Source organism: Pseudalkalibacillus salsuginis, assembly GCF_021646685.1.
GTDB classification, from domain to species: domain Bacteria; phylum Bacillota; class Bacilli; order Bacillales; family Fictibacillaceae; genus Pseudalkalibacillus; species Pseudalkalibacillus salsuginis.
Genome location: NZ_JAKJHW010000006.1, coordinates 57,672 through 115,342, shown reverse-complemented (window position 1 = coordinate 115,342; position 57,671 = coordinate 57,672). Strand labels below are relative to the sequence as shown.

Sequence of the window (57,671 nt, the reverse complement as noted above, 5' to 3'; positions counted from 1 at the left end):
TTCCCCGTCACCCATCCAGGCCGAATAGTCTTTATTCAGATTCTCGCGGCGTTTCAGCATTCCATCGATCCACGCCCCCATCAGTTCCGGCAGTGTCAACAGTCTGATCGTATGGCCGGTCGGAGCTGTATCGAAAACGATCGTATCGAAATTTTCTTTTTCATCAAGAATAATGGATACCAGCCGATCGAACATCGCAGCCTCATCTGCCCCTGGGGAGCTCCCAGCTAGATCGATCTGCCGATGGACCTCCTCGACCATTTTCGCTTTCACTAGCCCCTTCAGGTTGTCTTTGACACCATCGAGATAGCGTTTTGTCTCTTCGTTAGGATTGATTTCAATCCCAAAAAGGTTCTTCGTCAGACGCTGTGGCTTTCCAGACAACTTCATATGGAAAATGTCCCCGACGTTATGGGCCGGATCGGTCGACACAAGCAACGTCTTCTGACCATTTCTGGCAGAGGTCAAAGCAAATGCAGAGGCAGATGTCGATTTTCCTACACCGCCCTTCCCGCCAAAGAATACGATCTGTTTATTAACTATCTTTTTCACTTGACTCACAACCTCTCATCAACAACAACGAATCCCTTCCAACGGCGACTTTTCCATCCCCATCCGCAAATGCCAATCATGGAATTTTTCAAGGATCGATGGATATAGTTCCAACGTATAATAAGATACCGGATTCGGGATGCCTAGTAATTCGGAAAAGCATAAAAGCAAGAACAGATCATCCTCATCACGAAGCTCCCGCTTGATCTCCGTTTTATGGTTATGGCTCAAGATCTCGTCATATAATTCAATCAGTCTTTTAAAAGACCACTTCGCTTCTGTCATCGCTCAACACCCCCGCTAGTTCATTTCCTGTTGTATCAACGTTAAAATCTCTTCATTCGTACGGGTTCTATCATTCAGCCATCTTCCATTCAAAAATACTGCTCCCCGGCGCGCTCTCCAAAAGAGATTTTTCACAACTTCAAGCAATCCTATTTTACCATGCTGGACTTGTCCAAGCATATATGCGGCAATTGAAATCAAATTTCTTGGATCTGCATAGATAAGATCCATTTGGTCTCCGTATTCCTTCACAATCTGCTGATATAAAATACCGATATCTTCCATCGCTTTCCTATCATCTGCAAATTGATCATTCATACTGATGAACCCGTCACCAGATACACCACCGCATCAGCCGCCGCCGACTTCTGGAAAGACGCGGATAATCAGGATTTGACCTTTCATGTTGATCACCCTCTGAATTATGTTGTGAAAATCAGTATGCCAACATTCTAGATGCTGGCTTAACTCAGCTTATAAAATATAGAAATCAAAAAGGGAGCAGTTTCCCACCCCCTTTACCATCCTTTTATCAAGCAATTCTATCCATGTCTGAAGGGTCTTGTTTTTGGCTCAGGACCTTGAAAGCTTCTGCAACAATCCAAAGCGCAAATCCGAGGATCAAAGCTCCAAAGACAAACAGCAAAATGTTCGTATCGGCGGTTCCAGCCCCAGACCAATCAAATATGACCTGTTTCCCCATCGCCCAGACAGTCATGAATAAAACGAACACCATCGGAATGAACGTCGGCATGAAGTTCCGTCCTTGTTTCTTCAACCAAATCGACACAAGCAGCAAAGTGATCCCTGCCAATAGCTGGTTGGATGTACCGAATAAAGGCCATAGCAAGTATCCGCCTGATCCGAACCCGTTCGGTCCCTCCGGCAGAAGCACCAGCATTGCACTAGTACCGACTGCAATTGACGTCGCCACGTGAGCCTTGGTTAGTGCTGGGATTTTATATTCTGTACCAAGCTCTGAAATGATATAGCGCATCAAACGTACAGAAGTATCAAGTGAAGTTGCTGCGAAACTAATTACGATTACAGCAACGATCGTCGAAGCGATGTAAGCAGGAATACCAACACCCGATGCAAGGACTCCGGCTCCGCCGATGAAGTTTCCAAGTCCCCCCGCACTTGCAGCTGCAAAGCTGTTATATGCTGCAGAAAAATCAGCACCAGTCGCAAAGAATGTCGTCACAGCGATGATTGCAAGTAAGGCAAGCATTCCTTCCCCGACCGCGCCAAGATAACCGACAAATTTAGCATCCGTTTCTTTATCAAGTTGTTTAGAAGAAGTTCCAGAAGCGACGAGTCCATGGAATCCAGAAATCGCTCCGCAGGCAATTGTGATAAAGAGAAGCGGCCACATGGATAAATCCGCACCTGAATTCACTGCTGGTGCAGTAATGGTAGGGTTAGTGAAAAGGACCCCTAGATAAAGAATCACCAGACCAAGGACAAGTTGATGTGAGTTGATATAATCCCTTGGCTGCAATAGCTTCCAAACAGGTAAAGTTGAAGCGAAATATACATAGACCATCAACACGATAATCCAGACGAAAAACGCCATTGAGACGCCGTTCAACCCGAACATCACCGTAGTTTCTTCTCCACCGAACCATTTAACAAGATCGATTTGGAGGAATTCAAATCTAGATGCAAGAACAGCAGCACCATACATGAATGCAAGTGCGACTACGGATGGAAGCAGCATGCTCCGGCTTTTTTTATAAACTGCGTATCCGATCCAAATCGCTAACGGGATCTGGATAAAGATCGATAGTACTGAAGCAGGGAAGTTAACGAACAGGTTGGCGATTACCCAAGCAAACACTGCGTTAACCATTAATACAAGAATCAAGATAATAAATAAGAACAAGATTTTCGCGCGATGACCGATCAATTTATTGGCAATTGTGCCAACAGATTGGCCTTTGTTACGTACAGATAAAACGAGTGCTCCGAAATCATGGACACCAGCAGCGAATACGGTACCTAAAAGGACCCATATAACCGCCGGAAGCCATCCCCAATAAACTGCGATTGCTGGTCCGACGATCGGCGCCGCTCCAGCAACAGAGCTGTAATGATGCCCCCACAATACGAATCGATTCGTAGGAACAAAGTCGACCCCATCCTTATACTTGTGTGCTGGCGTCGTAAAACTGGAATCAATTTTATATATCTTTTCAGCTACGAATTTTGCATAATACCGATAACCTAGTAAAAAGATACTAATTCCAATTACCGCCAAAAGTAAACTACTCATAACCTAACCCTCCCTTGTCTCATTACTCTAATGGTAGGCAAAGTTGTAACCGGTGTCAACATAATTAGAGAAAATTCAGAATGTTGGTATTTGTAGGAGAACTGCGCCAGGACTTTTTCTGGCATTTTTTGCTGTTTTTACTCCTTTTTTACTATTTTTTGATCTTTCAGCATCTTCAACTATAAGAAAATTCGCAAATCAGTTCTTTTTTTGTCATCTTCAGGTCATCGATCAATGTTAAATTATGTCGTTGTACCTTATTATTGAAATTGTGCCGTTAAAAAAGACCGGGAATAAGTCCCGGTCTCCCAAATTGTGGTAATTCCTACGGCAGTCTAATTGTCTTTGTTTCTGTTTCAGTAGTAGCTTCTGTTTCAAGATCTGCTTCTACATCAGTATCTTCATCCATTTCTTCGTCAGTTTCTTCAGTTGTTTCTTCAGTTGTATCTTCAGTTGTTTCTTCTTCAGATTCAGTAGTCGTGTCTTCTGTTGTCGATGCAAGAACAGCAGAATTTTCTGCAGCATGTTCTTTTGCAGTTTCGCTGGCGTTTACATGTCCTTGTGCATTTGCTTTGTTTTCTGCAGAAACTGCAGCTTCGTCGTCAGTAGTTTCTTCTTCAACATCAACTTCTAGGTCTTCTTCAGCATCTTCTTCAACATCAGCTTCTACGTCCGTTTCAACATCTTCTTCTTTCATTTCTGTATCTGTTTCGACTTCATTATCAACGTCTGAATCTTCGTCAGCTTCAGTATCTTCGTCTGCGACTTCATCTTCTTCCGTTTTAGCTTCTACATCCGTTTCCACAGTTATTTCTTCTTCTGATTTTCCGTCTTCTTCTGTTTCTGGTTCAACAGAAAGATTGACTGCAGCGTGAGCTGGTGCATTTTCTTTTGCATTGTCACTTGCATGATAAGCACTAGACTTCATCTTATTTTCTATAGAAGGGTTTGTCTTCTCTTCTTTTGGTTCTTCATCTTCTTCTACTTCTACATCTTCTTCCACTTCTACATCTTCTTCCACTTCAGTTTCAGTAGATTCTTCAGAAGTTGCTTCTTCAGTTGTTACATCTGTTTCGGTCGTTTCTTCTACTGCTGCTTCTTCTTTAGGTTCTGCATCCGTTTCTGCATCTGTTTCGGAACCTGCTTGTACAGCAGATTGTGGGGCTGCTTTTTCTTTTGCTTGATCACTTGCATGGACGTGTCCTTGAGATTTAGCTTTGTTCTTAGCTGATTGGTTGTTCTTAGCTTTTGATTTTGTTTCAACTTTTACTTCATCATCTTGGGCTTGAACTTTGACCTCAGCCTTTTTACCATTGCCAGCTGCTTCAACAGAATCAACACCTACAAAAGCACAAAAAGAAAGTGCTCCTGCAAACACCAAAGACTTGACTACCATTTTACCGTTTACTCGTACCATTTAGAAATCTCTCCTTCTTCTCATTCATTATTTTTTACATTCATTACGCACTATGAGGTAGAAGGTTTGATTTCGGCGGTGGTGAAGGCGGTGCATTGATCCACTGATTGTGTTCCCTGCGATGTTCAACTAAGAAACCACGATCGAGTGTGACCAATGGACCGATCCCTGTAAAAGATAAAACATACAAAAGAGAGCCATTTCCAGATGTTTTGGAAGATCCATCATTGTGTTTATTTGGTTTAGATAGCTGATTTCCTGTTTGTGAAGGAATCACAAATGGGGCATCAGCCGGATTTTCATCATAAGGTAATGGCTGCTGATTGTTTCTGGATGCTTGTGTATTGTCAGTTGTTTTTGGTTTTGTGTGTTCAATTGGATCCATTTTTGAATCGTTTTTCTGATCCAGCTTCTTTTTTGCTGTTTTTTGTTCCTCTGTCTCCATTTGAGGTTCAAACGAAGAAGATTCATCTTTTAAAGGGGTTTCGTTTTTACCACGGTCACTATGTACTGAGGTTCCGGTTTTTTCAGTGTCCTGGTCAGGTTTATTCGTTTCCTTTCTTAATTCGGAAACACCTTTCCCATTCACTGCTTTGCCTTTTGCATCAATATTTGCATGCGCCGGATTTCCTTTGTCTTCAGATTTATCAGCTTTTGCTTGGACAGGCAGCTCACGATTTGATTTTTGATCGGAGCTTCCATTTTGTTGATCTCTTTTGCTGTTTATTGCAGCGTTTTCATTTTGCTGTTCTTCAGCTTGACTATTTGCTTCCTCTGGAGGTTCAGGTAATTCATGTAATTTGCCTTTACCGTTTGCAAGTACTTCCGATGGAACCAACAGACATGCTCCCGCAATAAGCCCTTTTACAATCAGGGTTTGGATTCGCACGTACTTCACCCCCTTTCAAGTCTCAATATTTATAATCTTCTATTGATTTTAGCAAATTATGTCGGGTACTGGCGGCAAAGCGAGACAAATAGCCAAATAGGCCTATGAATTCCCTGAATCTGTATGATAAGAAAAGCGTAAACGCCCTGATCAGCCACGAAGGTCACCTGGAAGTCCGCCGAGAAGGCTCGCACCAAACAAAGTTCGGTTCTGCGTGGGTAAACCTTCAACCTAAATGAATGTGTCGACCCCTATAGAAGGACTAAAGTTATCCAAATGGTTGGGCGTTGGAGCTAGACATCAAGAAAAGCGCAAAGCTCTGTTCAGCCACGTAGGTCACTGGTAGTCCGACGAGGAGGCTCTAAAGATCGGTTTTTTCGCGTTGCTAAGTGCTCCATAATGGTCTTATGAGTACCTTAAGGTCGGTTTTTCCCGTTGTAAGTGCTCCATAAAAGTCTTATGAGTACCTTAAGATCGGTTTTTCCCGTTGTAAGTGCTCCATAATGGTCTTATGAATACCTTAAGAGCGGTTTTTCGCGTTGTAAGTGCTCCATAAAGGTCTTATGAATACCTTAAGATCGGTTTTTTGTATTGTAAGTGCTCCATAAAGGTCTTATGAACCAAACAAAGTTCGCTTCTCCGTGAGCAAACACTTCGAACTAAATCAAGCGCAGCCTTTGGTGAAGACTGAGCCTATTTACTTAAATTGTAGGTCGCTTTGGGGTCTTGCCTGGCTCGCTTTTCCCGCAGGATGTGGCTCGAATTTCGCTTTTAGCATTTTTTCAATATTAATTTTTACAAAGCCTATAAGAAAAAAAGGCTGAACAAGTCAGCCATTTCCTTCCTATTTGTTATTCAGAATCTTTTCGATCGTATAGGTGCCATTATATTGTTCAATTGTATTCAGCCATCCGATGACATCAACCGTATAAGTTCCCTCGGTAACCTCAGGAATGGTGGTTTCCTCTGTCGTAGTAACTGCATTTCCTGAGGAACCAGCAAGCTCTCCAGCTGGATCACGGACTTCCAAATCAAGATCATTAGTTGGAGATGTCCAATCGATCCGTACTTTCAGGCTGACTGCTTCTTTATCAAGGGAAATATCATAGTAGTCATGCGAGGCAGCCCCAGCTTCTGATGCACCTGTCCCAAGGGTTCCCTCCCATGTTTCTTCAACAAAGTAAGTTTCATAGGTTTTGCCTGTTTTCTTATCTCTATATTTACCGATATTCGGGTTGGTTTTTTCGGCTGATTTTACAGCTTCGTATGCATTCACATATCCCGAACCTACTTCATGATATTGATACCCTTCCATCGGTTCAGCTGTTCTTTGTAAAATATCCAATACAATATCGGGATGTAAACCAGGTTGCGCTTCTCTCATCAAGGCGACAATCCCTGAGATATGAGGGGTTGCCATACTCGTACCACTAGCTGTCGTATAATATGGAAGATGTTGAGGCTCGATATAATTCACATCTTTTACAGAACCTAATGAATTCATGACCAAACCTGTGGATGATTTCGCTGCGACGATATCTACCCCTGGGGCAGTGATGTCCGGGTGCAGGAATTCATCACCTGTTACACCGCGTGAAGAAAAGTCAGCCAGTTGCTTATCCTTTGTTCCAGCAGCAACCGATATGACCCATGGTGCAGCTGAATAAGGGTTCAAAGTGTCATCATCCGGTCCTTCGTTTCCAGCCGCAAAGGTAACGATCATCCCCGCATCATGTGCCTTTTTACTTGCGACATTCACCGGATTGTTAGGGGAATACTCACCAGTCGTCCCCCAGCTGTTACTGATGACATCGATACTGTACTTTTCTTGGTTTTCCAGGACATAATCAAAGGCTTCCAATGACCATAGGATATTGATTCCTTCTCCAGTCCCAAGCCCTACCAATTTGGCATCTGGGGCAATCCCTTTATATAATCCATCACTCGATGTCCCAGATCCTGCAATAGTACCCGCCACATGCGTCCCGTGACCGGAAGACGTATCTGTATTTGCCACATCCTCTAAATAAAGGGCTTCATCTGTGAATAGATTACCTAAAAGAAATTTGACATTTTGGACTACCTTATCACCAAGAGGAAGATCTGGATGAGTCGCATCGATACCGCTGTCTATTACAGCTACTGTCGTTCCTTCGCCAGTATAGCCAAGGTCGTTCCAGACTCGTTCTGCACCGACAAGTTCACGGCTGTCACGAAGTAAATATTCTAAATCCTTATTATAGTAGACAGAAAGTGCATCCAGGTCTGATTCCAACAGTTTCTGTACTTCAGAATTCGTCCCTTTTACAGCGATCATCGGGAGATTTTTATACGTTTTCGCCTGCAGGCCAAGGGCTTTAACGCTTTCTACCTGCGTATCCGTCGGCATGTTCTCGAAAGAGATGACGGCTTCAACAATGGTTGATTCACTTGTTGACGTCAATACCTCCTGGAGCGTTGCATCCACTTCAACTGTGTTAGCACGAACCTGATCCGCAGCCCCCGGTAATGAATACGCTAGAACAAGGACCAAAGTAAGAATCCATAAGCTGACTTTTTTCATATCATTCCTCCTGATTATTTAATATTTTCATAGTTTCATATTTTCATTTTCTGAGAAATTACAAATAGTTGCAATTCACCGTATGTCTTAAATCAGACTGTTCTTATGGTTTATTTATGCTGTAGTCAATTCGTTATATAGGAGGAATGAACTTAGTAAATTAGTCATGGTTACCGTATAAAAAAGAGAGGCAACTTTATAAAGCCCCTCTCCTTTTACAGGTATTGTTTATTTTTCAACAGCTTTTACAGCTTCATAAGCATTTACATAACCTGCTCCTACTTCATGAAGCTCGTATCCGGCCATTGGATCAGCTGTATTGATGAGTGCATCAAATACGCCATTTGGTGTCAAACCAGCATCTGCTTCCAACATCAACGCTGCTACTCCAGATATATGAGGAGTTGCCATGCTTGTCCCGCTTGCAGTCGTGTAATACGGAAGGTGAGCCAAATCGATGTAAGTGGCATCGGTTGTTGTTCCAAGAACGTTCATGACTAATCCGGTTGATGATTTTGCTGCTACAATATCAACACCTGGTGCTGTGATGTCAGGGTGTACGAGTTCATCCCCAGGTATTCCTCTTGAAGAAAAGTCTGCTAGATCTTTGTCCTTCGTTCCAGCAGCTACCGAAATCACCCAAGGGGCTGCAGAGTATGGATTCAACGTATCATTATCCGGACCTTCATTTCCAGCTGCAAAAGCGACTATCATTCCTGCATCGTATGCTCTCTTGCTCGCTACATTGATCGGATCATCCGGAGAATAATCTCCTGTCGTTCCCCAACTGTTACTGATGATGTCGATACCGTATTCCTCCTGGTTTTCCAATACGTAATCAAAGGCTTCAAGTGCCCAAAGCACACTGATCGTTTCGCCTGTTCCAAGACCCACAAGCTTTGCACCTGGTGCTACACCCTTGTAAAGCCCATCACTGGCAGTACCAAGTCCGGCAATGGTTCCTGCAACGTGAGTACCATGACCGGAAGATGTATCCGTATTCGCTACATTCTCTAAGTACAATGATTCTGAACCGTCTGAGAACAAGCTATCCCCAACTAGAAATTTTACATTTTGGACTACTTTATCACCGAGAGGAAGATCTGGATGTGTCGCATCTATGCCACTATCAATGACAGCAACTGTTGTGCCTTCTCCAGTGTACCCAAGATCGTTCCATACACTTTCAGCACCGATCAATTGGCGGCTGTCACGAAGTTTATATTCTAACTTTTTATTATAAAAGATCGACACGGCATCAATTGCTGATGAAAGCAATGATTCTACTTCCAATTTCGTTCCTTGAATCGCAACCATCGGCAGATTCTTATACGTTTTCGTTAGTAATCCGAAGCCTTGAAGTTCCTCGACTTGTGTCTCTGTCGGCATTGAGTCATACGTGACAACAGCTTCCACGATGAATTGATCACCAGCTGTACTGATCACGTTGGAAAGAGCCTTATCGATTTCAACGGATGACGCTTGTGCTTGATGATTGGATTGGGCCGCAAAAAATAAACCGATGACCAAGGCTGTACTTAAAATAATCGAACTGATTCTCTTCATTCATTTAGCCTCCCCGAAAAATAATGATCTGACTTTTCTTACAAATCCAATTTTCGAGGTTTTTCATATTGAAGACAATCAAGCAATAGAAGGAAATGTTATTTAGGTCCAATTCACATAATCATAGTACTAAAGTTTTAACCCACACCCTAATATCACTAGCCTGTACCGGGTACATTTTGAGAGGTCAACAGCCACAAGGGTTTGGAAATGGTGCCAGGCACCGTTTGGGAAGTCAACTGGGGCAAGGGTTTTACTTCGGTGCCTGGCACCACAGAAAATTTCAGAGGACATCATACCCCTATTCGGCAAAAAGACAGCCGATCTCGAATGTTTTTCGACAAAAAAGAGCTCTTATTGAGCCAATATGGTCTCTTATGTCCTCCAAATATTATTGTGGAAACTTTTTAATCTCACATCTGCCTATTCAATATCCTTGTATCTATTTCAGTCGATCAACCCTTTTTGTTTCAGGAAATCGATCGCGACTTGTTTTGGATCTTCGTTGTCGATGTCGACTTTCGCATTCATTTCAGCCATTTCCTCAGATGAAATTTGACCTTCTAATTTTTTCATCACTTTTTCGACATCAGGGAATTTATCCAATGCTTCTTGACGGATCAACGGTGCAGCATAATATGGTGGGAAGAAGTTCTTGTCGTCCTCCAGGACCTTCAAATTGAACCGCTCTATGCGGCCATCTGTTGTAAAAGCAGTAATCAGATCGACCTCACCATCCTTGACTGCGTTATACATCAAGTTCGGGTCCAGGCTTTCTTTACTTTTGAAGTTGAGATCGTACTTTTTGACATACGGATCAAATCCATCTGGTCTCTCATAAAATTCTGGCGGAGCTGCGAAGACAAGATCATTCGATTTACGCGCTAATTCAGAGGTCGTTTTGACACCTAACTGGTTATACGTTTCCTCTGTCATTGCCAATCCATAATTGTTTTCGAATCCAAGCGGAGGCAACCAGACGATATCCTTTTCCTCCATATATCCTTTTTTCGTTGCTTCATAGATTTCCTCAGCTGATTGGTCAGGATTATACTCCTCCTTCAAAACCGCTAGATAGCCTGTACCTGAATATTCAACATACATGTCAATATCGCCGCTTTCCATCGCTTTTGTCAGAACATCGACCTCCCCAAGACCTTCTTTCACTTGTACATCATAATCGGTGTTCGCTTTGATATATTCAGCTAAAAGATGCGGCAGGATATATTGCTCAGTCCATTTTTTCCCTGAGATGACAAGTGTGTCACCCCCAGCTCCTCCACCACCGCAACCGGCAACAATCAACATCAATAATAAAATAGGTAACAACGTCTTTTTCAAAATGATATCCTCCTAGTCTTGTTTTTTGAGTCCTTTTGGCGTAACGATCCGTTCAATACCTTTCAAAATCGAGTCAAAAAAGATTGCAAGTAATGCAGCGGGGACCGCGCCCGCTAAAACCAACTCATTATTCATTGTGCTTAATCCCCTGTAAATGATATCGCCGAGACCGCCTGCTCCAATGAAGGTCGCTAATGTGGCAACCCCGATTGTCAGAACCGTTGCTGTCCTTATACCCGCCATGATGACAGGCAGGGCCAGGGGAAGTTCGATTTTCCATAGGATTTGCCACGATGTCATTCCCATACCTTTACCAGCCTGGATCAATGCATCATCTACACCCACGATTCCTGTGTATGTATTCCTTAAAATCGGTAAAAGGGCATAAATCATCAATGCGATGATCGCCGGTGTGCTACCGATCCCGAAAACCGGCAGCAGGAATCCGAACAAAGCTAAACTCGGTATCGTCTGAAAAACAGCAGTGACACCGATTACGAATTCAGCTATTTTTTTCAGACGGGAGATGATGATTCCTAAAGGTACTGAAATCAAGATACCGATCAGGATCGAAACGAATGAAAGATACAAATGCTCCTGGAGTGCGGTGAGAATCGTAGGCCATCTATTTATGAATGTGTCCAAAAAGCTGATCCAATCCAATGATATACCTCATTTCTATACAGTTTGTTTCATTCCAGCAAGACCTCTCATCATGCTTGATCTCGTAATCAAGCCGACCAGTCTGTCCCCCTCTAAAACAGGTATTGTGACAACTTGGTGCTTTGCAAAGATTTCTGCAATGTCAGTATAGTTTGTTTCGGCCTGTACAGAATGGGCAACGGGAGACATGATATCTTCAACCTTTTTCGATTCATCTCTATAATGAGCTTCCAATACAGGAAGCTCCAAAATCCCTTGAAATTCTCCCTTCGTATTCGTCACTATCAAACTATCGACTGAATAGGTTTTCATGATTTGTAACGCTTCTGCAAGTCCACGATTCGGTTTTACGGTCGCCACTTTGGAGAGCATCAAGGATTTTGCTGTCTTCCCTCCAAGTTCCTTGTTCATCCGCTCTTCTCCGATGAAATCTTCAACGAATTGATTCGCAGGATGTCTCAGGATCTGATCGGGTTTTGCCAATTGTATGATTTCACCATTATCCATGATCGCGATCCTGTCGGCGATTTTAAGGGCTTCGTCCATATCATGGGTTACGAAGACGATCGTCTTCTGGATGTTATCCTGCAAGGCGACGAGTTCATCCTGTAACTGTTCACGACTGATCGGATCCAATGCACTGAAGGGCTCATCCATCAGAACGACAGGTGGCTCTGCCGCTAAAGCTCTTATAACACCTATCCGCTGTTGTTGACCACCGCTCAGCTCAGATGGATACCTCTTTTTGAAAACCTTCGGATCCAGTCCGACAAGGTCTAGCAATCCATCGACTCTACGTATGTATTTATCTTTAGGCCAACCTTTCATCTTCGGTACCAGCGCTACATTCTCTTCAATGGTCATATGAGGAAAAAGGCCGATCTGCTGGATTACATAACCGATATTCCTCCTAAGCTGGACAGGATTCTGGTTTTTGATATTCTCCCCATCCACTAAAATTTGGCCACTGCTTGGTTCTAATAATCGGTTGATCATTTTCATCGTGGTCGTTTTTCCGCACCCGCTAGGGCCGATCACAGTCACCAACTCTCCCTTGTTGACATGAAGATTGATATTCTTCAATGCTTGAAAACCATCCGGGAAAGTTTTACTGACCTGTTTAAACTCTATCATTCAAATTCCCCCTTTTGACTATCCTTTTAGATTACCCTCTGTCCCTATTGATAAACGCCAAAACAATGTTAATTCAAAAATTTCAATCGCCAGTTTCCACTAATGTTTATAAATGGAATTTGGCGGGTACTTTCAAATCAATACTGTTACTATAAAAGAAAGGTCGTGTCCAAGTTGTCTCGTTTCCAAAATAAAAAAGCAGCAGGACAAGTGAAGAATCAAAAAGGCTATGTAAAAGTATTTCTTGCGACCTTCCTCGTCTTTTTACTAATAATAGTCGCTGGCGGAGTAACAGGACTGGCATTCATACAAGATGCACCGAATCTGACGGAAAAGGAATTCAAATATGCGAATTCTTCGATCATTTACGATATGAACGGAGGTAAGATCACTGAGCTTGCCAGTAGTGAACACCGTATCCCCGTCGATATCGAAAATGTACCTGAGCATGTAAAACAAGCTTTTATCGCAATAGAAGATGCACGTTTCAGCGAGCACTTCGGATTGGATATCAAGAGAATCGGAGGGGCAGCTCTCGCCAATATTAAAGATGGATGGGGATCAGAAGGCGGAAGTACAATCACCCAGCAGGTCGTAAAGAATACATATTTATCCTCTGAAAAAACGTTGAAACGGAAGATACAAGAAGCATACCTTTCTGTAAAAATGGAACGTAAGTACTCTAAAGATCAAATATTGGAAATGTATCTAAATAGAATCTACTTCGGTAACGGTGCATATGGGCTAGGAGCGGCGGCAGATGTTTATTTCGGTAAAAGTGTTGAAGAGTTGACCGTTGCTGAAGCTGCACTTCTTGCCGGTTTGCCACAACGGCCGAATGGTTATGATCCGATCAAAAATCCTGAAAATGCAATAGAAAGAAGAAGTATTGTACTTTCTTCAATGGAAAAACAGGGATTCATTACAGAAAAAGAGAAAAAGAAGGCCAATGCAACAGAATTAGAGGAAATCCTATATAAAGAGCCTGAAAACAAAGGGTATGAAGCATTCGTCGACCATGTCATCGAAGAATTGCTTAAAAAAGGATACAATGAAACTGAACTTTATACAGGCGGCTTGAAAATTTATACTACCCTGGATCCTGAGGCTCAATCTTATACTGAAAAAATGATGTCAGGAAATAATGTGATTCCTTATCCTAATGACGATTTCAAAGCCGGAATCGTATTATTAGATACAAAAACAGGTGCAATTCGTGCAATCGGCGGGAACCGGAATCCTGACGAAACAGATATCCAGCGAGGCTACAACTATGCAACTGATATCAAACGTCAACCTGGTTCCACGATCAAACCGATCTTAGACTATGGACCTGCCATCGAATATGAAAAATGGTCAACCTACCATCAGATTGAAGATGAAGAACTGGAAATCGACGGCAAGGAATTCAAAAACTATGATGATGAGTTCCATGGAATGTTATCTATGAGAAAGGCACTTGTAAAATCGTACAATATTCCTGCAATCAAAACATTCATGGAAATTGGCGGCGATCGTGCCAAAAAGTTTGCTGAAAATGTAGGCATTTCACTAGAACACGCCTATCCTTCCTATGCAATCGGCGGATTTGGCGACGACGATGGGATTTCCCCTTTACAGATGGCTGGTGCCTATGCAGCTTTCGGAAATCAAGGAATGTACAACAAACCTTATACCGTAACGAAAATTGAATACCCGACAGGTGAAACGAAAAAGTTCGAAACCAAGACCCAGAAAGCGATGAATCAGTACACGGCCTATATGGTGACGGATATGTTAAAAGATGTTGTCCGGGAAGGAACTGGAACACTCGCTTATATCGATGGGTTGCCGCTTGCAGGCAAAACAGGCACCACAAACCCTCCGGAGGGTATTGAAGATGGCTCTACAGATTCCTGGTTTGTCGGTTATACGACAGAGTACACCGCTGCCGTCTGGACTGGATATGGAACAACATCTACAGAACAGTATATCACGAAGGAAGATTCGGCTATTGCCAAACTGCTTTTCAAGGAAGTCATGTCACATGTTTCAAAAGATGTTGAAACTAAGGATTTCGTCAAACCGTCTACCGTGGAGGAAGTGAAGATCGATGAACGAAACGGTAAAAGGGCATCAAACCATACACCTTCTTCAACTATCATTACAGAGCTGTTTGTAAAAGGAACAGATCTGCCAAGTGTATATAAACCGCCGAAGAAAGAGGATGGTGATAAAGAAGAAGAGAACAAAAGAGAAGAAAGTGATGATGAATCAGATCAAAGAGAACAAGATGACTCCAGTGATGGTGACGGGTCTAGCGAAGATGATGGATCAGGCGGTGACGATGGATCCGGCGGTGACGACGGGTCAGGCGGGGATGATGGGTCAGGCGGGGATGACGGATCTGGCGGGGATGATGAATCTGGTGGTGACAATGGATCAGGCGGTGACGATGGATCCGGCGGTGATGACGGATCAGGCGGTGACGATGGATCCGGCGGTGATGACGGATCAGGCGATGACGATGGATCCGGCGGTGATGACGGATCAGGCGATGACGATGGGTCAGGCGGTGACAATGGATCCGGCGGTGACGACGGGTCAGGCGGGGATGATGGGTCAGGCGGGGATGACGGATCTGGCGGGGATGATGGGTCAGGCGGGGATGACGGATCTGGCGGTAACGACGAATCAGGGGGGATGATGGCTCCGCAGGAGGTAGTGGATCCGATGACAGCAATTCTGAAAATGGCTCTGCTACCACCCGTTCTAGTGATCAATCAGACTAAAAATCAGAGTAAATCCAAAGGATCAAGACTAGACAGAAGAGGTTGACTCAGAATGAGCCAACCTCTTCTTCTATTCTTTCGGGCTAACATTACCATTTTGATCGATTTGGACGTTATAGGAGAGACGATTGAGCTTATCAATAATAGCCTGATTATACCTCTTATCCATTAATGTGGGCTGATAATTGATGATTTTAGCTGGAATGATCTGTGACTTTACTTCTTCCTTGCCAATGGACAGATTCACAATCATACTTTCCTGGCCTTTAGGATTATTTGAGTGTGTGAATACGAAGTTTCCTAAACTGTAATAGATAGGAGCCCCTTTATAATATTCGATACCCATCAATGAGTGGCTATGACTTCCCATGACTGCCTCAACACCTGCATCGATGAATCTTCGCGCCATCTCTCTTGCATAATCCTCTGGGTAATCTTCCCTTTCTTTATTCCAATGGATGAAAATAATCGCATAGTCTGATTGGGCAACAGCTTTCTCCACATATTTCATCATCGGCTCATATGTATAGGCAGATGCAATTCCAGGACTTTCTGATCTAGCTGCCCACTCGGCATAAGGCAAAACCCTGCTTAAGCCAAGTATTGCAATTTTCTTTCCTTTAACTGTCTTATAATAAGCAGTAAAAGCTTCTTCCTCGTTCTTCCCGGCACCGCTGTATCCTATTCCATAATGCTTTAAATGAGTCATCGTATCAAACAATGCCTCAATTCCATAATCAAGGGTATGGTTGTTTGCGATGCTTACCATGTCATAACCTGCATTGGCAAGGCCATGAAGTGACTCCGGGTTAGAACGGAAAGCAAATTGTTTTTCCTCTGGATTACCACGGGTAGATACAGATGTTTCAAGGTTCCGGACAGTAATATCAGATTTTTGAAGGGCATGCTCCGTATGTTGGTACGGATAATCAACACCATTTTCGTCGATCGCTGCACCGACCCAACCGTCCAATAGGATATCCCCTGTAAAAGAAATTGTAATAGGATTTACTATCTCATCTTTTGTTTTCGGCTTTTCCAGAATTTTAGTAGTAGATTGATTGTCAGATTCGTTTTTGTTAGATGATCGAGGATTGACTTCGCCTTCGATCGTCTGATTAGATGGAAGAGAACAGCCTGCGAATAAAAAGACTAAAGGAGCGAGTAAACCAAGAAATACTTTCATCAGTCATTACCTTCCCTAACAAAATAAAACCATAAGAATACTATATTACCTGATATTGGATAAATAAAGACTTGACTTTGTTGTGGTTTTATTATATTAGGAAATTATTTTTCAGCAATAAAAAACTTGGCAAAGCCAAGCCTTAGCTGCACTTATACTTCATTCGTAAACTTTCTGATACGTCGGTTACCTACATCGCTGAAAAGTTATACTTTTCTTAACATATAAAAAACGAGCTTTCACAGCCCGTCATTCCTCTTCTTCATTTGTGGAAACAGGGAGTCTCACAATTACAGATGTACCTTTATCCCGTGTGCTAGTATAATAAATGGATCCCTTCATATTTTTGATCAGCCGAAATGTGATCATCGTCCCCAGACCTGTGCCTTTTGTTTTTGTAGTATAGAATGGTAGTCCTATCTTTTGAACTTCTTCCTTTGTCATTCCTTTTCCCGTATCTTCAATGACGAGATCTACGGCATCAGCCACATTCACTTCATCCCTTATATAAATGGTTCCGTTACCCTCGATCGCTTCTATCCCGTTTTTTATCAGGTTAATCAAACACTGTTTCAACTGGTGCTCATCTACTTTTACTAAATGAGATTTGGAGAGTTCTGGTTTTATGACCACGCTATTAAAGACTGCAAGTGGGGATAATAAATGTGTGATGTCTTCCACTATTTCATTCAAGTCGACAGTCTGCAACTTCATTTCACTGGGTTTTACTAAAGAAAGATAGTCAGAGATGATCTTATTGCTTCGATCCAGTTCATCAATGATCAGGGGTGCATGTTGTTTCAACTGATCGTCTTTCGTATGGCGGGATAGAAACTGGATCATACCCCTAACAGTCGTAAGAGGATTCCTGATTTCATGTGCAATAGAAGCGGCCATCTGTCCCAATACTGAAAGCTTCCCCAAATAGATCGTCTCTTCCAATTGTAAATTTATTCTTATCAACCGGTCGATTAAAAGGATCAACAGAAAGTAAAGTGTATAGAAAGAGAAGAAATAGATGAAATAAAATCGAACAGGTAAAAAGTCTACATGGATATGCAGAATGAGTATGTAGAGAAGAAAAAATAAAAATCCAGCGACCAACCCTGGCTTCCATTTCTTAAGAGCTTCATTGAACATACGTGAATAGGCGAAACCGATCACTAAAGCAACCACTGTAATCAGAACGCCAACCCATGCATATTCACCACCAATACTTAAACGAGTGAATATGATCACTAAACTGCACATTAAACCCGGAATCAGCCCCGCATAAAGTGTGACAACGATCAAGGGAACTGTCCGTAGATCGAATACGGTTGTTCTGAAGCCATCGATCGGGTAATACATGCACCCAATTGCAGCTAAGGAGCTGATCACACCAAAAAACAACTTTTGCTTCAGTGAGATACCAACTTTTGCATTGAAAGGATATATCTGATTTGCAATGAAGGTTAATGAAACGATTATTGAAATGTTTACAAAGATCGGTTTAATTATTTCAGCCATCCAGTTTACCTCTATTTAAGTCGTTTCATCGTGCTTCTTGCCATTATAGCAGACAACTTTTACTTCTTAAAGGAAACTTTGGAGTTCCTCATTGTTCTCATCAAATAAAAAAGGGGTTGGCTCAAATCAATCGTGTCAAACGCCACCAACACAACATTTTACATCCAAACCGCCTTTTCTTAAAATGTTGTTAGAAACGTTAAAGCCGGACACCTATGTGACAGACTAATTTTCACCTACTCTACTATTTTAGGTTAATGACTTGATAACATGATCAGCTGCATTTTCTCCAGCCACCACACAATCAGGCAGTCCGATACCGTCAAGGGATGCCCCAATCAGCTGTATGCCTGGATAGTGTGTTTCCAATCTTTCATGTAAGCGATTTTTCCTTTCCCGATGTCCTACAAGATATTGTGGCATTGCTTTCTTCCACCGCGTGATGTAGAAAAATTCAGGTTTTGCATCGATACTCATGATTTTATGCAGATCCGCTAAAACGTTGGACAGGATGGTCTCATCTGATTCTCCCACGATTTCCTGATCATGCTCCCTGCCCACATAACACCGTAACAAGACATAGCCTTCAGGTGTAGTATGCGGCCATTTCTGATTGGTCCAAGTACATGCAGTGATTGTAAAAGGGGATTTCTTAGAGACGACAAAGCCTGTTCCATTGATTGATTCGGGAATTGCTGAATCTAGAAAAGCCATAGCGATCGTAGCAACGGAAGTAGCTGGGACTTCACCAATCAATCCTTTGGTCTCCTGGTCGAAAAAGGCAGCCGCTTTCCTCCCCGGTACTGTAACGATAACTTTATCTGCCTCTACACTTGTACCATCAGATAATTGCAATGTGTACCTGCTATTTGATCGGTACAATTTTTCGACTGCTGTTTCCATTTTCCATTCAATTTTTCCATTTAAGTAGTCTTCCAATGCCCCAACCAACGAAGACAATCCTTTTTTCAACGTTAAAAAGGGACCCTTGGAAGATTTCTCACGCTTCTTCGCCTTTGTGTGCTTCATTCCTAATATTAAACTGCGGTATCTAGATTCAATGTCCTGAAACTGCGGGAAGGTCGATTCCAAACTGATTTTATCGATATTTCCCGCATAAACTCCGGACAGTAACGGTTCAATCAAGTTGTCGACTACTTCATCACCAAGCCTTCTCTTGAAAAAACCGCCGACAGACTGGTCCCCTTTAAACTGAGTTTTCGGTAAAATGAGATCAAGACCTGCCCGTGCTTTTCCTTTCAAAGAGAATAATCCGCTTGATAAAAATGGACTGATCTCAGTCGGAACACCCATTACTGCCCCTTCTGGCATCGGGTATAGCTTCGTGCCATGAAGGATGAAGGCCTGTCCTGCATGGTTGTTCACAAGATCATGATCGATTCCGAGCTTCTCAATGAGGTTCGTCATCGCTTTCTTGCGGCCTAAATAGGAATCGGGGCCACGTTCAATCACAAAGTCATCATGATACTCCGTTTGGATTTTCCCGCCTAAGCGGCTTTCAGCTTCAATAAGTGTTACCTTGATTGGGAGTTGCTTGTCATCTATTTGGTTTTGCAAAGAAAAAGCGGCAGAAAGACCCGTAATCCCCCCACCGACAATAACAACATGTTTCATTACTGATCCCGGCTTTCCAGCTTGTTCGTCACAACTCTAGCTAACGTTCGGATGAATTCTGGCTTTGCATTCGGCATCTCCGGCCGATAATAGTAAGCACCCAACTTATCAGTGACTACTTTACATTCATAATCATTGTCGTAGAGAACCTCCAAGTGTTCAGCGACGAAACCGACAGGACAATAGATGAAGTGCTCATACCCTTCTTGCTCGTATAAATCCTGTGTAAGGTCTTGAACATCTGGTCCAATCCAAGGTTCCGGTGTATTCCCTGCACTTTGCCAGCCGATCGTGTAATGCTTGAGCCCAGCTTGTTTAGCGATCAAATCGGCTGTCTCTTGTAATTGATCAGGATACGGGTCACCCATTTGCGTGATCCGCTGCGGCAAGCTGTGCGCTGAAAAAATGGTGATCGTACGGTCATGGCTTTCTTCAGGAATTTGCTTAAGCGTTTCTTTGATTCGATCTGCCCAATAGGTGATATAGCCTGGTTCATCGTACCAAGCATCCATAGGATAGATTTTCGGGCCGCCAATCCGCTCGGACTCTTCGATCGCACGGCCATTATATGATTTAACGGAGAACGTCGAATAGTGCGGTGCAAGAACGATACTGATTGCTTCCTCAATGCCATCCCTTTTCATGGATTGAACCGCATCTTCCACAAATGGATCGATATGCTTCAATCCTAAATACGCCTTGAATTCGATATCTTCATGCATTTCATTCAATTGGTCTTCTAACTGCTGTTTCTGTTCATTCGTTATTTTAGCAAGCGGAGAAACTCCTCCGATCGCTTCGTAACGATCAATCAAATCCTGAAGGTCTTCTTGGGGCGGCTTCTTCCCTCTTCGGATATGTGTGTAGTATGGTTCGATTTCCTCAGGACTTCTTGGTGTACCATAGGCCATGACAAGAACCCCTACTTTTTGTTTCGTCAATACATTCACCCCATTATTTCGAAGTATATTCATGAACAAATGCTGTAAGTCTTTTTAATGTATCTGGATTCACATCTGGGAAAACTCCGTGGCCAAGATTGAAAATAAATTTGGAAGACTCAGTCCCCTGGTCAAGGATTTCTTTCGTCCGTTCTTTGATCACTTCCCAAGGGGCTAACAGCAACGCCGGTTCTAAATTCCCCTGGACGGTTTTGTTGATTCCGCGTTCTCTTGCTTCTTTTACCGGCAATCTCCAATCAAGCCCGACCACATCCAACGGAAGGTCATTCCAATCCTTCGCCAGATGGCTTGCTCCGACACCGAACATGATGAGCGGAACATTTTCCTCTCTAAGTTCAGTGAAGATTTTTTCCATCACCGGTTTGATGTACGTACGATAATCAGCAACATTCAGTGTACCGACCCATGAATCGAAAATCTGGATAGCCTGAGCTCCAGCGTGGATTTGGGACTTCACGTAACGGATCGTCGTCTCGCCAAGCTTGTCCATCAGCTTGAACCATGCTTCGGGCTCCGAATACATGAATGCTTTTGTCTTATAATAGTTTCTTGATGGACCGCCTTCGATCATATAGCTTGCAAGTGTAAATGGTGCTCCACCGAAGCTGATCAGTGGTACCGATAGTTGTTCCCGAAGTAATTTGATCGTATCCAATATATACGGGACATCCTGTTCAGGATCTATTTCCCCTAGACGTTCCACATCAGCCATAGACCGGACTGGATTGTCGATGACTGGGCCAATTCCCGATTTGATTTCTACATCAACGCCGATTGCAGGCAATGGCGTCATGATATCCTTATATAAAATTGCAGCATCGACGTCGTATTGCTCAACAGGCAAACGTGTCACTTCCGCACATAATTCAGGTCGATGTGTAATTTCAAAAAGAGAATATTCTTCCTTGATTTTACGGTACTCCGGCTGAGAGCGTCCCGCTTGCCTCATGTACCAGACCGGCACATGAGAAACCTCTTCTCCCCTGCATGCTTTCAAAAACTGGTCGTTAAATACTTTTGTCATGATCAATCACCTTTCATCAGCAACGTCTACTGCTTCCCCGTTACATTGTTTTCGTACTTATCATTTTAAAATAAATTAAAATCAATGTCATATTATAGCCATTATTACTATACTTGTTCTGTGAATCGTTGTATACTATCCCATGCGAACTGTCATAAATTAGCCGTAAAATACCGCGCTGTTTTGTAATTGATGTTATTGGGTATACTTTGAACGCAAAACTTTTTCACATCGGCTCCTGTTCCTCTTAAAGCTCTTACATGCAAGTCGACTCGTTTGTTCAGTCAGCCCGCGTTACAGTAAATTAACAAACAGTCCTATAACGTAAAATTCTTTTCGCAATTTGGAATGGTTGAAAGTGAGGAATCCTGAGATGACTTCATTACGTCAGGAGAGAAAGAAATTAAATAAGCAAGACTCGCACGGGCCACAATGGTTCAAATTTGCTTCTATTTTCTTCATTGGATACGGAATAGTATATCTGATCGTCTTCTTCAAGAGACTGTTCTTTTCAGATTTGACAATCGATTCAATAGCCAGTCTCTACTTATATGATTTAGAGTCTTCTTATATTTTCAGTATTATTGCCGGTACGATCGTCTTTATGTTCCTTTATGCCAAGCTTCGGTTATGGCAAAAGGAACGTCTGCTATTTGATCAACTTCCGAATTTGTTCATGATCCGGATGATCTTATACATTTGTATTTATTTCATGGTTATCCTGACCTTGTTGGGGATACACCTGATCTTCTCGACTTTATTCGTCCAACAGACTGGTGGTTCTTTGAACTTATCCTATTCATTATTTTATTGGGCAGTTGTCGTACTTTTATATGAACGTTTGAAAAATTTCTTTGCTATTGAGAAGAAAAGCATGAAACGGTTGATTTTTGTGCCATTCATTGTCTTTTATGTCGCCGTGCTGATCTTTTTCAAATTCCAGACGTCGTACCAGCTTGTGTTTCAATTCATTGGGAACGGTTTAGTCCTATTGATGTTCGGTCTTTATCTCGTTGAAAAGCATTTAAAACGCCGGAAGAAAGTACAAACCGAAAAGGAAGAATGAAAATATGAAAAGCGGAATTTCCCTGGTCAACCACGCAGGTCACTGGAAGTCCGACGAGGAGGCTCGAACCAAACAAAGTTCGGTTCTGCGTGGGTAAATCCTTCGACCTGAATCAATGTGTTTCCGCCCCAGGAGGAATGAAGTGATCCAAGTGGTTGGGCGTTGGAGTTAAGACATTCTTACCGCAACTTAAATTTTTATTTTTTTAAGAAAACCTTCCAGCCGAATAAGGCAGGAAGGTTTTCTAACAGCTGTTATTCATGCACCATAGCTGCAACTTTCCGGATCTTTAACAAACTCAGACTCACCAATGTTAAAATTTTGGTGGTCAATTCTTGCCAACCCTAAACAAATATTCATAAAAAGGGGCTGATACAGATAAATTTAATGATGATGTTCATGATTTTCATTTTGTTTTTGCAAACCTTTTTGCAAGAATTCTAACTCGCTTTTAGAAAGCTCCCCCACAATAAATTGTTTTTGAGGCATAATCATTGAACCATCGTTACTTGCATGCACTTTTATATAATATAAACCATCCCTGTCAAAGCTTTTACTTATACTATACGTTCCGTTACCTTCTTTCACAGCAGTATTTAATTCTCCAAGAAACCTACCTGTATAAGGATCTTTAAAAACAGTAAGAGATTCATTATTAGAAGTTATACTTACTTCACTCGAACGGGTAGCATTTTCTCCAGGACGATATTTTGTAACCTGTGCATCCGGGTATAGCTTCCTCACTTCCTCAATCTGCTGGGATGCTGGTATTTTATCTCATTGTGGGTTAACCTCGTAAAATTCTTGATAAAGCACTTGTTCAATCTGTGGCTTAAATAAATAGATGGATCCAGTAACAGCAAGAATAATTAGAAACGGTGCAATAATAATTCCAGCATAAAAATGCCATCTCCATACTGTTTTATATAAGGCGGTTTTTTTATTTGTTTCAATTAATTCTTTTGGCGTATGGTTTGTTGTTTCTGCTTTTACAGATGCCACTCTTTTCACTCCTTACTTTTGTGGTCGCAACCTTTTCCATTCATTTCTGCTGTTATAGCTTGAATTGCTTCTTCAAAATTATATATTTCTCCACCAAATCCCATTTGGAACTGCTTAATTTGTTTAATAGATTCAAAAGCAATCACTTGTGGTTGGCAACAATTCAAATTTATATCAGCATTCAAAAGAAAGTTTGCCATCTTAGCACTTATCGTTGTGTCTTTCAAAAAATCATGGCAAATAATTTGCGAGACGTCATCCCCTATATCTTGAAATCGAAGAAGCCCACAATGCGGACAACAAGCTTGCTCTACTTGTTGATTCTTTTTAATCAGTTGAACAGACAGTCTTGTATTTGAAGCTTTATAACAATAAGAACAATGATTAAAAGATGCATTGATTTTTGGGATTAGGGTAACTCCATTAGATGTTTTCAATACTTTCTGCTGATCTATTAAAGGTTTTAAATCTCGGTAAACCGTCATTTCGGACACTTCTAATCTTTTACTAATATCCGAAACACGCAATGTCTCAACTTGTTCTAACCACGTTAAAATCAGTTGTTGTCGTTCGATCGGTAACATTTTATTCTGCACTCCTTGTTAAATAACGATTTCAATCAAACCTTGACACGTTTAAGACTATTTTATTTGTAGGATACAAACAGGTAGTTTCGTGATAAAATATGTGAAAAAATGTTGAACTATAACATTAATACTAAGCTCCTGAATGAACCTGGGTGGATGAAGTATATTAGAGATAAAGGGATCCATACATTGGATGACACCAAGGCTTATATCAGAAACGGGCGCGTGTGATGTATGAATGGGAAGGGTTTGGACTTTTCTTGACTGAGCTAAAAGAAACTCATACACCTATAGGATTGTGCGGGCTGTTTAAGCGGGAAGGACTTGAAGATGTCGACATCGGTTTTGCCTTTCTTGTTGACTATCAATCTAAGGGGTATGCTTTTGAGGGAGCCAGCGGAATGGTAGCGAAATATACTAATTGAGAAAAATTAACGGACACATCAATATTCCTTCTATCAACTGATTTATCATCCGCGTGGCACCCTTCTTTTTTGTCTAAGGCGAAGCAAGGTATCGTCGACAAAGTGTATCGGCTATCAAGGGCTGATCATATGCCAGAGGTTGGAATCTAAATTCTCCCGGAGTGAACGTATTTGTAACAGGGCCATCAAATTCTTGCTGTCTCATTTTAATCCATCGATTTGAACACTATTTATCCACTATAATAAATACGAGGTGGTTTAAATGACGAACGAATATTGGCAAGCCCTGATAACGAATGACCCGGAATATGATGACGTTTTTTTATATGGTGTTGTGACGACGAAGATCTTTTGCCGTCCCTCATGCAAATCCAAAGTTCCTAAAAAAACGAACGTACGGTTTTTTCATGATATAGAAGAAGCGTATTCCGGGAATTTTCGACCTTGTAAAAGATGTCGTCCTGATCACAGCAGCTTGCCTGAGGAAGACTGGATCGAGCAAGTGATAAGCTGGATTGATCACAACTACAATGAAGTAATCAGCCTGCAGAGACTTTCAGAGGTCTTTTATACGAGCCCGTACCATTTTCAACGGAAATTCAAACAGTTGAAGGGAATCAGTCCCCTGGAGTACGTTCAGGATATAAGGTTCAATAAGGCACTTGAATTATTAATAAATTCAGATAAGAACATCACTGACATTTCCTTGCAGGTCGGGTTTTCGAGTTATGCTTCCTTCACCCAGGTTTTTAAACAAAGAAAGGGCATGACGCCTTCGGAATTCAGAAAACACCAAGCCTTAGTACCGCGATAAAAAAGGTTCTGCGAGTCTGGATGGATACAGCTTCTGGCTAAGACCGAAAAATTCACAAAAGTTCATGATGAGCGGTCTCCACTTTTCCGGGTCGACATGATCTTTGGTCCCCTCCATCAACAGTGATTCTTCAATGTGGACTTTCAGAATCTTAACTTCTATTGCAGCGATCGGATGTGGGGAGTCAAATGCATGAATTTCTTTCACGATCGCTTCCATTTGGATCGGACATTCTTTGACCAATGGGGCTTTAACAATTTGTGATTTTGTTGGAGTAAAATCACATATGCCGAATTTATCTTTTTCATATCGATAGCCCATGTTCGCTTTTGCAACAGGAACTGGGTTTTTTCCTGTGAGAAGGGCAAGTTTGTCAACTGCACCCACCAGACCTTCACACGGAAGATTCAATACACATTCCCGTTCCCTCTCCAAATTCTCCACCGTTTTGGATTTTTTGCTCATTCCAAGCATGCCGGATTGATTAATCCACCAGGCTGAAGACATCGGTGCGAGATTAGGCGAGCTATCTTCATTCAATGTGCTGATCAGTACGACCGGTGTACCGAAATATAAAATTTTCGGGTTGATTGTATTATGCATTTCATTCACTCCTAAGAACTCATATTTTCAACCTAAGTATAGAAGTGAACTTATGAATTATCTTCCCGAATCTTGCTGTCTCATTCGGCGGAAGATTTTCTCTCTTACTCGATGTTATGGCTCCTGCGTTCAAGATCCGATAATTCTATTGGAAAATAATCATTGCCCTCCGCTAGACTGGGGACTGGTCTTCGGCTTCTTCAGTCGTCTCCCCATATAAATTCGTAGACGGTACTTTAAATCACATTTCCCCCCTTTAACGGAGTAAATTAGTCATTACGAAGTTTTATAGAGCGTCATATTTTGTTATAAATGGTGCAAAGATAGTAATGAATAATGCTATTGAAATCATCACTAATGCAGTGAGAAGAAAATAGCCATTTGTGTTTTATGGCTGAATTGTGCAGTGTGAACTCCAAAATGGAACCTGGCAGTTTTTTTCACGGCATGATGAAGGGGCTGACCAAAGTGTGCCAGCCCCCGCTTTTTAATAGCTATTATTCATTATTTTCATGATCCACTTTGAACTGTTTGATTAGTTCGATCAGTTCACTACTCGCAGCATTTAATGCTTCTGCTGATTCTCCTACTGTATTCAGCGCCCGCTGTTGTTCATCGGTCGAAGCGCTTACTTCTTCTGATGATGCCGCTGCCTGCTGAGCTACCGCGGAAATATTCTGGATCGCTTCCATGACGGATTCCTTGTGCTCATTCAAATTTGTGACATCATCTCCGATCATGGAAATGTAGTGAAGCATTTGACCTAGTGATTCACCTAATTGTACGAAGGCTTCTTCTGTTCCCTCGACAACCTTGTTTTGCTCATTGGATATGACTTTCGTATGGTTCATTTCGATGCCTACACGCTTGGATTCGTTCTCAATCCCTTTCAAGATGCTTTTCACCCGTTCAGTAGCGACGGAAGATTGTTCTGCAAGCTTTCTGACTTCGTTTGCAACCACAGCAAAGCCTTTTCCGCTTTCTCCTGCTCTTGCAGCTTCAATTCCAGCATTCAAAGCTAGCAGGTTTGTTTTTTCAGAGATTTCCGTAATCGTAGCGATGACTTCTTCTACTTCTTTCACCTTATTGTTCAAATCATTGATGACCTTCTCAACTGCAACCAACACCTCATTGGACTCATCATTCTTCAAGCGTAAGGTCTTGATCTGCTCCATCCCTTTTTTACTGACTGTATCTGCATTTTTCGATAAGGATAGCATCGAACTCACCTGGCTGTTGATTTTTTCAATATCATCTGATAAATTCACTGCACGCAGATGAGTCGATTCAACATCAGATGCTTGCTGTGATGATCCCTTTGCAATATCAGTCACTGCACGTGTCACTTCTTCATTCGAGGCAATTGTCTCTTCTGCTACAGCACTCAATCCTTCAGCAGATTCCGTCACTTTATAAGAAGAATTCTGGACCGCTTTGATCAATTCACGCATCTTATCGACCATAGAGTTGAAATGTCTTGTCAAATCCCCTAGTTCATCTTTATTGGCGTTTTGCACGTTTACCGTCAAGTCACCTGACTTAACTTTGTTCAGTTCATCCCGCAGGTTGCGAACAGGACTGGTAATACTTTTTGCAACAAAATAACTTACAAGGATCGATATGACTATGATGATCAATGCGATGAATAAAATCGTATTACGGATTGATCCAGCCTCCTTCGTCAACGCCTCGTTCGGTGTCGAAGTCCCGACCTTCCAACCAGTCAATTCAATGGTATTGAAGCTGACAAAACGATCAGATTCCTTGTCATTAACAGTATCTTTTTCAGATGCATACATATTTTTCACATAATCTTTTTTATCACGATGATTTTCACCTTTGAAGTCCGGATGGACCAATGCAAGCCCAGATTGGTCGAACAAAAACGGATAACCATCGTATTCCAGCTTCGTATCTGAAACGACATTTGCCAGATTCAAAAGGTTCATGTCCATGGCGACCGCACCAAGAACCTCACCAGATGCAGGATCTTTGACGATTTTTGCGGTGGTCAACACATAATCCCCTGTCGAAGCATCTTCGTATGGTTCTGTCCAGGTCACTTTCGAGTCATCTTCAGACGCTACTTGGTACCAGGGTCTTGAGGTCGGATCATAATCATCCGGAAGATCGACATGCGGTGTGATTTTCATTTTCTTGTTTTCACTTGCTATGTAAAGATAGGCTACATTTTCATTCATCCCTAAATATTGGTCAAAGTCACGTTTGACGGCCTCCCAGCCAGCTTTTTCATTTTCCGATCCTTCATTCGAAGACTTCAGGGCTGAAATGACCCTTTCATCCTGACTGTAACGTTCCATCGTCTGTTCAATATTTTTCAAATATAAACTGATATGGTCGGACATTTGATCCACTTTCGCCTGTGTCTGTGCTTCTACATTATTTTTCATCGTATCACTTACCCGATCATAGGTAAGAAAAGCTATAGACAATAAAGATAAAGATAAAATAAGAGCCATTATGAGCATAAGCTTGCTTTGTAATTTTTTGAACATTTCTTAACCCCCTGGAAGTAAAAATAACTGTCTTACTCTTGTATCGTCCAAACACACGCAAACTTTTATCCTAAGTTTTGAAAGTATGCCAGAATGTGTACCAGGCACCATCTGAAAATCCTTGGGGGAGAAGGGCTTTGGTTCGGTGCCTGGCACCATTTGAAAACCCTTGGGGGAGAAGGGCTTTGGTTCGGTGCCTGGCACCATCTGAAAACCCTTGGGGGAGAAGGGCTTTGGTTCGGTGCCTGGCACCATCTGAAAATCCTTGGGGGAGAAGGGCTTTGGTTTGGTGCCTGGTACACACAATGTGGTACACAATCAATGTGGTACACAATCAATGTGGTACACAATCAATGTGGCTCTTACCCAACAAAGGCTTCACCGTTCTGCATCGGTGAAGCCTTTGTCTAAAAGAGTGAGGATGAGATGGTGTTTGACGGTTCCCCGTCTTGTTTAGTAAGCGGGTCGTAAGGAATGATGAAGAAGTCTGGAAAGGAAAATAATTTCGCCGATACTACTGTGTAGGTTCCTTTACCTTCAACGGTTGCAATCTTCTCAGCTCCATCCTCTGTCTTCATATAGATTTTATACTTAAGCCGCTCATCTTCAGATGGTGTCCAGTTCAATTGAATCCCAGGCACTCCGAAGCGTCCGAAAGCGTATTGGGCGCTGAGGTCATCCACCTCGATCATTTCGATCGGCGGTTCAAGATCTTTTACATCTTTTGGCTTTTGAAAAGTCAGGTTTTTCTGGTCAGGAATTTCATTGATGATGTTTTTGAACATCAATGTCGCATCTGAACTATTCCCTGTCATGTAGCGATCTTTCGTCGTCCGGTCATATCCTATCCATACCGCACCCACAGCATCAGGGGTGTATCCGGCAAACCAGAGATCCTTGTTTCCTCCCTCAATTTCTTCAAAGGTTGTGGTTCCTGTTTTTCCTGCCAATGCTGTATTGACATGACCCCTTTTCCCGGTCCCTTCTCTTATGACTGCCTCTAACATTTTGGTCATGAACCATGCATTTTGTTTTGAAAAGACCTTTTTCTTCTCTACTTCAGCTTTTCCGACCAATTTACCATCCCGATCATAGATCTCCTTGACAAAAAATGGCTCTACCATCTCCCCATGATTTGCAAAGGCTGAAAAACCTCTTGTGATTTGTAATGGAGTAACCCCTTCATCTAAGCCCCCTAATGCTATTCCTAGTTTACGCTCTTCTACATCCATCCCTAACTCCTGGATGTATTTCAATGACTTAGACACACCCATCTCATTCAATAACCAGACAGCAGGAGCATTTAGGGAGTCTTCAATCGCCTTATACATCGAGACTTTCCCCTGGTATTTTTCGTTATAGTTTTCAGGTTCATAGCCGTTATATGTCAATCGTTCATCTTTCAAAAGAGAATACGGTTTCCAATCATTCGATTCCATAGCAGGCCCATAGACTGCTAACGGTTTGAACGTAGAGCCAGGTTGACGTTTAGCATTCACACGATTGAAGCCTTGCGCGACATAATCACGGCCTCCCTGGACAGCCATGACACCCCCCGAATGTGAATCCATAAGCACAAATGCACCTTGTGGGGATTCATTCAAATCGGACCCTCTGAAATATTGATCATTCTGCATCACTTTATAGGAAGCCTGCTGTGCTTCAGGGCTCATCGGCACGACGATCTTATAGCCGCCTTTCAATACTTCCATCGTTGATAACGCATATTTTTCTTTCACTTCATTCAAAACCATATCGATATAGGTCAAATATGCCGGATCTTTCTCCATACGTGATACATCAAGGGCAACCGTTTTCCCTTGCGCCCTGACCGCTTCTTCTGCACTAATATAATCCAGTCTCTCCATAAGGGAAAGTACTGTGTCCCTTCTTCCTTTGCTTTTCTTGGGATTAGCAATCGGCGAATATCCATTCGGTGCTTTAGGAAGTCCCGCTAACAACGCTCCTTCTTCGAGGGTCAATTCACTTACGTCCTTATTGAAAAAAAGCTTTGAAGCTGCTTGAATACCGTATGCGCCATGACCAAAGTAGATTTGATTCAAATACATTTCAAGAATTTTCTTTTTCGTATATTTACGCTCCAGGTTGATGGCGATCGTCGCTTCTTTCGTTTTCCTCAATAGGGTTTTTTCATGGGATAAAAAGATGTTCTTTGCCAGCTGCTGGGTGATCGTGCTCCCACCTTCAACCTTGCTTCCTGATAAAACATCCTTATACAATGCACGGCTGATCGCTTGAATATCAATTCCAGGATGGTCATAAAAACGTCGATCCTCCACTGCAATGAACGCTTCCTGAACATGCTTAGGAACATCTTCAATCTTGACAAGCTCCCGATTTTGGGCGTAAAGTTTCGTGATCGTTTGTCCATCCTCATCGACGAGGGTAGATGCCGAACTCATCACAAGGTCTTTTTCATCAATCACATAGTTTCCGGCAAACACAATCGCCACATAAACGAGCAAGGAACAAAGGATGACAGCCATTGCCCAAAGCGATATGCGCGTTGCTTTTTTCCACACAACGCATCAACTCCTTAAAGGGGTAGATAAGATACTTTTACCACTTTACTCAATATTTACGCGTATTTCCATCGTTTTGTTTCGTTTAGTATTTCACATGTAAGGGTAAATCATGAATAAATCTCTTTTTGTGTATACTAAAACCGTATTAGAAAGGAAGATGAATAGATGAATTATCATATCGCCTATGGAACAGCTGACTATTTGCAATCCCTTTTGGAAAAATTCCGGGATGAACAAGGTAGTTTCTATCTACTAGAAAGTGCTGAAGATGCAGTTCTTATACATAAAACGAAGGGGGATAGCGTGTTTGAATACCCTAAATCTTACGAAGCGATTGAAGAAGCAGGCAGTTTTGAAGGGTCAAAGTTCATCGTCTTCAACAATATACCGGTTTCTTCCGAAGGACGTCCATTATTCGAGGATCGTTTCAAACAGAGGGCTGGACTGGTAGAAAATGAACCAGGATGTGCTGGTCTCGTGATTTTAAGACCAAAAGATTCTGAAACCTATATCGTATCCAGCATGTGGGAAACCGAAAGCGATTTCGAGGCATGGAGACAATCTTCTTCATATGAAAAGGCCCATAAGAATCGGGATACGAATGAGGCCCTCCCACAAAGCGTGTTTACTGGAAAACCATACCTTACATCTTTTAGAATGGTAGAATCATCGTAGTGAGGGGGTTGATCTACAACCCCTTTTTATTTAGCTTTAAAACCTGTCAGGAAAGGGGTTTGACCCTTGAAAATCGATCGAGTGGACCTGATTGTAAATCCGAAAGCCGGAAATGAACGCCTGCATGAACAGATTGAACAGATCATCACAAGGCTTGAACACCACTTTCCGACTGTCGATGTATTTTATACAAAAGAAACCGGAGATGCTGATAAGTACATAAACACACAAGGGAAGCATGCAGACTTGATCGTCGGTGCAGGCGGAGATGGGACGATTTATGAACTCATCAATGCCATGAGCCCCCTTGAACAGCGTCCCGCTTTCGGGATCATACCCGGAGGGACCTGTAATGATTTTTCCAGAGCGATTGGTTTGTCCCAGGACCCTCTGAATGCAGCAGAACAAATATGCATGCAACGATTCAGGGCGATCGATGTCGGCAAGTGCAACCATCAATACTTCTTGAACTTTTGGGGAATCGGGCTCATTACAGAGGTATCAACTAACATCAACCCTAAAGTTAAAGAAAATTTCGGACGGCTTTCTTATTATTTGAGCGCACTCCAAACAATCAGCCACGAGAAAACGTTTCATTTAAAGCTCGAATCCGATCAATGCGGCTATGAAGGTGAAGCAGCCATGGTCCTTGTCGGCAATGGTCCATTTACCGGCGGAATCCGAGCCTTCTTTCCCGATTCCGATATTGAAGACGGGAAGCTTGAGGTTATGATCGTCGAGTCGAACCGTTTCCAAACTTTTTTCGATATGGTGAGGGCCAGAGTTATGAATGAGGTTCCGAACAGTGAGGAAATTCTTTATTTCCAAACGGATCGTCTTTCGATTGAAACAGCCCCGTCACAAACCATCGATTGTGATGGGGAACGCGAATTCACGACGCCTTCCACGATCACCATTCTGCCTCGCCATATAAACATGGCAGTAGGCGAATTCCCTCTGGATCCACTGTGACCATTAACAAAAGACAGCCTCAAGGCTGCCTTTTTTTGGTGCTATTATTATTCAACCATCCTTACAAGCATGTGGGCCAGCATATGTTGCTGCTCTTTATCTCCTACGCTCCATAACTCTTTGAGCAACTTCTCCTCCCTGTTTCTCGGCTCTTCGTTTTCAGCTAGATAATCGGCGACTTTTTCAGCTGTCTTCGCTAACTGTTCCTCCGACATTCCAAGCTTTTCCCCGACTCGGACACGTTTACCGAGATATTCTTTGAAGACATCGAAGTTTTGTAAAATGTGTTCGCGGTCTTCCTCAGGAATACGATCCACTGTGGAGCGCACTTCACTTTCATGCAGATTTTCACTTTTATCGACCATATGATTTCGTTCAGACATGGGCTTTCACTCCCTGATTCAACACTTTTTTGGATTGCTCGATAAATTGAGGAATATCATCAGGCTGCCTGCTAGTTACCAGATTGCCGCAAACGACCACCGGTTCATCAAAAACATTGGCTCCTGCATGCTGAAGATCCAACTGGATGGATTTGAAGCCAGTCACACTGCGTCCATTCAATACATTTGCCGTGATCAGGATTTGAGGACCGTGACAGATGGCAAACACAGGCTTCTGCAGATAAACCATCTTTCCGGCGAATTCGACAATACGATCATCACCCCTCAATATATCGGGAGAGAAACCTCCTGGTATGAAAAGAGCATCGAAATCTTCTGGGCTCACTTTATCGATCGTTTCGTCGACTTGAATTGAAACGTCTCCCTGCTTACCTTCCACTTCTTTTTTCTCTGTGCTGATGATCGTCAGTTCATGTCCTTCATCAATAAATGCTTGAGCCGGGTCAGTATACTCGACATCCTCAAACATATCGGTCATTAATACTGCAATTTTACTCATTTCGTATTCACAACCTTTCCAAATCATTGACAGTGTTCTAATTCCCGAAAATACCTTATTTAAACATTCCACAATTTTGAAAACAAGTTTAATATTACGGGGTAAAGGGTACATTATATTCGTAATGGATAAGGAAAGTTGAATTATTTTTTAGAAAGGATGATCAACTAATGGATAAAGAACTACAAGAACTAATCGATGGACTAAATGAGGATCTGGCAAACGAATATGCGGCAGTGATTATGTACACATATAATGCTGCTGTCGTTTCCGGAATGTATCGGCAGGTCTTGAAACCTTTTTTTGAAGGTGAAATATCAGATGAGCAAGAACATGCTATGTACCTTTCTGAAAAGATCAGTGTACTAGGAGGAACGCCGACAACAAAGCCGGCTGAAGTAAAACAATTGGCTGATGTTCATGAAATGTTGAAAGAAGCACGTAGAGCTGAAAAAGCGACGATCGATCGCTATGAAAAACGTAAAAAACAAGCGGCTAACTTAAACATGACAGAACTTGTCGTCAAGCTTGAAGACTTGATCTCAGATGAAACACACCATATGGAAGAAATGGACCGGCTTTTAAGCGATCCACGACTTTCTTAAAGTTGAACTTATTCAGGACATTGCCTTTGAGGCAGTGTCCTTTTAAATTTGAAAATCAATCACAACCAGCCCCATCATACCTAAATAGATTGAATGTCCGTGCGAAAAATGCGCCTTCACCCCTTTTTTTCCTGTAAAAACCTCAATCGATAGCAGTTCATGGCTGTATCACCGAGCTGGTCGAGCAAATTGTAGTTGGCATAGGCTCCGACGATCGCACCGAACCCTGGTACCATCTGCAGCAGCTTCACGAGATCGATGTGGTCCCGGTATGTGATTTGGAAGGTTTTCCAGTCATAATCGTCATTCATGGTCTCCTTGGAAGGCCACTTATGCTTCGTCTCTTCCCAATTTTTAATCGCTAAATAGGTTTCACGGCGCACTTCATCACTTGAAAAGGCCAATAAAAACACATGCAGCAGGAAAATCCGCTCCTGATGGTCCCGCGTATCGAATCCGTAGATCCGTGCAGCCTCGAACAGGAACCTCATTTTAATCCCTAAAAGCAATGGAAAGTCAGCTAATCCAAGCAGTATTCCACCTGCACCGGTCCCTGCCCCTTCCACCATTGCGGTTTTCTTATAGGCTTTTTTCCGTTCGAGGAGCAGTTCATCACGTTCCTCAAGCTTCTTCCCGGCAACTGCCGGTTTTTTTGTCGTATATTCATTGCTGAACAACGTCGCTTTCACCATGTTTCGGATGGCGTTCGTCACCGCAGTATGGACTTTTTCAGGAATCCTTCGATTGATTTGTCCTTGAACTCTTTTTGCTGCTCTTTTATACAGTGGCGAGCGTTTCAATATCTTCCTTTCCCATTCTCTTAACTCCTTCTCAATGTCCTTTTCTATATTCACTTTGAAAAGCCTCCCTGCTAACGCCCCACTTCGGTTAGGATGAATCGTTTATTGAGCTGTTTGAAAAGAAGGACTCTCGTAAAAACGAAAATCAACGCTAAACCCGAAATCAAGATAATCACCGTATCAATGATGGAAAAATGATTCAGAAAGCTGCTTATGGAAAACAAGCTGACTTGTGAGAGCATGATCTTGAAAAGCAAGCGCTGGAATGTATCATAACGCTCTCTCTTTGAGACCGGGTAGAGATCGACCCAGACTTTCATGTCAAAGTGCGGCCATAATGTTGTCAACTGGATCGCCGTCATGTAAAGCATCAACAGATTGACTGCCCAGAGCAAGAACCCTGAAGGCAAAACGAGTATCAATAAAATCCCGATCAAAGTGAGCCGCACATAAATACCGAAGTAGTCATTGGACCGGATGAATGCTCTCGTATACATGTAGCCATATACTCTTTCCTTTTTTCCACTCAACATTTTTAATAGCGGGGCGGCCCATGTCCGCTTACGTACCTTGCGGCTGATTTCCGGAACATCTACAAACATGTTCGCAACTCGATAAAACAGCATGAGCGCATTTCCTTCAAGTTCAATCAGACGCTCCCACTTAAGGGTATGCTTTTGGGAAAGCGGCCGATACACACCCATATAAAGGAGGCTCAATACAAAGAAAAGGACAGCCGTAACCAACCAGACTTCTTTAAATAATGCATATAAAGTGAGAAGCAGCATCACCATCCGGATCACTGGCAGCAATTTTCGTTTCGTTCCTTCCGGAACACGTAATTCCTCCCACTTCGAAAACATATTCCATCCGGTTAAAATCAGAATCAGTAACAAGCTTGAAAAATAAACTGTCCGATCTGAATCGATCCGGTTGAAGTAGAAAGGGCCTAATACAAGCATCAACACGAGGACATTAAAGGCTTGCATCACAAAACTGTATAACAGTGATTTTTGCAGATAAGGCTTGAAACGTTCTTCAATCGGAAGCAGAAAATTAGCATCCGGAACCTTCAGGAAGGTACGGATCTTCCCTCTGCTGACAAAGAGAAAAACCAGGACTGTCACAAATTCTGCAGCAGGAAAAGCTTCCGGCAGAACCTTCAACACCTGACCGTAGTAATAGCTTCCCAGGATGATTCCAACATACACAGAGAACAGGAAGCCGCTGTTTCCGATATATCTAAGATAGCGTATCGCCATGTTCCAGAAGCTGCTGGCACGTTCCCTCCATAGCGTGTTCACATCCATACTCATGCACCTCTTGTAATTTGGACATAGATTTCGTCTAATGCAGCATTCGGCATGCTCATTTTCGCTTGTATTTCAGCAAGCGTCCCATCAGCCAATATCCTTCCTTCATGCAAAATGATGAACCGGTCACAATATCGTTCAGCAGTTGAAAGGATGTGGGTCGATAAAAGAATTCCTGTCCCCCGTTCCTTCACCTGGACGATGAGGTCGAGGAACGACTGGATGCCAAGCGGGTCGAGGCCGACAAATGGTTCATCAACGACAAATAAAGAGGGGCGGACCAGGAACGCGCACATGATCATGACCTTCTGCTTCATCCCTTTAGAAAATTGGTTCGGAAACCATTTCAGCTTGTTTTCCATACGGAATTCTTTCAAGAGCGGCTCAACCCTGCTCTTTAATTCTGCCTGATCGATGTCATAGGCCATGGCAGTCAGTTCAAGATGCTCCCATAATGTAAGTTCATCATACAGGACCGGTGTTTCAGGAATATAAGCGATTTGGGAACGGTAGCGGTCAGGTCCTTCACCGATTGTGTTTTCGCTCACCTTGATTGTTCCTTCAATCGGTTCCATCAAACCAAGCACATGCTTGATTGTCGTACTTTTTCCCGCACCATTCAGACCGATCAATCCAACGATTTCTTTTTGTTCCACATGAAAATTGAGATTATGTAAAACAGGTTGCTGCTGGCTGTATCCACCTGTCAAATCTGTTACGTCCAAGACACTTTTCATTCTAGACCCCTTCCATTGTTCGGTTGTTTTATGCTATTTTATCAAATAAAATCATTCCATGCTTATTGTACCAATATTCACTGTATTAATTTGGACAAATTTGGAAATGATGAGAATGAAGAAGGCATCCCCCCTTCTTCAAAAGAAAAGAGAAAGAGATTGCTGTTGTGTAATCCAACTTCATGAAGGGTGTACAAACGGCGTGAGCTATTTGGACAACTCTTCTAAACAATGACCACTTTCCCAAGCCATTGTTCATTATCTCTTGTTTCTCTTTTCTTCTCTGACCTCTCCGGAGAGCTCTATCAACAGGATAGGGCTCTTCATTTTTTTTATAAATTTTGAGGGATAAAAACCAACAGCCTCCTCGTCAGTCTTCCAGTGACCTGCGTGACTATACGGGTCGCTTCCGCTTTTCTTGATGTCTAGCTCAGCGACCAGTCACTTGGATCACTTCAGACTTCCTGCGGCGGCGACAGCCTCCTCGTCAGTCTTCCAGTGACCTGCGTGACTATACGGGTCGCTTCCGCTTTTCTTTCACTTTAAATAAAAATAGTCTTTTTTATGTTCATTTCTTGCTATGATACAATTACTTCAAACGAGAACAATACTTTTGAAAGGTGTGGAACATATGGAAGATTGTATTTTTTGTAAAATCATCGCCGGCGATATCCCTGCTTCCAAAGTGTATGAAGACGAACATGTACTGGCTTTTCTTGATATCAGCCAAGTAACGAAAGGCCATACCCTTGTCATTCCGAAAGAGCACCATGAAAACCTCTATGAACTTCCCTCCGAGGCTGCTGAAAAAGTATTTTCAGTCGTACCTAAAATAGCGAATTCGATCAAGGAACGTTTTCAACCGATCGGCTTGAATCTATTGAATAATAATGAGGAACCAGCCGGACAATCTGTTTTCCATTACCATGTACATATCCTGCCTAGGTATGGTGAAGGAGACGGTTTCGGGGCCGTCTGGAAACCTCATTCAGGTGAATATTCCTCTGAAGATCTCCAACAGATCGCACAGGAAATTTCAGAATCTATCAAGTGAAGACTTGATTGGAGAGCGGTCTCAGATGGCTGCTCTCTTTTTAAGAAATGTCGTTCATTTGTGTAGATAAAATCGTTTTTTTGTACATAATTCCATATTTTTTGCATTTCACCTTCTATTTTTGTAGATTTTCACTTTGGACTACATAAAGAAAACTTGGCGAAGGCTGAGCCTTAGCTGCACTAATACTTCGTTCGCAAACTTTTCTGCTACGCCGGTTAGCTACATCGCTGAAAAGTTAAACTTTCATAACGTATTAAAAAGGGATGACCTTAATGTCACCCCTTCCACTACTTATAAATCGAGAGCAACTGTTCGGATTCTGGCGATTTGGTGCTTAAAAAGGTTCGCCTCAGATCCCCTACCGTTTCGATCACTTTCGGTTCTTCCCAATCAGGATGGTCAAATTGCGCATCGAATTGCTTCAACCAATTTTGCAACTCCCGATAAAACGGGATGTTCCATCTAAGCTGGTGCAGGAATTCTTCTCTTGTCCCCTTGAATCCGAATTCACCATTTATGAGGTCAAGGATTTCAGCTTGCCACTTGGCTGTTATGCTGGAGTTCCCTCTTATATCTTTAAAACGGTACCATTGCTGATCAAATTCAAATGCATGCGGATAATAATACGCATAGATCGTTTCAAACTGTTCACCAGTAGCCGTAATGAACTTCTTTCCATGATGCTCGCGCAGGACATATCCGCCTTCTGTCCGGTTCATATGCTCAAGCTGGGCAGGCTCGACGAATGTCAGCCATATTTCAGTTATAGCATCTTTGACGGGAGCTATGACAGCCGGTAAAGAACCGTATGGGGCTAAAAAGGACCCATAAATGATATCAGAATCGAGCATAGATCCACGCAGGCAAAGCACAAAGTCATTCAATTTCCTATTCAAACTGAATTTATACCGTAATTGAGCTAAACAGACATTCGAGCCATATGCTACAAGAGGGACCCGCTCTTCTATTGGCGGCAATTCCTGTTCATGAAGGAAATCACCGATTGAAAGGGTATGATCCGACCTTTCATGAAAAGATCCCAGCATGTTGTCCGAGTCTGAATACTCTACTTTTAAATCCTCTATGGACACACCCATCTTTTCAATGATCCGGTGTGCTTTCCCTTCATAATAAATGAAGGAAGAAATTGGACGTGGTCCTGGATATACATCCGGATGATCATAGGGACTAAGGTCAATTGGTTTATTTTCTTTATATTCTTTGTACAATTTTGATATCCCCCTTATATCTATGGTGTGATTCAAGTATAATGAATTTTCAGAAGGCTTACTATACTACATTATTCTTTGGACAAAGGAGTCGAGCTTCATGGAAACATTCAATTTCAACCCTGGGCCTACAGCTCTTCCAAAAGAGGTCCTGTTACGTGCACAACAGGAACTGGTCAATTACCTGGATACAGGCTTGTCAATTCTCGAAATGAGTCACCGAAGTAAAGCATACCAATCGATTCACGAAAATGCACAACAGTCGTTACGAAAGTTTCTGAACATCCCTGAGACCCACGAAATTTTATTTTTACAAGGTGGAGCGAGCCTCCAGTTTACCATGGTCCCAATGAACCTCCTCAAGGAAAGCCAATCAGCTTCCTATATCGTAACAGGCTCTTGGAGTCAGAAGGCTTATAAGGAGTCCATGAAAATCGGGAAGACGGAAATCACTGCGAGCAGTGAGGCATCCGGCTTTACACATATACCGGATAAATCGGACTGGAAGGGACTTGATAAGGATATCAGCTATCTCCATGTTACGAGCAACAACACAATATACGGAACCCAATGGCAAACCTTCGAAGAACTTCCGGATGTTCCATTGGTCATCGATATGTCGAGTGATATCGGTTCAAGAACAGTTCCTTGGGAAAAAGTTGTACTGGCTTATGCAGGAGCACAGAAAAACATCGGTCCAGCTGGTGCCACAGTCGTGATCATCCGTAAAGATGTTCTGGCTGAAACGAATACACAGCTTCCTGCCATGCTCGATTATAAGGTCCATAGTAACAAAAACTCTTTGTACAATACACCGCCGACCTACTCGATCTATTTGCTTGGCTTGACCATTGAGTGGATGATTGAACAGGGAGGATTGACTGAATTCATCCACCGAAGTGAGCAAAAGGCATCCCTCCTTTATAACACGATTGATGAAAGCGATGGATTTTATACTGGACATGCCGAAAAATCAAGCCGTTCACGGATGAACATCACATTTAACCTGCCAAACTCCGAACTTAGTAAAGCCTTCTTACAAGGTACAGAAGATGAAGGGTTTGTCGGACTTTCCGGTCACCGTTCTGTCGGTGGCTGCCGTGCATCCCTTTATAATGGAGTCGGTTTGGCATCATGTGAGCGCTTAGTGAATTATATGGAAAAATTTAAAAAGAAGCACTCATGACTGGTTCCACGAAAATTCGGTTACCATAAACTGTTACCCGGAAATTCAGGTGAAAAACCTTTTCTTCACCTATGAATGATTGGTAAAATGTAAGCATCCGTTTTACTCGCAATAGGCATGAGCGCACTATTGGAGTCAACGAGAAAAGTTGAGTTGAGAAGAGGAGAGGATTTATATGAAATCCATTCAATTATCTTTAATTGGTGTACTATTAGCTGTAGGGTTTGTACTTCACGCAGTCATCCCTGGAATATTAGGAGCAATGAAAATCGATATGCTTCTGACGATGATGTTCCTGGCAATCATTTTGTTCCCGGATAATAAAAGTGTCGGTGTGACCGCATTGACAACTGGTGTCATTTCAGCACTGACAACGAGTTTTCCAGGAGGGCAGTTTGCTAATTTGATCGATAAGCCGATTACAGCCTTCATCATTTTCGCTTTATATATGAGCTTTAAGAAATTCCACGGGAATGTCATTCTTGCAGCGACTCTAGCAGCTGTAGGAACGCTGATCAGCGGAGCGATATTCTTATCAGCCGCAGCAATACTTACAAACTTACCAGCACCATTCATAGCTTTGTTCCTTACAGTCGTCGTACCGACAGCGGTAGTCAACACCATTGCCATGACTGTTTTGTTTCCGATCATGCAGACAATTACAAAGCGATCCAATTTAAAATACCAAATACAATAAAGCTCAGGGCTCGAGCTGGAGAATAGTTCTTAAAAAATATACCGATCCCATCATAGTAACGGGCCCTATTTTGAGGTACAAACTCGAAGTTCGCAGCCAAAATCGCAAGTCAAATTACACATTATTCACAACAGTTTTGCATATAAATTCACAAGAAAAAGAGCTCAGATTTGAGCTCTTTTTTGACTATACGGACGAAGGGCTTACTTCATAAACCCGCTGATTGCGGAATAAAAAATTAACCAAAATGTAAATCAACCCCATATTGATATAAGTTAAGTTTTTTCGCAACAGACTGTGATGAAAAATTATCCCAAGCTGTACTGTAGAGTGGCTTCAATCCTAATTTTCTCACTTCTGCTGCCCAAGCAACCACACATCTAGTGGCATACCCGTTACCCTGATACCGTGTCAGAGTTTCTACACTTGCTTCAGCACCCTTTAAACTCTTTCTTGCACTTGAACAGATGGAGACTGCTTTGCCGTCTTGCATAATTGCATATATAGGCTGCCTCCATTCAAAGTCATCAATTAGATGTGGAAACTCTTTTAGCAATAAATCTTTATTGTCATTCGTTATTTTAGTTGCATTAGAAGTCATATTAAACCCTTCAGGAAAAACATATGCTGGACCCATCCATACGGAACTTATCTGCCTTAACTTACTTACATTGATAATCAGCTTTCCGAGATTCATGCTGTCTATTCTGTCATCAACCAGTTTTAGAATTTTTGACTCTTCAAACTCAGAAAAAGATTTGTTAAAACGAATTATATTTCCTGTCTTAGTACGCCCAATGAAAAGAAATGGTGCAGGTGTTTCTGTAGGTTCATTTAACCCTGTTATTTTTTTAAGGTTATCTATATTAAATAAGACTTCTGTCTGTATTTCCATTAACTTATAGTCTATATTCAATTTCATCATCCTAGCGTTAGATATTACTTAAGTAAACAAGAGTTACTATATGGAACAATAGGTAAGCGTTTGAAGTCATCTCCGTCTTTCCCCTTGCTCCACAATAAGGACGTGCTAGTTTCCCAGCATTAAGGCCGACAATGATTTTTTACTCTTAACAACTTTATTGTAGAATTGATTTCAATACTGATAATTAACTGGATATTAATACTCCCTGGTTGTCTATTAGGTGAGGAAAAAGTTTTTTCTCTTATTTAACTGTGAAAAATACAATTATCAAAATAAGTGAAATAAAAGTCAATATCCATATAACTATTATCTTGCCTACTTGACTTACATTAAATAGGTGAACTAATCCCACATAGATAAAAGCTGTAATTGAATAAAACACTATTCCCGAAATGGACTTATCGTCGGAGTAATTACCCAAAATAAAATGGAGTATTGTTATAGGATATAAAATAAGAACAAGTAAATAATGTAGTTGTTTTGTTTTCACCAAGACCTCCAAGATTTTGTATACTTCATAAAACAACGCTTATTTATTACGGATAAGTCCTAATTCTGGCTTTCTGGATACCGCATCTTTATGTAAACCAGATCATTTCCTTTTACTTCTTTACCGCAATTCGAACATTTCGGTGTATTCCCAAACATCTTATTCCTCCTCAATATTAAGATAGTTATTAATAATACGATTAAAGATTAATAAAGTTCTCAAAAAGTTACAAAAGAGGCATGTCCTATTTCGGATAAGCCCCCTGTTGGAAAAATGATCGCCTTTTTGGCGTAGGGTGGTGGAGCTAGGCATTTCTTCACCGCAACCAAAATTTTAATACTTTCTTATCCTTCAAGAAAAAACGCAAGTGATTTCGTATGTGAAACCACTTGCCTTTATATGTGTGAAATATACTGTGTGTACTCCAAAACAGCACCCGTTAGCATCATAGGGTGTCGGTTTTATTTGGGCTTTCCTGTTCCCAATCTAAGAATTGTTCAATCTCATTGTTTACGGTCTTCCATACATAGCTGATGATGGCGAGATCATCTACTAAGCCCAGGCCAGCGATGAAATCGGGAATGGCGTCAATCGGACTTAAGAAATAAAGTAATCCTGCGATGACCAATACCATTGATTTTTTTGAGATATCCCGGTAGTTTCCTAATCGATACTGATCTGCGAGACGAATGAGAGCTTGTATTCTGTCCAAAAAACCTTTCAAAGCTTCTTGTATATCATCCTTTTGAAGTTTTGCACGTACGTTCTGGACCATTTGACCGCTTTCTTCCCGGTCTTTGATCAACGTACGTGCACGCCTTATCATCGTTCTAAAAAACATGAAAAGTTTAATTTTCTTCCACATCTCTTACGCCTCCTCCTTCTCTTTAATCTTCCACATCTTCCTTCATATTAATCCGAGAAGAAGGGTTTGCCAAGAATAATAAGCCGATTGGACAGTTTTTTTGAATACACAATGAATGATTAACAAAAGCTAAATGGAGATTCGTCAAAATTTGATCACAAAAAAGAGGACAACAAGCAATAAGCAGAAGCTTCCAATGACGCCTAACATGCGACCGATGTTCTGTTTTTTGTGGACACGGACATTTCTGAATGAATAACGTTTTGTATCAAGAAACATCCTGATCATGATATAAAATAAAAGCAACCCAAGAATAGCAAGTACAATAATTCCATAAATCATTACTCATCACCCCATACCATCCTATGAAAAAGAGGAAAGGTTTATTCCCCGAGAATTGTTTAACAATGTCGATATCGTGGGATAGTTTTGTAGAAATGGTCGAACGATTATTGAAGGTTTCTAAAAGGCGCTCACGAATAATGTAACAAGGACTTATCTTGTTTGGACGGGACATGACATCTTGGCCCTTGAAAGATGAGTAAGATCACGAAAGGAGAATTGTAATCATGAAAAAGGAACAAAAATCCGTATTAATCGGCTTTGCGGTAGGAAGTATTGTCACTGCAGCTGCAACATTGTTATCCACACCAAAATCAGGTCGGGAAGTCCGTAAAGACATTAAGGACTCGACCTATAAATTGAAACAAACATTAACGGACGTCAGAAAAGAAGGCATCAGCCTTAAAGAACAAATCATTCAAGTTTCAAAGGAAGGTGTAGATGCATTCAAAGAGGTTGCGACTGATTTGAAAGAAGACATCAAATCTTGGAGGAAAGAAATCGAACCGAACATTGAAATTATCAAAAATGATGTTGAGGAAATCAACGATACCGTAGCAGAACTCCAGGAAGAAACAAAAAACACATCAGAACCAGCAGAAACAAAATAGAACGTTAACAAGGACTGGCTCTAGCAAGTGTATCCCACCACTTAGCATACGGGCCAGTTTTTTGCATATTCACCCCCTTTTTCAGGTCCCCTACTCTAATGTTTCAACATCCCTTAAATATAAGGCTCTGTTATTCTCCATTGTTGATTTTTGTGAAATTCACTCCCTTTCCGGCGGGCGGACGAAAAGCGGAAGCGACCTGCTTCGTCACGCAGGTCACTGGTGGGTTTCACCAATCCCGCAGGAGTATCACCAATTTCGCTTAAAGAAAATTCGTGTTGAAAAAGCTACTAAAGCGCGAAATATTAAGCAACCTTACCGATATTAAATAAGTGAAGGTATATTTCAATAGAGAAAAGAGAAAGCCTTATGACTTTTTGTCAAAAATAAAAAGGTTTTGTTCTTTTTTGTCGAAATAATACTTATAAATTCCTACTCAAAGGATTTATTAGACAACAATTAGTGGGAAAAAGTTGTGAACACTTAGATAATTGTCTTTATAAATCTAACAATTCCTGTCATAATATAAAGCAGAATGGAGGTTCATTATGGAAAATAAGAAAGATTTTTCAATGAAAGAAGCTATGATGTTCAGTCATAAAGTAGCCCAGATTAGTAAAGCCATGTGGAAATGTGTTGAGAAAGATTGGCAAGGTTGGATCAAACCATTCGGTCTTAACATTAACGAACACCACATTCTCTGGATTGCTTTCCATCTTGAGGGAGCTTCGATCTCTGACATCTCCAAGTTCGGTGTTATGCACGTGTCTACAGCATTTAACTTTTCCAAAAAACTAGAAGAACAAGGCTACTTGACCTTCTCAAAGAAAGAAAATGACAAACGGAACACGTATGTTAAACTAACCGACACGGGAAGAGATCTATTATTAAGAACGATTGAAGATTACAGACCTGAAAGTTATGGTATTTTCGGTGCTTCACTCAAGTTACGTGAGCTTTATGGAAAATTTCCTGAATTCGATGAATTGATGGCAGTGATTCGAAGTGTGTATGGGGAAGATTTCATGTCTATCCTTGATACTACGGTAACAAAAATAGAAAGCGAATTTGAGGAAATTGATAATCAACTCGTTTCTGCCAAACCTGAAAACAAACCAGTAAACCTACAGCTTACACCTGAAAAAGAAGAAGAAATCACCAAAGTACCAACCATCACCTGATTGCACATTTTTCATCAGGCTGATCAGTTCATCAGTCAAGCTTTTAAAATATCCTTTGTTTATTAAATGACATAGGTGTCATGTAAGGATCGACCTCCGGATTGAGCATCCCTGCAAAATGAATTAATAGAGGAGTCAAAACCATACCGGCTTCTCTTAATAATTCATCTCCCCTTTCCTCAAGCTCCCTGCAAAGTTCCATAATCTACTCGCCCTTGAAATACTTCTTCAGATGTTTATTATTTTTTTGTAAAACCTATTGATTTTTCGCAAGAAACGTCGTAATGTATGTACGTGGTTTTTAAAAGAAGCTTGGAAAAGCTGATCCCACACCAGCTGAAGCTAAGTTAACTTTTACTGGAGAACGTAAGGTATTCACCTTTTCCCACATACATTATTAATTAAAGAAGGTGATCCATCATGAATTGCTTCAAATCGATAAATATAACACGTGATTACGGTAAACTACGCCTATTACTGATGTCGACACTATTCAGTCTAACGTATTTTATCGTTTATTTTATGGTTTTCAGTATGTTTCAACCTGAAACGAGCTATTTTCAAACAGGCTTTATGCCCTTGCTGTTGATCACAATATTGATCATACCTTTCCATACATTCTTGCATTGTCTCCCGCTTTGGATTGCAGGCCATAAAGCAGGTTTCGGTATTGGCGAAAATCGTTTTTCATTTTTTTGCCGTATACCCGACGTTCTTTCTAGAAGAGTGGCTCTGATCACAGTCGCTTTTCCCCTGCTGTTCATTACGTTGATTTCATTGATCGGCTCGATGGTATTTCCAGAACTGCTGCACTTGTTTGCGATTGTTTCGGCATTGAATATCTTTCTATGTGTGAAAGATATGATTTATATCATCCATCTATGGAATGCACCTAAGGATTCGTTTTTAGAAGATGGAGATACAGGATTCCAGATCATTGTGCGCCGCACTTATTAAATGCTATATCTTAAGATAGATTTTCTTAAGGTATATTCACAGAAATAAATCCTATAAAAAAAGAATGGCCTGTGATCATCTCGATTGGTGTGAGGGGCCATTCTTTTTTTATCTTATTTTTCTGTAAGGTAATAAACCTTGAATCGGATGTTGTCTTCCTCCAAATCAAAGGATTCAGCTTTTATAAACAGTTGATCCTTCAATTTAATCTGTGTGAGTTTCAGGAGTATCGTTTCTTCTTTATCATTGATTTCAACCCAGGGAGGCAAATCAGTACTTCCATTGATGAACTCCAATATTTTCGAACCAGGTAGCTTCAATGCCCCTAGCTTGATCGATTCCTCTCTTAACAAAAGATCACCATTGTCCAATACTTGGGGTTTGAAATCCATCGTAAATTGGACTTCATTGGTAAAAAACGTGAAATATCCTTTAACTTGAACATTCTCTTTAAGTGTTACATTATAATCGAACTTTGGATTCCTGCCAGACTTCAATTCAGCTAATTGTTCTTTTATTAGAAAGTTCAATTGCGATTTGGAAGATTCAATATCGAAAATCGGCTCACCATGCATAGCTACGTCACGGCTGGAGTTATCTCCCTGTTTATCCCCCATAAATATTAAAGTTCCAACAATGATTGGTACGATTACCATGATTACAAGTAGTATGAAAAATGCGTATTTCCATCTGAATTTCAAAAGGCTCTCCTCCTGTCCCCTATATTCTATGATAGTTGTGACTGTTCATTTAATTAATATTTTGGTATGTTAGTAATACAATCTCTTAGTTTCGGAGGTTTCAAATATGACAATGATCGCAATCTATTATATAGCATTCGCATGTATCGTTCTATTCTTGTTCAATACTCTTACGAATCGCTTATGTATTCAAAAAAATATTCCCGCTGAAAAACAAGTGAATGTGTTTCGGTGGATCAATATCATGATTACAATCCTACTCGTGAGCTCGTACATTGAAGTAATTTATGTGCATTGAAGCAATTTATGCTTCATAATACTTCATTATTCCCCACATTGACATATGTACAAACATCACATAGGAAGAATGAATCATAAAGAAAAGCGTAAGCGCCTTAGTTAACCACGAAGGTCACTGGAAGTCCGACGAGGAGGCTCGAACCAAACAAAGTTCGGTTCTGCGTGGGCAAACACTTCGAACTAAATCAATGTGTCGACCGCCGCAGGAGGACTGAAGTGATCCAAGTGGTTGGGCGTTGGAGCTAGACATTCCATCTTCGAAAACAAAATTTTTATACTTTCTTATCCTTTAAAAAAGAGGCTGACCCCGATAGTCAGCCTCTTACTCATTCATCATTTACGTATTAGCAAATCCAAGCTGCGCCTACGATAATCAATAGGATGAACAATACAACGATCAACGCAAATCCTCTTCCATAGCCGTATCCACCCATGATGTCACCCCCTATTCCGGTGTTACGTTATCCTATGCATTGAGGTAAGCCAAAGCATAGGCTTCTATCCTTTCACTCCGAAAATTCTCTAGAATTTTAACAGATGTAGCAAGCTCCTATGATGATCAACAAAAGGAACAGTACTACGATCAAGGCAAAACCACTTCCGGATCCGTAACCCATTGCAATCCCTCCTTTGGTATACATTTATAGTGTATAAGTCAAATGCCGTTATTGATTAGACCAATGCCCTTATTTTGAAAAAGGGGCGAATGCACAAGCAATTCCAATAAATGTGTATTTTTTCTCATATTTGGTGTTTAATGTGTATTTTTATCGGTTGGATATGCTATAGTAGAAACTGTGAAAAAATTTCTACATCATAGGAGTGTATGTCGATGAAAAAGTGGGTCCTGACAGTTGCTGCAGCAACAACAATTTTTGGTACAGCTGCATGTAGCAATAATGGCGATTCCGGCGATAGCAAAGTGATCGTCGAAACAAACGCCGGAGATGTTACACAACAAGATTTCTATAACGAGATGAAAAAACAACCTCAATCCGAACAAATTTTACAAGAACTTGTTCAATATAAAGTTCTTTCTGAAAAATATAAAGTCAGCGATAAAGAACTCGATCAAGAGATTGAGTACCTTAGAAGCCAATTTGGTGGAGAAGAAGGTTTCGAGAACGCTTTGAAACAAAGCGGTATTGAAGGCGAGGACGAGCTGCGCGACGTTGTTAAGCGAAACCTCGTATTCTTCAAAGCTCAAACGGATGGAATCAAAGTATCCGAGGAAGAAATGAAAAAGAAATATGAAGAAGAATTCAAAGTTAAAGAAGTTGAAGCACGTCACATCTTGGTAGAAGATGAAAAGACAGCTAAAGAAGTGAAAAAGAAGCTTGACGAAGGTGGAGACTTTGCAGAACTTGCGAAGGAATATTCTACTGATCCTGGTTCGAAAGACAAAGGTGGAGAGTTAGGATCATTCCCACGCGGCCAAATGGTCCCTGAGTTCGATGAGGTAGCATTCACACTTGAAAAAGGTAAAATTTCAGACCCAGTCAAATCCCAATATGGATTCCACATCATTGAAGTATTAGACCAAAAAACACAATCATTTGAAGAAGCAGAGTATCAAATCAAGAAAACATTGCTTCAACAGAAAGCTCAAGAAAAAGCACAAAAGGACCCAGAAGCCAACCCGATCGACAAAGCTATGAAAGATGCTAAAATCGACGTGAAAGATAAGGAATACAAGGACCTTTTTAAGAAAGATGACAAAGCTGACCAAAAATAATTAATAGGTGGACTGACTCTTGTCAGTCCTCTTTTCATGTCCTTTTTTAGACTTGGGCTGGCAAATTTAATCATCAGAAGTGTTTTTTCACTTCATTATCTCAACAACTCAAGGGTAAAACGCGACAAATTTATAAATATCTCAACAACTCAGAGATTATCTCGACAACTTAGAAATTACCCCGACAACCCGAAAAACAGCCTTGTGGTGGGGGCTCACTTTTTAAGAAAAAAGCCCCCTATAAAAGGAAGCTCTCTCTCATTTTATTCGCCAGATGCTTGATTTCGCCGTTGCTTTTCTTCCTCAATCCGTTCCATATAAATTTTGCCCTCTTCCTCAATGTGTACCCGGTCCAGTTTTCGGTCTTCGACTGTATGGAACCACGCTCGGTAGCCTGAATAACCTATCCCTGCTAGTACGAAGTACATCCACCATGGTACATTTGCGAGAATCGGCTTGAGATTGCTGTATACACCTGTGAATTGTAACAATACAAAAAATAAAACAACCGTAGCGACAACGTATAGGCGACGCATCGACTTTCCTCCTTTGTAGACAAGCTTTGTTATTACAAAGGTATGTTGGAAAACGGTTGTTTATGACTCATTATAAATTAGGAACTGACTTTTTCTGTTCAGTCAAAGGTTTATAGAATGAACGGTTATCAAGCGCATAGACACGTTCCGTGTATTCTCCTGGCTTAACTTTACTTAACGCACGATCCATCATATTCATTTTTGCATCGATGTTATCGATATGATGAAGGATTTCAGCCTCCCGCACTAACGGCGGTTTTGGGCTTCCCCACTCTGCTTTTGAATGGTGGCTCAATACCATATGTTGAAGGATCAATACTTCTTCCCCCTCAATTTCGAGTTCCCGTGCTGCTTCACCGATTTCTTCCACCATCATCGTAATATGACCTAACAGGTTACCTTCAAGCGTATAGTGCGGCGCAACCGGTCCCGACAGTTCCTTTGTTTTCCCGAGATCATGCAAGATGACTCCTGCATACAACAGATCCGTATCTAATGACGGATACAATTGTGCGATTGATTTAGCTAGTTTAAGCATTGAAACGACATGGAAAGCCAGTCCCGAGACGAATTCATGGTGGTTTTTCGTGGCAGCCGGGAATTCGAGGAGTTCCTTCTGATGCTTTTTGACCAAATGTCTCGTGATCCTTTGGATATTCGGATTTTTCATTTCAAATATTGCTTGTGTAATCACTTCAGTCATTTCATCCTGTGGAATCGGTGCAGTTTCCACAAAGTCATGTACACTCACGCTGTCCTGTGAATTCGTCAACCGGATCTGTTTTACTTTAAGTTGTGCTTTTCCGCGATAGCTTGTGATATCCCCCATAACTTTGACAATCGATTCAGGAAGATACTGTTGTTCATCTCCTGGAGTTGAATCCCATAGTTTCGCTTCGATTTCCCCTGTATGGTCCTGGACAATCAGGGTTAAAAACGGCTTTCCGCTACTGGTAACCCCTTTCGTTGCAGATTTGATCAATAGATAATCATCAAATATGTCCCCTACTTGGTAATCTTGAATCCCTCTTTTCATTCTCTTACCTCCTCTTTTTTTCAGCTGCTATTTTCAATGGTTTGTTCTACTTTGTTGGAAGTCCATACTTTCATGGCAGCCAATGCTCCAAGCAAGACTGCCGCCCCAAGCAAATACGGTATATGTATATTGACTTCGAATAAAAACCCGGCAAGCACTGGGCCTGCAGCATTTCCCAAGCTTAAAAATGAATTGTTCAATCCCATGATCGTCCCTTGTTGTTTGCCTGCTAGTTTTGAAATGAACGAATTAAGGGCTGGCCGTAAGATCGAATTTCCTAGAAAGAATATCGAAACTGTCAATATCACGGTTACATAGTTGAATGCAAAAACCATCAGGATGAACCCGATCGCACTCCATAGCAACGAACCTGTCACGACACGGTCATCTCCAAACCGTTTCGTCAGCCTCCCTACCAATGTCCCTTGTGCCACTGCTCCGATTACACCTGTGATGGCTACGATGATGCCAACTTCAGCAGGGTCATATCCGTATCTTTTTAATGCATAGAACCCGAAAATTGACGTGAAATTGGCAAGAGCAAAGCTCATCACAAAGACAAGGATGAGCAGAAATCCGACAGGACTCCTCAAGGCGATCCACATTCTCTTGAATTGGTTCATCTTCTCTTCATTCTTCGCCTCTTCCATCGCTTCAGGAGAAAGTGTTTCCTTCAGCATGAATACCGAAAGAATCGCAGCAGAGGTTCCGGCAAGACCAGCAACAAGGAATGGGAGTGAGAGATCGATTTCGGCAAGCCATCCGCCGATCCCAGGTCCTATTACAATTCCTAATGCCATCGCTGCTCCTAAAAGGCCCATCCCTTTTCCCCGATCTTCTTCCTGAGTGACATCGGCCACATAGGCCATTGCTGTCGGCATAATGGCAGAACCGAACGTTCCTGCTAAAATTCTTGAAGCATAAAGCATCCAGAGATCAGTGGCAAAAGCAAAAATGAATTCAGCTGCAGCGAAACCGAACATTCCTAATGTGATCAATGGTTTCCGGCCAATCCGATCTGATAATCTCCCCCAAACCGGTGCCAAGAGAAATTGCATGAACGCAAATGAAGCAACAAGCAATCCAAGATCTCTACCTGTCGCGTTGAACGCCTCTACATAATAGGGCAGAATCGGGATGACGAGTCCGATTCCGACCATGATGATGAATAAATTAACCATTAACAGGAGCATCGGCCCCTTGTAATTCTTCTTCACTTCTTCCATACAATCATCCTTCTATATTACAATCGGTTCACTTAAATGACGATTATGATTGAAACCCCATTTTCGTTATTTTGAACCTCTACAGTTCCATTATGAAGTTCGACGATACGTTTGACAATAGCGAGTCCCAGCCCGAATTGGCCTTTATGACTTTTCTGAAAAGGCTCGAATAACCTTTCAAGACTTTCTTCAGGTATGGGATCACCGTCATTGTGTATGATCATGAGTGTTTTCCCCTCTGATTTTTCACAGGTGATGTCGATATAGGATTCTGCGTAGCGGAGCGCATTCTGGATGATATTCTCGAACACGACTTCCCATTGACTGCGATCCCCATTAAGCACGATTTCTTCCCCGCTCATCCGTATTTGGACATCTTCCCTTTGATATAAGAACCGATCGAGGACTTCCTGTATTAATGAGCCGAAACGGAAGGTTTCTTTTTTCGGTTCGGCATCTTGCAGTGTATCAAGCTTTGAGAAATAAATCATATCCTTCACACGTTCTTCCATACGACTGGTTTGGCTGATGATCACATCCATCATCTCTTCAAGGTCTTTCTCAGGGAATATACCATCCTTAACGGACTGTGCATAGCTTTTGATTGTCATGATTGGTGTCTTCAACTCATGGGAAGCGTGCTGTATAAACCGCTTTTGGGACTGGTCATTCCTAATCAAGTTCTGCCTCATCCGTTCAAATTGTTCTGAGAGCTGCTGAAAATCCTTATCCCCTCTCAATTCGAACGGTTCACGCCAATTGTGGTTCCCAATCTGTTCAAACCTTTCACCGAGCGCTCTTAATGGCTTCCTCAAGTAATTGGATAGCAAAATCGCAGGTATGATACTGATTGCAATACCGATAACGAAAATCCAAATCAACCTTTCCCATAAACGCCGCATGAGCTGATCACGATAAGTGTCCCACATATATGAAACCATGAATGCATTATTCCCGTTCACTTCAATCGGCTTGATGACATAGAAGAGTGTGGCATCACGATAGGAAAGCTGGAAATCACCTTCATCCCCTTCAAGAAAAATGGCTTTTTCCCACATATTGTGCAAAACGGTTTCCGGTACATTGTCGCCTTTGATGACGAAAGATTGATCACCTAGTATAAGATGTCCGACAGATCTCGCCGCTTCTCTCCGCTCTATGAAATTGAGATTTGTATCCGGTAGTTCCTGTTCTGGACCAGTTGGCCCCTCCAGAATAAGGTTTTGCTGTTCTTTGATGATCCGATACGATTCATCTGTCAACGTTTCTCGCATAGATAGGGGGTAGATGATGACGACACATAATCCGACGACGAATACAAGCAGGAAAAAGGACAGCCAGATCCGCTGTGCGATGCTCAGCTTTTTCACGAGGTTTCAATCCTGTAACCACCGCCGTATAACGTTTCAAGATTGAGGCGCGGCATCTTCTTGCGGATTCTGCGGACTACGTCATCGACAGCGCGTTCGGACCCGACATAATCTTTCCCCCATACATTTTCAAGAATGTCTAAACGTGATTTTGTTTCATTCAGATGCTCTGACAGAAAGAGCACGACCTCGAATTCTTTCGTGGTCAAATCGACCACCTCATTTTTATAGGTTATTTTTCTTTCAATTGGCTGGATACAATAATCATTCACCAAGCGATTCTGATACTTCCCGCCCGGTCCTTCATAGACACGCTTCATAAGCTTTTTCGCCCTAATCACAAGTTCCTTCGGCAAAAACGGTTTTGAAATATAGTCGTCACTCCCCAATTCCAATCCGATGACACGGTCGAGATCCTGGTCCCTTGCTGAAGTGAAGATGACGGGGACATCTGTCCGTTTTCTTATCTGTTTTAAAATTTCATATCCATCCACACCAGGAAGCATGATATCCAAAACCCAGAGGTGGGGCGGCTTATCCAAGTACTCCAATGCACTTGTGCCATCATGAAAGACTTCGACCTCCCAACCCTCTTTTTCCATATATGCTTTTAGTATAGCCGATAGATCCTGTTCATCTTCCACGAGATAAATGGTATAGCTTGCCATATCGCTCAACTCCTGCAGAAACTAATAAGTTTGTGTTTCACGTTCCGTTATTGCTGGCAACCGTAATGGGCGGCCAGACAGGTGCGCCGCGGTTGTTCCATGACATGTAAAATAAAGGACCTGTCTATCACCGGCAATAGACCTGATAAGGTCAAAGGCCAATTTCCGGCGCTTCTCATCGAAGTTCACAAGGATATCATCCATGATCAAAGGAAAGTCACCTTTATTTTCATATTCTTCTGCCAAAGCGATCCTTAAAGATAAATAAAGCTGCTCCATCGTAGCTCTGCTCAACTCTTCCGGCCTGAAAATCACTCCATCATTACGCTCGATAAGAAAACTCTCTTCACCTTTTGGGGCGATGATCCGGGTGTATCCCCCTTCTGTCATTGCAAAAAAATAATTCTCTGCCCTGTTGATGACTCTTGGTTGTCTTTCTGCCTGAAAGTTTCTTTTAGCTCGGTCGAGTATATGTTGTGCAGTCCGATAGACTGCCCATTTCTTAGCTTCTTCAAGAAATTCACTCTTGGCCAGGTGCAGGGTATGAAGTTGATTCGAATATGTCCCGTCTTCTTCTAGATGGGTGATGGTTGCTTGAAGGCGGGAACATTCATCACGTAACCTGTCGATGATACTGATGGTCCCTTCAAGTTCTTCTTCCGACTCTTTCAGCCGGGATAAAAGATTCAACAGCTCTTCTGGATTCTGCTCAAGATGTTCAATCGTTTTCTGATCAGTCGTCGATTCAAGCTGGGAGCGGACCATCTGCAGTTGTCCTGTCCACTTCTCATATTTATCATTCGCTTTTCCTTTTTGTCGGAAAGCTTCTTCATCATGAACCTCAGCTTTCTGGAACAATTTCTGGATCTCTTGTGTATATTGGGCTAGCTTTTTCTTCAATCCCTCATGATGTTCTCTAAGGTCGGCAATTGAACGTGTTAAGGATTGCCTTTCTTTCCGTTTTTTCTTCTCCTCATCCAAGCGGCTTGACAATTGGGCCATGAGTTTATCAATCGACTGGGTACTATCGATTTGGACAGTGTCAGCGATTTTCTTTACCGCATCTTCGTATCCAGTGATCTCTCCCAGGAGCTTTTCAAGGCCTTTTTTCAGATGGGAACGTTCCGTCAATCTTTTCTTCAACTGGCTGATCCGGTCGAATATTTCAAGAAGCATGTTGTCCGGAACATTAACTGGCATATGGCACAATTCCCTCCATTCAGCCAATTCATCCTTTACCCGATGATGATTGATCTCCCATTCATCATAACGACGGGCGACCTCCTGATATCGTTTTTCAAGATCCCGTTCGTGTTCCTTAAGATGCTCATATTGTACAACAAGCTGCTGTTGATTGAGGATCAATTGATTCAGCCGGTCCAATTCAGAGGGATCATAGCTTTTATGACGACCATCAAGTTCATTCTCAAGGTCTTTAATTTGCTGTTCGAGTAAGTCTCCCTTGCCTGTACCGTCATTTTTATGAAGAAGAAAACCTGTCCCGATCAAACTGATTCCAATGATCATTCCTGCTGCATAATCGCCATTCATTATCCAGATACCGGCCAATACCACACCAAGAACGATCAATACCCAAATGGTGATCCGGGAAGTTGGATTTTCAACAGATGGATGTTGAAGACTTTTAAGTCTTTCGATCCGTTCCTTTATAAATTCCGGCGACTGGCTTGATAAGTGCGTTACTTTTTCCCGGTAAGACTGGACTGTTTCCTCTGGGAGGATTTGTTTTTTTATCCTCACCCTTTTTGCTTCATTCGTCTCCAACAGTTCTCGAGCTTGCAGCAAGCCCTCGTCAAGTCTTTTTTGATCCTCCTTCGATTGATCAAACCTTTTCAGTCTCGTCATCAATTGTTGCTTTGTAACGAGATCCGTTTTGACCGATTGAATCCTCTCTTCTGTCCATTCCTGACCGATTGTACGTATTTCATGATCGATTTCTTGTTGTAAGTAATCGATCCGTTCCTCCATCTTGTGGTAATCTTCAAGCCTTCCTTTAAACAGTCGGTAGGAACTCTCCAATTCAATGATTTCAGAGGACAGGTGCATCCATTTACCGTCCAGTTGTAACGCATGGGTTTCCTCCTCATTCTTCCTGATTAAATCTTCCGTATGTTCACAGTCACCGATCAACTCGATTTTTCTTTCTTTCAAACTTCGAAACCGCTCCAGCCCTTCCTCTGGAAATGGCGTAGCAACGGGTAGCTCCATTAACTGATGCTCGATTGTATTTTTTCTTTCGATGAGCGGGTTGATCGATTGGATATGCTGGAGCTCTGTCAATTTTTGTTGGAGGCTCTTTTTTGTTCTTTCGTATTGTGCCAATTCTTCTTTTTTATCCGCTAATTCAGCCCTCATCCGATTATACTCATCAAGCTTTTTACGCCATTGCTTCACATTTTGTTCCAACTCTTGAAGGTTATTAAGCTTCTGATTCAAAAGCGGATTCTTCCCATTCGGTTTGAACCGTTTATTTTGATTTTCCTCAAAGGCGGTTGAGATTTCATTAAGCTGTTGGGCACCTGTCAACCCGGCATTGAAAAGGTATTCCCCCAACTGTTCTGACTTGATTTCATTTACCATCTGCAATCCGTCCAGATTAAAAGAAAACACATCATGGAAGGCCTGGTGATTCACTTCTCCTAACAACTGGCTTAAGAATCCTTCATCTACTCTTTCCCCATCTTCTTTTAAAATTGTGACGGTTCCTGATGCGCCCCCTTTCCGTTCCACTGTAAGAAGCCCATGCTCGATCGTTTCGATACGCAGCTTTCCTCCGTAAGCCTGAGTCGTTTTCGGTTCATACCTCAACCGCTTCTCACTTCTCTTCGGAAAACCGAACAACATATAATCCATGAAAGCCATCAACGTTGATTTACCTGATTCATTATCCCCATAGATGACCTGAAGATCTGTGTCTTCAAATTGGATGAATTCATTCTCGAAACGACCGAAACCGTATATATGTAAGTCCTTGATTCTCATCGGTCCCCCTGCCTTTCTGAGTGCAGGGCCATTGATTCGATCAAAAGCCTCTTCGCTTCCTCTAAAATTTCTTCATCTTCAAAACTGCCCTCATCCAAAAATTTCTTCGCTTTTTTATGCTTCAAGAGTGGTTCCAAAACAGGCTCGACCTTGTCCATTTCCTCGAAAACAGTGAAAATTTCCTTCATGAAAGGTGAATTTCCGAGTTCGCTGATAACTT

General features: G+C 41.8%; 56 protein-coding genes and 1 pseudogene (2 of these 57 cut by a window edge). 16 read left to right on the top strand and 41 right to left on the bottom strand.

Annotated features, from left to right (window positions below; translation table 11 throughout):
* The 11 genes from L1611_RS15270 to L1611_RS15220 all read right to left on the bottom strand — a co-directional run.
* Positions 1-552 carry the 5' portion of an ArsA family ATPase gene (locus tag L1611_RS15270; RefSeq protein ID WP_236314576.1) on the bottom strand. 393 nt of this gene lie to the left of the window's left edge, so the window shows 552 of its 945 coding nt (coding positions 1-552); its start codon is at positions 550-552; its stop codon lies off the left edge, out of view.
* 18 nt (positions 553-570) lie between these two features.
* Complete coding sequence (locus tag L1611_RS15265) at positions 571-837, bottom strand: cory-CC-star protein (protein ID WP_221568885.1); 267 nt, start codon at positions 835-837, stop codon at positions 571-573.
* Between the two features lie 15 nt (positions 838-852).
* Entirely contained in the window at positions 853-1,155 is a 303-nt protein-coding gene (locus tag L1611_RS15260) for a hypothetical protein (RefSeq protein ID WP_236314575.1), read from the bottom strand.
* 214 nt (positions 1,156-1,369) lie between these two features.
* Complete coding sequence (locus L1611_RS15255) at positions 1,370-3,112, bottom strand: carbon starvation CstA family protein (protein ID WP_236314574.1); 1,743 nt, start codon at positions 3,110-3,112, stop codon at positions 1,370-1,372.
* Between the two features lie 325 nt (positions 3,113-3,437).
* Positions 3,438-4,529 carry a hypothetical protein gene (locus L1611_RS15250; protein ID WP_236314573.1) on the bottom strand — a complete coding sequence of 364 codons (1,092 nt, stop codon included), beginning with the start codon at positions 4,527-4,529 and terminating at the stop codon, positions 3,438-3,440.
* A 43-nt stretch (positions 4,530-4,572) separates the two neighbouring features.
* Positions 4,573-5,418: a hypothetical protein gene (locus L1611_RS15245; RefSeq protein WP_236314572.1), complete on the bottom strand. Its 846-nt coding sequence runs from the start codon at positions 5,416-5,418 to the stop codon at positions 4,573-4,575.
* Between the two features lie 844 nt (positions 5,419-6,262).
* On the bottom strand, positions 6,263-7,981 hold the full coding sequence (locus tag L1611_RS15240; RefSeq protein ID WP_236314571.1) for a S8 family serine peptidase: 1,719 nt from the start codon (positions 7,979-7,981) through the stop codon (positions 6,263-6,265).
* Positions 7,982-8,209: 228 nt separating this feature from the next.
* Entirely contained in the window at positions 8,210-9,547 is a 1,338-nt protein-coding gene (locus L1611_RS15235; RefSeq protein WP_236314570.1) for a S8 family serine peptidase, read from the bottom strand.
* 447 nt (positions 9,548-9,994) lie between these two features.
* Positions 9,995-10,891: a glycine betaine ABC transporter substrate-binding protein gene (locus L1611_RS15230; RefSeq protein WP_407681741.1), complete on the bottom strand. Its 897-nt coding sequence runs from the start codon at positions 10,889-10,891 to the stop codon at positions 9,995-9,997.
* A gap of 9 nt (positions 10,892-10,900) precedes the next feature.
* Positions 10,901-11,542, bottom strand: coding sequence for an ABC transporter permease (locus L1611_RS15225; RefSeq protein WP_236314726.1), 642 nt, complete (start codon positions 11,540-11,542; stop codon positions 10,901-10,903).
* A 24-nt stretch (positions 11,543-11,566) separates the two neighbouring features.
* Positions 11,567-12,685 (bottom strand): ABC transporter ATP-binding protein, encoded by a 1,119-nt coding sequence (locus L1611_RS15220; protein ID WP_236314568.1) that lies wholly within the window; start codon positions 12,683-12,685, stop codon positions 11,567-11,569.
* A gap of 174 nt (positions 12,686-12,859) precedes the next feature.
* Here L1611_RS15220 and L1611_RS15215 point away from each other — a divergent pair, with 174 nt between their 5' ends.
* The gene (locus tag L1611_RS15215; protein ID WP_236314567.1) at positions 12,860-15,502 is read left to right on the top strand and encodes a transglycosylase domain-containing protein; all 2,643 of its coding nucleotides are present in this window, start codon (positions 12,860-12,862) and stop codon (positions 15,500-15,502) included.
* Between the two features lie 24 nt (positions 15,503-15,526).
* On the opposite strand, the gene L1611_RS15210 is transcribed toward L1611_RS15215, so the two are convergent.
* From L1611_RS15210 to hemE, 5 genes are all read right to left on the bottom strand, one after another.
* Positions 15,527-16,642, bottom strand: coding sequence for a CapA family protein (locus L1611_RS15210; RefSeq protein ID WP_236314566.1), 1,116 nt, complete (start codon positions 16,640-16,642; stop codon positions 15,527-15,529).
* Between the two features lie 249 nt (positions 16,643-16,891).
* On the bottom strand, positions 16,892-18,151 hold the full coding sequence (locus tag L1611_RS15205) for an ATP-binding protein (RefSeq protein WP_236314565.1): 1,260 nt from the start codon (positions 18,149-18,151) through the stop codon (positions 16,892-16,894).
* Between the two features lie 249 nt (positions 18,152-18,400).
* Positions 18,401-19,786, bottom strand: coding sequence for a protoporphyrinogen oxidase (gene hemY, locus L1611_RS15200; protein WP_236314564.1), 1,386 nt, complete (start codon positions 19,784-19,786; stop codon positions 18,401-18,403).
* Positions 19,786-20,727, bottom strand: coding sequence for a ferrochelatase (gene hemH, locus L1611_RS15195; protein WP_236314563.1), 942 nt, complete (start codon positions 20,725-20,727; stop codon positions 19,786-19,788). The genes hemY and hemH overlap by 1 nt, the downstream gene beginning before the upstream one ends.
* A gap of 13 nt (positions 20,728-20,740) precedes the next feature.
* The gene (gene hemE, locus L1611_RS15190; protein ID WP_236314562.1) at positions 20,741-21,772 is read right to left on the bottom strand and encodes a uroporphyrinogen decarboxylase; all 1,032 of its coding nucleotides are present in this window, start codon (positions 21,770-21,772) and stop codon (positions 20,741-20,743) included.
* 373 nt (positions 21,773-22,145) lie between these two features.
* Here hemE and L1611_RS15185 point away from each other — a divergent pair, with 373 nt between their 5' ends.
* Entirely contained in the window at positions 22,146-22,838 is a 693-nt protein-coding gene (locus L1611_RS15185) for a hypothetical protein (RefSeq protein ID WP_236314561.1), read from the top strand.
* Between the two features lie 594 nt (positions 22,839-23,432).
* Here the strand turns inward: L1611_RS15185 and L1611_RS15180 are convergent.
* Together L1611_RS15180 and L1611_RS15175 are read right to left on the bottom strand one after the other, a co-directional pair.
* Positions 23,433-23,792, bottom strand: a pseudogene (locus L1611_RS15180) (PepSY-associated TM helix domain-containing protein); the annotation flags it as partial.
* Between the two features lie 53 nt (positions 23,793-23,845).
* A complete protein-coding gene (locus L1611_RS15175) occupies positions 23,846-24,424 on the bottom strand; it encodes a DeoR family transcriptional regulator (protein ID WP_236314560.1) in 579 nt (192 codons plus the stop codon).
* A gap of 233 nt (positions 24,425-24,657) precedes the next feature.
* Here L1611_RS15175 and L1611_RS15170 point away from each other — a divergent pair, with 233 nt between their 5' ends.
* Together L1611_RS15170 and L1611_RS15165 are read left to right on the top strand one after the other, a co-directional pair.
* On the top strand, positions 24,658-24,852 hold the full coding sequence (locus L1611_RS15170) for a GNAT family N-acetyltransferase (protein ID WP_236314559.1): 195 nt from the start codon (positions 24,658-24,660) through the stop codon (positions 24,850-24,852).
* A 262-nt stretch (positions 24,853-25,114) separates the two neighbouring features.
* Positions 25,115-25,666: a bifunctional transcriptional activator/DNA repair enzyme AdaA gene (locus L1611_RS15165; protein WP_236314558.1), complete on the top strand. Its 552-nt coding sequence runs from the start codon at positions 25,115-25,117 to the stop codon at positions 25,664-25,666.
* On the opposite strand, the gene L1611_RS15160 is transcribed toward L1611_RS15165, so the two are convergent.
* Both L1611_RS15160 and L1611_RS15155 read right to left on the bottom strand, forming a co-directional pair.
* The gene (locus L1611_RS15160; RefSeq protein WP_236314557.1) at positions 25,652-26,269 is read right to left on the bottom strand and encodes a flavin reductase family protein; all 618 of its coding nucleotides are present in this window, start codon (positions 26,267-26,269) and stop codon (positions 25,652-25,654) included. The two genes, L1611_RS15165 and L1611_RS15160, sit on opposite strands and share 15 nt — an antisense overlap.
* Positions 26,270-26,766: 497 nt before the next feature.
* The gene (locus L1611_RS15155) at positions 26,767-28,785 is read right to left on the bottom strand and encodes a methyl-accepting chemotaxis protein (protein ID WP_236314556.1); all 2,019 of its coding nucleotides are present in this window, start codon (positions 28,783-28,785) and stop codon (positions 26,767-26,769) included.
* Positions 28,786-28,878: 93 nt separating this feature from the next.
* Between L1611_RS15155 and L1611_RS15150 the strand changes: the two genes are divergently transcribed.
* On the top strand, positions 28,879-29,196 hold the full coding sequence (locus tag L1611_RS15150; protein ID WP_236314555.1) for a hypothetical protein: 318 nt from the start codon (positions 28,879-28,881) through the stop codon (positions 29,194-29,196).
* Here L1611_RS15150 and L1611_RS15145 read toward each other — a convergent pair.
* On the bottom strand, positions 29,193-31,328 hold the full coding sequence (locus L1611_RS15145) for a transglycosylase domain-containing protein (protein WP_322972562.1): 2,136 nt from the start codon (positions 31,326-31,328) through the stop codon (positions 29,193-29,195). The two genes, L1611_RS15150 and L1611_RS15145, sit on opposite strands and share 4 nt — an antisense overlap.
* Positions 31,329-31,496: 168 nt before the next feature.
* Between L1611_RS15145 and L1611_RS15140 the strand changes: the two genes are divergently transcribed.
* Entirely contained in the window at positions 31,497-32,006 is a 510-nt protein-coding gene (locus tag L1611_RS15140; RefSeq protein WP_236314554.1) for an antibiotic biosynthesis monooxygenase family protein, read from the top strand.
* 66 nt (positions 32,007-32,072) lie between these two features.
* Positions 32,073-32,978, top strand: coding sequence for a diacylglycerol/lipid kinase family protein (locus tag L1611_RS15135; RefSeq protein WP_236314553.1), 906 nt, complete (start codon positions 32,073-32,075; stop codon positions 32,976-32,978).
* Positions 32,979-33,025: 47 nt separating this feature from the next.
* Here the strand turns inward: L1611_RS15135 and L1611_RS15130 are convergent, their stop codons facing one another.
* Both L1611_RS15130 and L1611_RS15125 read right to left on the bottom strand, forming a co-directional pair.
* Complete coding sequence (locus L1611_RS15130) at positions 33,026-33,361, bottom strand: DUF3243 domain-containing protein (protein WP_236314551.1); 336 nt, start codon at positions 33,359-33,361, stop codon at positions 33,026-33,028.
* Entirely contained in the window at positions 33,354-33,881 is a 528-nt protein-coding gene (locus L1611_RS15125; RefSeq protein ID WP_236314549.1) for a type 1 glutamine amidotransferase domain-containing protein, read from the bottom strand. Before L1611_RS15125 ends, L1611_RS15130 begins: the two co-directional genes overlap by 8 nt.
* A 170-nt stretch (positions 33,882-34,051) precedes the next feature.
* On the opposite strand from L1611_RS15125, the gene L1611_RS15120 reads away from it, so the two are divergent.
* On the top strand, positions 34,052-34,486 hold the full coding sequence (locus L1611_RS15120; protein WP_236314546.1) for a ferritin-like domain-containing protein: 435 nt from the start codon (positions 34,052-34,054) through the stop codon (positions 34,484-34,486).
* Between the two features lie 116 nt (positions 34,487-34,602).
* On the opposite strand, the gene L1611_RS15115 is transcribed toward L1611_RS15120, so the two are convergent.
* The 3 genes from L1611_RS15115 to L1611_RS15105 are packed head-to-tail and all read right to left on the bottom strand — an operon-like array spanning position 34,603 to position 37,336.
* A complete protein-coding gene (locus tag L1611_RS15115; RefSeq protein WP_236314544.1) occupies positions 34,603-35,340 on the bottom strand; it encodes an EcsC family protein in 738 nt (245 codons plus the stop codon).
* Between the two features lie 17 nt (positions 35,341-35,357).
* A complete protein-coding gene (locus L1611_RS15110) occupies positions 35,358-36,596 on the bottom strand; it encodes an ABC transporter permease (RefSeq protein ID WP_236314542.1) in 1,239 nt (412 codons plus the stop codon).
* A 2-nt stretch (positions 36,597-36,598) separates the two neighbouring features.
* Positions 36,599-37,336, bottom strand: a complete 738-nt coding sequence (locus L1611_RS15105; protein WP_236314540.1) for an ABC transporter ATP-binding protein — start codon at positions 37,334-37,336, stop codon at positions 36,599-36,601.
* A 631-nt stretch (positions 37,337-37,967) separates the two neighbouring features.
* Between L1611_RS15105 and L1611_RS15100 the strand changes: the two genes are divergently transcribed.
* Positions 37,968-38,390, top strand: a complete 423-nt coding sequence (locus L1611_RS15100; RefSeq protein ID WP_265738474.1) for an HIT family protein — start codon at positions 37,968-37,970, stop codon at positions 38,388-38,390.
* Positions 38,391-38,680: 290 nt separating this feature from the next.
* On the opposite strand, the gene L1611_RS15095 is transcribed toward L1611_RS15100, so the two are convergent.
* A complete protein-coding gene (locus L1611_RS15095; protein ID WP_236314538.1) occupies positions 38,681-39,622 on the bottom strand; it encodes a hypothetical protein in 942 nt (313 codons plus the stop codon).
* A gap of 100 nt (positions 39,623-39,722) precedes the next feature.
* Here L1611_RS15095 and serC point away from each other — a divergent pair, with 100 nt between their 5' ends.
* Complete coding sequence (gene serC, locus L1611_RS15090; protein WP_236314536.1) at positions 39,723-40,808, top strand: 3-phosphoserine/phosphohydroxythreonine transaminase; 1,086 nt, start codon at positions 39,723-39,725, stop codon at positions 40,806-40,808.
* 175 nt (positions 40,809-40,983) lie between these two features.
* Entirely contained in the window at positions 40,984-41,505 is a 522-nt protein-coding gene (locus L1611_RS15085) for a tryptophan transporter (RefSeq protein ID WP_236314533.1), read from the top strand.
* Positions 41,506-41,743: 238 nt separating this feature from the next.
* Here L1611_RS15085 and L1611_RS15080 read toward each other — a convergent pair whose 3' ends face one another.
* From L1611_RS15080 to L1611_RS15070, 3 genes are all read right to left on the bottom strand, one after another.
* Complete coding sequence (locus L1611_RS15080; protein ID WP_236314530.1) at positions 41,744-42,421, bottom strand: GNAT family N-acetyltransferase; 678 nt, start codon at positions 42,419-42,421, stop codon at positions 41,744-41,746.
* A 944-nt stretch (positions 42,422-43,365) separates the two neighbouring features.
* On the bottom strand, positions 43,366-43,785 hold the full coding sequence (locus tag L1611_RS15075) for a YkvA family protein (protein ID WP_236314527.1): 420 nt from the start codon (positions 43,783-43,785) through the stop codon (positions 43,366-43,368).
* Between the two features lie 144 nt (positions 43,786-43,929).
* The gene (locus L1611_RS15070) at positions 43,930-44,127 is read right to left on the bottom strand and encodes a hypothetical protein (protein ID WP_236314524.1); all 198 of its coding nucleotides are present in this window, start codon (positions 44,125-44,127) and stop codon (positions 43,930-43,932) included.
* 227 nt (positions 44,128-44,354) lie between these two features.
* Here L1611_RS15070 and L1611_RS15065 point away from each other — a divergent pair, with 227 nt between their 5' ends.
* Together L1611_RS15065 and L1611_RS15060 are read left to right on the top strand one after the other, a co-directional pair.
* On the top strand, positions 44,355-44,738 hold the full coding sequence (locus L1611_RS15065) for a YtxH domain-containing protein (RefSeq protein ID WP_236314522.1): 384 nt from the start codon (positions 44,355-44,357) through the stop codon (positions 44,736-44,738).
* A 548-nt stretch (positions 44,739-45,286) separates the two neighbouring features.
* Entirely contained in the window at positions 45,287-45,919 is a 633-nt protein-coding gene (locus L1611_RS15060) for an HTH-type transcriptional regulator Hpr (RefSeq protein ID WP_236314520.1), read from the top strand.
* Positions 45,920-45,962: 43 nt separating this feature from the next.
* Here the strand turns inward: L1611_RS15060 and L1611_RS15055 are convergent, their stop codons facing one another.
* Complete coding sequence (locus L1611_RS15055) at positions 45,963-46,121, bottom strand: YhaI family protein (protein ID WP_236314518.1); 159 nt, start codon at positions 46,119-46,121, stop codon at positions 45,963-45,965.
* Positions 46,122-46,339: 218 nt separating this feature from the next.
* Between L1611_RS15055 and L1611_RS15050 the strand changes: the two genes are divergently transcribed.
* Positions 46,340-46,876, top strand: coding sequence for a DUF3267 domain-containing protein (locus L1611_RS15050; protein ID WP_236314516.1), 537 nt, complete (start codon positions 46,340-46,342; stop codon positions 46,874-46,876).
* A gap of 113 nt (positions 46,877-46,989) precedes the next feature.
* On the opposite strand, the gene L1611_RS15045 is transcribed toward L1611_RS15050, so the two are convergent.
* Positions 46,990-47,577 carry a YpmS family protein gene (locus tag L1611_RS15045; RefSeq protein ID WP_236314514.1) on the bottom strand — a complete coding sequence of 196 codons (588 nt, stop codon included), beginning with the start codon at positions 47,575-47,577 and terminating at the stop codon, positions 46,990-46,992.
* Between the two features lie 112 nt (positions 47,578-47,689).
* Here L1611_RS15045 and L1611_RS15040 point away from each other — a divergent pair, with 112 nt between their 5' ends.
* Positions 47,690-47,875: a hypothetical protein gene (locus tag L1611_RS15040; protein WP_265738482.1), complete on the top strand. Its 186-nt coding sequence runs from the start codon at positions 47,690-47,692 to the stop codon at positions 47,873-47,875.
* Positions 47,876-48,221: 346 nt separating this feature from the next.
* Here the strand turns inward: L1611_RS15040 and L1611_RS15035 are convergent, their stop codons facing one another.
* A complete protein-coding gene (locus tag L1611_RS15035; protein ID WP_236314511.1) occupies positions 48,222-48,311 on the bottom strand; it encodes a YjcZ family sporulation protein in 90 nt (29 codons plus the stop codon).
* A 96-nt stretch (positions 48,312-48,407) separates the two neighbouring features.
* A complete protein-coding gene (locus tag L1611_RS15030) occupies positions 48,408-48,494 on the bottom strand; it encodes a YjcZ family sporulation protein (protein ID WP_407681740.1) in 87 nt (28 codons plus the stop codon).
* A 215-nt stretch (positions 48,495-48,709) separates the two neighbouring features.
* Here L1611_RS15030 and L1611_RS15025 point away from each other — a divergent pair, with 215 nt between their 5' ends.
* Positions 48,710-49,612 carry a peptidylprolyl isomerase gene (locus tag L1611_RS15025; RefSeq protein ID WP_236314507.1) on the top strand — a complete coding sequence of 301 codons (903 nt, stop codon included), beginning with the start codon at positions 48,710-48,712 and terminating at the stop codon, positions 49,610-49,612.
* Positions 49,613-49,875: 263 nt separating this feature from the next.
* Here the strand turns inward: L1611_RS15025 and L1611_RS15020 are convergent, their stop codons facing one another.
* The 7 genes from L1611_RS15020 to L1611_RS14990 form a co-directional block, all read right to left on the bottom strand.
* Positions 49,876-50,148: a sporulation YhaL family protein gene (locus L1611_RS15020; protein WP_236314505.1), complete on the bottom strand. Its 273-nt coding sequence runs from the start codon at positions 50,146-50,148 to the stop codon at positions 49,876-49,878.
* Positions 50,149-50,218: 70 nt separating this feature from the next.
* Positions 50,219-51,184 carry a 3'-5' exoribonuclease YhaM gene (gene yhaM, locus L1611_RS15015; protein WP_236314502.1) on the bottom strand — a complete coding sequence of 322 codons (966 nt, stop codon included), beginning with the start codon at positions 51,182-51,184 and terminating at the stop codon, positions 50,219-50,221.
* 20 nt (positions 51,185-51,204) lie between these two features.
* The gene (locus L1611_RS15010; protein WP_236314500.1) at positions 51,205-52,410 is read right to left on the bottom strand and encodes an MFS transporter; all 1,206 of its coding nucleotides are present in this window, start codon (positions 52,408-52,410) and stop codon (positions 51,205-51,207) included.
* 32 nt (positions 52,411-52,442) lie between these two features.
* On the bottom strand, positions 52,443-53,780 hold the full coding sequence (locus L1611_RS15005; RefSeq protein WP_236314499.1) for a sensor histidine kinase: 1,338 nt from the start codon (positions 53,778-53,780) through the stop codon (positions 52,443-52,445).
* Positions 53,777-54,448 carry a response regulator transcription factor gene (locus tag L1611_RS15000; RefSeq protein WP_236314496.1) on the bottom strand — a complete coding sequence of 224 codons (672 nt, stop codon included), beginning with the start codon at positions 54,446-54,448 and terminating at the stop codon, positions 53,777-53,779. Before L1611_RS15000 ends, L1611_RS15005 begins: the two co-directional genes overlap by 4 nt.
* Positions 54,449-54,469: 21 nt before the next feature.
* Positions 54,470-57,451 (bottom strand): ATP-binding protein, encoded by a 2,982-nt coding sequence (locus L1611_RS14995; RefSeq protein WP_236314494.1) that lies wholly within the window; start codon positions 57,449-57,451, stop codon positions 54,470-54,472.
* Positions 57,448-57,671 carry the 3' portion of a metallophosphoesterase family protein gene (locus tag L1611_RS14990; RefSeq protein ID WP_236314492.1) on the bottom strand. 1,018 nt of this gene lie beyond the right edge of the window, so the window shows 224 of its 1,242 coding nt (coding positions 1,019-1,242); its start codon lies off the right edge, out of view; it ends in the stop codon at positions 57,448-57,450. The genes L1611_RS14995 and L1611_RS14990 overlap by 4 nt, the downstream gene beginning before the upstream one ends.

Excerpts from the sequence above, each read along its gene's own strand:
- L1611_RS15185 (WP_236314561.1), top strand. The coding sequence starts at position 22,146 with ATGACTTCATTACGTCAGGAGAGAAAGAAATTAAATAAGCAAGACTCG.
- L1611_RS15160 (WP_236314557.1), bottom strand. The coding sequence starts at position 26,269 with ATGCATAATACAATCAACCCGAAAATTTTATATTTCGGTACACCGGTC.
- L1611_RS15050 (WP_236314516.1), top strand. The coding sequence starts at position 46,340 with ATGAATTGCTTCAAATCGATAAATATAACACGTGATTACGGTAAACTA.
- hemY (WP_236314564.1), bottom strand. The coding sequence starts at position 19,786 with ATGAAACATGTTGTTATTGTCGGTGGGGGGATTACGGGTCTTTCTGCC.
- L1611_RS15030 (WP_407681740.1), bottom strand. The coding sequence starts at position 48,494 with ATGGGTTACGGATCCGGAAGTGGTTTTGCCTTGATCGTAGTACTGTTC.
- L1611_RS15075 (WP_236314527.1), bottom strand. The coding sequence starts at position 43,785 with ATGTGGAAGAAAATTAAACTTTTCATGTTTTTTAGAACGATGATAAGG.
- L1611_RS15085 (WP_236314533.1), top strand. The coding sequence starts at position 40,984 with ATGAAATCCATTCAATTATCTTTAATTGGTGTACTATTAGCTGTAGGG.
- yhaM (WP_236314502.1), bottom strand. The coding sequence starts at position 51,184 with ATGAAAAGAGGGATTCAAGATTACCAAGTAGGGGACATATTTGATGAT.
- L1611_RS15010 (WP_236314500.1), bottom strand. The coding sequence starts at position 52,410 with ATGGAAGAAGTGAAGAAGAATTACAAGGGGCCGATGCTCCTGTTAATG.
- L1611_RS15250 (WP_236314573.1), bottom strand. The coding sequence starts at position 4,529 with ATGGTACGAGTAAACGGTAAAATGGTAGTCAAGTCTTTGGTGTTTGCA.
- L1611_RS15110 (WP_236314542.1), bottom strand. The coding sequence starts at position 36,596 with ATGGATGTGAACACGCTATGGAGGGAACGTGCCAGCAGCTTCTGGAAC.
- L1611_RS15170 (WP_236314559.1), top strand. The coding sequence starts at position 24,658 with ATGTATGAATGGGAAGGGTTTGGACTTTTCTTGACTGAGCTAAAAGAA.
- L1611_RS15220 (WP_236314568.1), bottom strand. The coding sequence starts at position 12,685 with ATGATAGAGTTTAAACAGGTCAGTAAAACTTTCCCGGATGGTTTTCAA.
- L1611_RS15060 (WP_236314520.1), top strand. The coding sequence starts at position 45,287 with ATGGAAAATAAGAAAGATTTTTCAATGAAAGAAGCTATGATGTTCAGT.
- L1611_RS15040 (WP_265738482.1), top strand. The coding sequence starts at position 47,690 with ATGATCGCAATCTATTATATAGCATTCGCATGTATCGTTCTATTCTTG.
- L1611_RS15205 (WP_236314565.1), bottom strand. The coding sequence starts at position 18,151 with ATGGCTGAAATAATTAAACCGATCTTTGTAAACATTTCAATAATCGTT.
- L1611_RS15235 (WP_236314570.1), bottom strand. The coding sequence starts at position 9,547 with ATGAAGAGAATCAGTTCGATTATTTTAAGTACAGCCTTGGTCATCGGT.
- L1611_RS15020 (WP_236314505.1), bottom strand. The coding sequence starts at position 50,148 with ATGCGTCGCCTATACGTTGTCGCTACGGTTGTTTTATTTTTTGTATTG.
- L1611_RS15210 (WP_236314566.1), bottom strand. The coding sequence starts at position 16,642 with ATGAAAGTATTTCTTGGTTTACTCGCTCCTTTAGTCTTTTTATTCGCA.
- L1611_RS15125 (WP_236314549.1), bottom strand. The coding sequence starts at position 33,881 with ATGAGTAAAATTGCAGTATTAATGACCGATATGTTTGAGGATGTCGAG.
- L1611_RS15105 (WP_236314540.1), bottom strand. The coding sequence starts at position 37,336 with ATGAAAAGTGTCTTGGACGTAACAGATTTGACAGGTGGATACAGCCAG.
- L1611_RS15150 (WP_236314555.1), top strand. The coding sequence starts at position 28,879 with ATGTGTACCAGGCACCATCTGAAAATCCTTGGGGGAGAAGGGCTTTGG.
- L1611_RS15070 (WP_236314524.1), bottom strand. The coding sequence starts at position 44,127 with ATGATTTATGGAATTATTGTACTTGCTATTCTTGGGTTGCTTTTATTT.
- L1611_RS15240 (WP_236314571.1), bottom strand. The coding sequence starts at position 7,981 with ATGAAAAAAGTCAGCTTATGGATTCTTACTTTGGTCCTTGTTCTAGCG.
- hemE (WP_236314562.1), bottom strand. The coding sequence starts at position 21,772 with ATGACAAAAGTATTTAACGACCAGTTTTTGAAAGCATGCAGGGGAGAA.
- L1611_RS15065 (WP_236314522.1), top strand. The coding sequence starts at position 44,355 with ATGAAAAAGGAACAAAAATCCGTATTAATCGGCTTTGCGGTAGGAAGT.
- L1611_RS15140 (WP_236314554.1), top strand. The coding sequence starts at position 31,497 with ATGAATTATCATATCGCCTATGGAACAGCTGACTATTTGCAATCCCTT.
- L1611_RS15265 (WP_221568885.1), bottom strand. The coding sequence starts at position 837 with ATGACAGAAGCGAAGTGGTCTTTTAAAAGACTGATTGAATTATATGAC.
- L1611_RS15055 (WP_236314518.1), bottom strand. The coding sequence starts at position 46,121 with ATGGAACTTTGCAGGGAGCTTGAGGAAAGGGGAGATGAATTATTAAGA.
- L1611_RS15130 (WP_236314551.1), bottom strand. The coding sequence starts at position 33,361 with ATGTCTGAACGAAATCATATGGTCGATAAAAGTGAAAATCTGCATGAA.
- L1611_RS15255 (WP_236314574.1), bottom strand. The coding sequence starts at position 3,112 with ATGAGTAGTTTACTTTTGGCGGTAATTGGAATTAGTATCTTTTTACTA.
- L1611_RS15155 (WP_236314556.1), bottom strand. The coding sequence starts at position 28,785 with ATGTTCAAAAAATTACAAAGCAAGCTTATGCTCATAATGGCTCTTATT.
- L1611_RS15000 (WP_236314496.1), bottom strand. The coding sequence starts at position 54,448 with ATGGCAAGCTATACCATTTATCTCGTGGAAGATGAACAGGATCTATCG.
- L1611_RS15035 (WP_236314511.1), bottom strand. The coding sequence starts at position 48,311 with ATGGGTGGATACGGCTATGGAAGAGGATTTGCGTTGATCGTTGTATTG.
- L1611_RS15260 (WP_236314575.1), bottom strand. The coding sequence starts at position 1,155 with ATGAATGATCAATTTGCAGATGATAGGAAAGCGATGGAAGATATCGGT.
- L1611_RS15120 (WP_236314546.1), top strand. The coding sequence starts at position 34,052 with ATGGATAAAGAACTACAAGAACTAATCGATGGACTAAATGAGGATCTG.
- L1611_RS15175 (WP_236314560.1), bottom strand. The coding sequence starts at position 24,424 with ATGTTACCGATCGAACGACAACAACTGATTTTAACGTGGTTAGAACAA.
- L1611_RS14995 (WP_236314494.1), bottom strand. The coding sequence starts at position 57,451 with ATGAGAATCAAGGACTTACATATATACGGTTTCGGTCGTTTCGAGAAT.
- serC (WP_236314536.1), top strand. The coding sequence starts at position 39,723 with ATGGAAACATTCAATTTCAACCCTGGGCCTACAGCTCTTCCAAAAGAG.
- L1611_RS15025 (WP_236314507.1), top strand. The coding sequence starts at position 48,710 with ATGAAAAAGTGGGTCCTGACAGTTGCTGCAGCAACAACAATTTTTGGT.
- L1611_RS15100 (WP_265738474.1), top strand. The coding sequence starts at position 37,968 with ATGGAAGATTGTATTTTTTGTAAAATCATCGCCGGCGATATCCCTGCT.
- L1611_RS15165 (WP_236314558.1), top strand. The coding sequence starts at position 25,115 with ATGACGAACGAATATTGGCAAGCCCTGATAACGAATGACCCGGAATAT.